The organism is Simplicispira lacusdiani, from assembly GCF_003604195.1.
Taxonomy (GTDB): domain Bacteria; phylum Pseudomonadota; class Gammaproteobacteria; order Burkholderiales; family Burkholderiaceae_C; genus Simplicispira; species Simplicispira lacusdiani.
In genome coordinates, this window is record NZ_QXGR01000010.1 from 1 (window position 1) to 57,671 (window position 57,671).

The 57,671-nt window shown below is 68.7% G+C and carries 49 protein-coding genes (1 of these 49 running past the window's edge); 26 read left to right on the forward strand and 23 right to left on the reverse strand.

Translation table 11 applies throughout. From position 1 onward, the window contains the following. Window positions 1–105: 105 nt before the first annotated feature. The 5 genes from D8S75_RS13735 to D8S75_RS13750 form a co-directional block, all read right to left on the reverse strand. Window positions 106–873, reverse strand: coding sequence for a class II glutamine amidotransferase (locus D8S75_RS13735; RefSeq protein ID WP_119966925.1), 768 nt, complete (start codon window positions 871–873; stop codon window positions 106–108). A gap of 24 nt (window positions 874–897) precedes the next feature. Then, on the reverse strand, window positions 898–2,370 hold the full coding sequence (locus D8S75_RS13740) for an MFS transporter (protein ID WP_119966926.1): 1,473 nt from the start codon (window positions 2,368–2,370) through the stop codon (window positions 898–900). A gap of 14 nt (window positions 2,371–2,384) precedes the next feature. Further along, window positions 2,385–2,501, reverse strand: coding sequence for a tautomerase family protein (locus D8S75_RS17995; protein WP_503167750.1), 117 nt, complete (start codon window positions 2,499–2,501; stop codon window positions 2,385–2,387). 27 nt (window positions 2,502–2,528) lie between these two features. Beyond that, window positions 2,529–2,768 (reverse strand): cysteine-rich CWC family protein, encoded by a 240-nt coding sequence (locus D8S75_RS13745; protein WP_119966927.1) that lies wholly within the window; start codon window positions 2,766–2,768, stop codon window positions 2,529–2,531. A gap of 153 nt (window positions 2,769–2,921) precedes the next feature. After that, entirely contained in the window at window positions 2,922–5,123 is a 2,202-nt protein-coding gene (locus D8S75_RS13750; protein ID WP_119966928.1) for a malate synthase G, read from the reverse strand. A gap of 308 nt (window positions 5,124–5,431) precedes the next feature. Between D8S75_RS13750 and D8S75_RS13755 the strand changes: the two genes are divergently transcribed. Beyond that, a complete protein-coding gene (locus tag D8S75_RS13755) occupies window positions 5,432–6,388 on the forward strand; it encodes a LysR family transcriptional regulator (protein WP_119966929.1) in 957 nt (318 codons plus the stop codon). A gap of 19 nt (window positions 6,389–6,407) precedes the next feature. After that, a complete protein-coding gene (locus D8S75_RS13760) occupies window positions 6,408–6,863 on the forward strand; it encodes a DUF2214 family protein (RefSeq protein WP_119966930.1) in 456 nt (151 codons plus the stop codon). Window positions 6,864–6,930: 67 nt separating this feature from the next. Here D8S75_RS13760 and D8S75_RS13765 read toward each other — a convergent pair whose 3' ends face one another. Continuing rightward, the gene (locus D8S75_RS13765; RefSeq protein WP_119966931.1) at window positions 6,931–7,212 is read right to left on the reverse strand and encodes a PsiF family protein; all 282 of its coding nucleotides are present in this window, start codon (window positions 7,210–7,212) and stop codon (window positions 6,931–6,933) included. Window positions 7,213–7,337: 125 nt separating this feature from the next. Here D8S75_RS13765 and argS point away from each other — a divergent pair, with 125 nt between their 5' ends. The 11 genes from argS to D8S75_RS13820 all read left to right on the forward strand — a co-directional run bounded on the left by argS (window position 7,338) and on the right by D8S75_RS13820 (window position 18,748). Further along, a complete protein-coding gene (gene argS / locus D8S75_RS13770) occupies window positions 7,338–9,035 on the forward strand; it encodes an arginine--tRNA ligase (RefSeq protein ID WP_119966932.1) in 1,698 nt (565 codons plus the stop codon). 13 nt (window positions 9,036–9,048) lie between these two features. Beyond that, the gene (locus tag D8S75_RS13775) at window positions 9,049–9,681 is read left to right on the forward strand and encodes an SPOR domain-containing protein (protein ID WP_119966933.1); all 633 of its coding nucleotides are present in this window, start codon (window positions 9,049–9,051) and stop codon (window positions 9,679–9,681) included. Window positions 9,682–9,735: 54 nt separating this feature from the next. Continuing rightward, complete coding sequence (locus D8S75_RS13780) at window positions 9,736–10,380, forward strand: thiol:disulfide interchange protein DsbA/DsbL (protein WP_119966934.1); 645 nt, start codon at window positions 9,736–9,738, stop codon at window positions 10,378–10,380. A 134-nt stretch (window positions 10,381–10,514) separates the two neighbouring features. After that, complete coding sequence (gene lptA, locus D8S75_RS13785) at window positions 10,515–11,225, forward strand: lipopolysaccharide transport periplasmic protein LptA (protein WP_119966935.1); 711 nt, start codon at window positions 10,515–10,517, stop codon at window positions 11,223–11,225. 11 nt (window positions 11,226–11,236) lie between these two features. Continuing rightward, a complete protein-coding gene (gene lptB / locus D8S75_RS13790) occupies window positions 11,237–12,004 on the forward strand; it encodes an LPS export ABC transporter ATP-binding protein (RefSeq protein ID WP_119966936.1) in 768 nt (255 codons plus the stop codon). Between the two features lie 42 nt (window positions 12,005–12,046). Next, a complete protein-coding gene (locus D8S75_RS13795) occupies window positions 12,047–13,609 on the forward strand; it encodes an RNA polymerase factor sigma-54 (protein WP_119966937.1) in 1,563 nt (520 codons plus the stop codon). Window positions 13,610–13,735: 126 nt separating this feature from the next. Next, a complete protein-coding gene (locus D8S75_RS13800; RefSeq protein ID WP_119966938.1) occupies window positions 13,736–14,116 on the forward strand; it encodes a DUF2946 family protein in 381 nt (126 codons plus the stop codon). A gap of 73 nt (window positions 14,117–14,189) precedes the next feature. Then, entirely contained in the window at window positions 14,190–16,508 is a 2,319-nt protein-coding gene (locus D8S75_RS13805; RefSeq protein WP_119966939.1) for a TonB-dependent receptor, read from the forward strand. Window positions 16,509–16,581: 73 nt separating this feature from the next. Further along, entirely contained in the window at window positions 16,582–17,871 is a 1,290-nt protein-coding gene (locus D8S75_RS13810) for a hypothetical protein (protein WP_232829049.1), read from the forward strand. Continuing rightward, complete coding sequence (locus tag D8S75_RS17500) at window positions 17,855–18,397, forward strand: hypothetical protein (RefSeq protein WP_157982653.1); 543 nt, start codon at window positions 17,855–17,857, stop codon at window positions 18,395–18,397. The genes D8S75_RS13810 and D8S75_RS17500 overlap by 17 nt, the downstream gene beginning before the upstream one ends. Window positions 18,398–18,532: 135 nt before the next feature. Beyond that, entirely contained in the window at window positions 18,533–18,748 is a 216-nt protein-coding gene (locus tag D8S75_RS13820) for an HP1242/YdcH family protein (protein WP_119966941.1), read from the forward strand. Between the two features lie 32 nt (window positions 18,749–18,780). Here the strand turns inward: D8S75_RS13820 and D8S75_RS13825 are convergent, their stop codons facing one another. The 5 genes from D8S75_RS13825 to D8S75_RS13845 form a co-directional block, all read right to left on the reverse strand. Then, window positions 18,781–19,344: a response regulator gene (locus D8S75_RS13825; protein ID WP_119966942.1), complete on the reverse strand. Its 564-nt coding sequence runs from the start codon at window positions 19,342–19,344 to the stop codon at window positions 18,781–18,783. Window positions 19,345–19,470: 126 nt separating this feature from the next. Continuing rightward, entirely contained in the window at window positions 19,471–19,911 is a 441-nt protein-coding gene (locus tag D8S75_RS13830; protein ID WP_119967029.1) for a CBS domain-containing protein, read from the reverse strand. Window positions 19,912–19,933: 22 nt separating this feature from the next. After that, window positions 19,934–20,989 (reverse strand): 2-oxoacid:ferredoxin oxidoreductase subunit beta, encoded by a 1,056-nt coding sequence (locus tag D8S75_RS13835; protein WP_119966943.1) that lies wholly within the window; start codon window positions 20,987–20,989, stop codon window positions 19,934–19,936. Next, the gene (locus tag D8S75_RS13840; protein WP_119966944.1) at window positions 20,986–22,818 is read right to left on the reverse strand and encodes a 2-oxoacid:acceptor oxidoreductase subunit alpha; all 1,833 of its coding nucleotides are present in this window, start codon (window positions 22,816–22,818) and stop codon (window positions 20,986–20,988) included. The genes D8S75_RS13835 and D8S75_RS13840 overlap by 4 nt, the downstream gene beginning before the upstream one ends. After that, window positions 22,815–24,647, reverse strand: a complete 1,833-nt coding sequence (locus tag D8S75_RS13845) for an FAD-dependent oxidoreductase (protein WP_119967030.1) — start codon at window positions 24,645–24,647, stop codon at window positions 22,815–22,817. The genes D8S75_RS13840 and D8S75_RS13845 overlap by 4 nt, the downstream gene beginning before the upstream one ends. 262 nt (window positions 24,648–24,909) lie before the next feature. Here D8S75_RS13845 and D8S75_RS13850 point away from each other — a divergent pair, with 262 nt between their 5' ends. From D8S75_RS13850 to ald, 7 genes are all read left to right on the forward strand, one after another. Further along, window positions 24,910–27,159, forward strand: a complete 2,250-nt coding sequence (locus D8S75_RS13850; protein WP_198673211.1) for an ATP-binding protein — start codon at window positions 24,910–24,912, stop codon at window positions 27,157–27,159. After that, window positions 27,156–27,530 carry a response regulator gene (locus tag D8S75_RS13855; RefSeq protein WP_119966946.1) on the forward strand — a complete coding sequence of 125 codons (375 nt, stop codon included), beginning with the start codon at window positions 27,156–27,158 and terminating at the stop codon, window positions 27,528–27,530. The genes D8S75_RS13850 and D8S75_RS13855 overlap by 4 nt, the downstream gene beginning before the upstream one ends. Then, window positions 27,530–30,286 (forward strand): two-component system response regulator, encoded by a 2,757-nt coding sequence (locus tag D8S75_RS13860; protein WP_119966947.1) that lies wholly within the window; start codon window positions 27,530–27,532, stop codon window positions 30,284–30,286. The genes D8S75_RS13855 and D8S75_RS13860 overlap by 1 nt, the downstream gene beginning before the upstream one ends. Before the next feature lie 335 nt (window positions 30,287–30,621). Continuing rightward, entirely contained in the window at window positions 30,622–33,843 is a 3,222-nt protein-coding gene (locus D8S75_RS13865; RefSeq protein ID WP_198673212.1) for an EAL domain-containing protein, read from the forward strand. Window positions 33,844–33,919: 76 nt separating this feature from the next. Then, complete coding sequence (locus tag D8S75_RS13870) at window positions 33,920–35,206, forward strand: THUMP domain-containing class I SAM-dependent RNA methyltransferase (RefSeq protein ID WP_119966949.1); 1,287 nt, start codon at window positions 33,920–33,922, stop codon at window positions 35,204–35,206. Further along, window positions 35,196–35,651 carry a putative toxin-antitoxin system toxin component, PIN family gene (locus D8S75_RS13875; protein ID WP_119966950.1) on the forward strand — a complete coding sequence of 152 codons (456 nt, stop codon included), beginning with the start codon at window positions 35,196–35,198 and terminating at the stop codon, window positions 35,649–35,651. The genes D8S75_RS13870 and D8S75_RS13875 overlap by 11 nt, the downstream gene beginning before the upstream one ends. Before the next feature lie 96 nt (window positions 35,652–35,747). Further along, a complete protein-coding gene (gene ald / locus D8S75_RS13880) occupies window positions 35,748–36,860 on the forward strand; it encodes an alanine dehydrogenase (protein ID WP_119966951.1) in 1,113 nt (370 codons plus the stop codon). Between the two features lie 172 nt (window positions 36,861–37,032). Here ald and D8S75_RS13885 read toward each other — a convergent pair whose 3' ends face one another. Both D8S75_RS13885 and D8S75_RS13890 read right to left on the reverse strand, forming a co-directional pair. Next, window positions 37,033–37,692: a nitroreductase gene (locus D8S75_RS13885; RefSeq protein ID WP_119966952.1), complete on the reverse strand. Its 660-nt coding sequence runs from the start codon at window positions 37,690–37,692 to the stop codon at window positions 37,033–37,035. 18 nt (window positions 37,693–37,710) lie between these two features. Then, the gene (locus D8S75_RS13890; protein WP_119966953.1) at window positions 37,711–38,544 is read right to left on the reverse strand and encodes a hypothetical protein; all 834 of its coding nucleotides are present in this window, start codon (window positions 38,542–38,544) and stop codon (window positions 37,711–37,713) included. 190 nt (window positions 38,545–38,734) lie between these two features. On the opposite strand from D8S75_RS13890, the gene D8S75_RS13895 reads away from it, so the two are divergent. Next, a complete protein-coding gene (locus D8S75_RS13895) occupies window positions 38,735–39,556 on the forward strand; it encodes a UPF0149 family protein (protein ID WP_119966954.1) in 822 nt (273 codons plus the stop codon). A 16-nt stretch (window positions 39,557–39,572) separates the two neighbouring features. Here D8S75_RS13895 and D8S75_RS13900 read toward each other — a convergent pair whose 3' ends face one another. The 4 genes from D8S75_RS13900 to D8S75_RS13915 all read right to left on the reverse strand — a co-directional run bounded on the left by D8S75_RS13900 (window position 39,573) and on the right by D8S75_RS13915 (window position 44,091). Beyond that, window positions 39,573–41,270, reverse strand: a complete 1,698-nt coding sequence (locus D8S75_RS13900) for a sensor domain-containing diguanylate cyclase (protein ID WP_198673213.1) — start codon at window positions 41,268–41,270, stop codon at window positions 39,573–39,575. Between the two features lie 4 nt (window positions 41,271–41,274). Beyond that, entirely contained in the window at window positions 41,275–41,763 is a 489-nt protein-coding gene (locus D8S75_RS13905) for a CinA family protein (RefSeq protein ID WP_232829054.1), read from the reverse strand. Between the two features lie 47 nt (window positions 41,764–41,810). Continuing rightward, window positions 41,811–42,332: a phosphatidylglycerophosphatase A family protein gene (locus D8S75_RS13910; RefSeq protein ID WP_119966956.1), complete on the reverse strand. Its 522-nt coding sequence runs from the start codon at window positions 42,330–42,332 to the stop codon at window positions 41,811–41,813. Between the two features lie 103 nt (window positions 42,333–42,435). Continuing rightward, complete coding sequence (locus tag D8S75_RS13915; RefSeq protein WP_306419024.1) at window positions 42,436–44,091, reverse strand: DUF4139 domain-containing protein; 1,656 nt, start codon at window positions 44,089–44,091, stop codon at window positions 42,436–42,438. 182 nt (window positions 44,092–44,273) lie between these two features. On the opposite strand from D8S75_RS13915, the gene D8S75_RS13920 reads away from it, so the two are divergent. The 4 genes from D8S75_RS13920 to D8S75_RS13935 all read left to right on the forward strand — a co-directional run bounded on the left by D8S75_RS13920 (window position 44,274) and on the right by D8S75_RS13935 (window position 48,656). Next, window positions 44,274–45,566 (forward strand): ferredoxin reductase family protein, encoded by a 1,293-nt coding sequence (locus D8S75_RS13920; RefSeq protein WP_119966957.1) that lies wholly within the window; start codon window positions 44,274–44,276, stop codon window positions 45,564–45,566. 251 nt (window positions 45,567–45,817) lie between these two features. Further along, window positions 45,818–46,492, forward strand: coding sequence for a substrate-binding periplasmic protein (locus tag D8S75_RS13925; protein ID WP_198673214.1), 675 nt, complete (start codon window positions 45,818–45,820; stop codon window positions 46,490–46,492). Next, the gene (locus D8S75_RS13930) at window positions 46,483–47,925 is read left to right on the forward strand and encodes a GGDEF domain-containing protein (RefSeq protein ID WP_119966959.1); all 1,443 of its coding nucleotides are present in this window, start codon (window positions 46,483–46,485) and stop codon (window positions 47,923–47,925) included. Before D8S75_RS13925 ends, D8S75_RS13930 begins: the two co-directional genes overlap by 10 nt. Next, complete coding sequence (locus D8S75_RS13935; RefSeq protein WP_119966960.1) at window positions 47,922–48,656, forward strand: substrate-binding periplasmic protein; 735 nt, start codon at window positions 47,922–47,924, stop codon at window positions 48,654–48,656. The genes D8S75_RS13930 and D8S75_RS13935 overlap by 4 nt, the downstream gene beginning before the upstream one ends. Window positions 48,657–48,763: 107 nt before the next feature. Here the strand turns inward: D8S75_RS13935 and thiL are convergent, their stop codons facing one another. The 5 genes from thiL to apaG all read right to left on the reverse strand — a co-directional run bounded on the left by thiL (window position 48,764) and on the right by apaG (window position 54,807). Further along, window positions 48,764–49,738: a thiamine-phosphate kinase gene (thiL, locus tag D8S75_RS13940; protein ID WP_119966961.1), complete on the reverse strand. Its 975-nt coding sequence runs from the start codon at window positions 49,736–49,738 to the stop codon at window positions 48,764–48,766. Between the two features lie 158 nt (window positions 49,739–49,896). Continuing rightward, entirely contained in the window at window positions 49,897–51,018 is a 1,122-nt protein-coding gene (locus D8S75_RS13945) for a YbdK family carboxylate-amine ligase (RefSeq protein WP_119966962.1), read from the reverse strand. Further along, window positions 51,008–52,264: a cation:proton antiporter gene (locus D8S75_RS13950; RefSeq protein WP_119966963.1), complete on the reverse strand. Its 1,257-nt coding sequence runs from the start codon at window positions 52,262–52,264 to the stop codon at window positions 51,008–51,010. Before D8S75_RS13950 ends, D8S75_RS13945 begins: the two co-directional genes overlap by 11 nt. Window positions 52,265–52,447: 183 nt before the next feature. After that, entirely contained in the window at window positions 52,448–54,424 is a 1,977-nt protein-coding gene (tlpB, locus tag D8S75_RS13955) for a transporter-like protein TlpB (protein WP_119966964.1), read from the reverse strand. Continuing rightward, window positions 54,421–54,807, reverse strand: a complete 387-nt coding sequence (apaG, locus tag D8S75_RS13960) for a Co2+/Mg2+ efflux facilitator ApaG/CorD (RefSeq protein ID WP_119967033.1) — start codon at window positions 54,805–54,807, stop codon at window positions 54,421–54,423. The genes tlpB and apaG overlap by 4 nt, the downstream gene beginning before the upstream one ends. A gap of 39 nt (window positions 54,808–54,846) precedes the next feature. On the opposite strand from apaG, the gene rpe reads away from it, so the two are divergent. Further along, a complete protein-coding gene (gene rpe / locus D8S75_RS13965; RefSeq protein ID WP_119966965.1) occupies window positions 54,847–55,530 on the forward strand; it encodes a ribulose-phosphate 3-epimerase in 684 nt (227 codons plus the stop codon). Window positions 55,531–55,607: 77 nt separating this feature from the next. Here the strand turns inward: rpe and D8S75_RS13970 are convergent, their stop codons facing one another. Next, window positions 55,608–57,671, reverse strand: partial view of a pilus assembly protein gene (locus D8S75_RS13970; RefSeq protein ID WP_119966966.1) — the 3' portion only. Its footprint extends 948 nt past the window's final position; 2,064 of the gene's 3,012 nt are visible here — the last part of the coding sequence; its start codon lies beyond the right edge, outside the window — the gene reads right to left on this strand; its stop codon occupies window positions 55,608–55,610.

The following is a 57,671-nucleotide window of genomic DNA, read 5'->3' on the forward strand; positions in this document are numbered from 1 at the left end:
AAGTAGGTCATCGTCAGGCTCTTACAGCCCAGCAACGCCCCTCTCAGCAATGAGCGGGGCGTTTCTGCTTTGGGCGTTCGAAATCAGCGCAAAAAAAAGCAAATGTCAGAGCGACAAGGCGGCGCCGTCTACGAACACCTTCAGTTCGTGCTTTCCAAAGGCATGCCAGGCCTCGTTGCGCGTCAAGGGGGCCGTCACGATCAGAGCCACCTTGTCGGTGGGCTGCGTTTGGGTGGAGAAATCGACGCTCAGATCCTCGTCGGATAGATGGGCCTCGGCGAACGGATGCTGGCGCTCCACATACCAGAGGTGCGTCGATGCATGCGCCCAGAGGGCCTGGCCGTTCGACAGCAGAAAGTTGAAGGTGCCGTGCGGCGCGATCCTGGCGGCCAGGTCGCGCAGCGTCAGCGTCAATTCCGGAATGCTTGGCACGCCCGCGTGGGATTTGGCCAGCTCCTGCATGATCCAGCAGAAGGCATGCTCACTGTCCGTGCCGCCAACCGGACGGAATTGGCCATGCAGTCGGGGGCGGAAATCCTTCAGATCGCCGTTGTGGGCGAAAACCCAGTAGCGCCCCCAAAGCTCGCGCACGAACGGATGGCAGTTCTGCAGGCCGACAGCACCTTGCGTGGCTTTGCGGATGTGGGAAATCACATTGCAGCTTTTGATGGGATAGCGCCGGATCAACTCGGCGATGGGGGAGTCCACGGCGCGCTCATGGTCCACGAACAGGCGCACGCCCTTGTCCTCGAAGAAGGCGATGCCCCAGCCATCGCAGTGGTCGCCGGTATGGCCGGCACGCTGGGCAAAGCCCGTAAAGCTGAAAGTCACGTCCGTGGGCGTGTTGCAGTTCATTCCGAGCAGTTGGCACATGGCGGTGATACGGAGTGGGGAAGTTCACAAAGAAAGGCTGGCGGACGGAGGCGGGTCGCGCAGCTTCCATGCTGCCACCAGGGCGAGCACGCAGAGCCCGCCAAGCATCAGGAAGACCTCACCGAACGCGCTCAGACGGGCCATGTCGGCTGCAGTTCCGGGCGCCAGGCTGGCGCCATGCGCCGCCAGGCGCCACTCCAGCACGATGCCGCAGAGGCTGACCCCCGCCGCTCCACCCAGCATGCGCAGAAAACTGATGGTGCTTGATCCCTGCGGAATGAGCGGCTTGTCGAGCGGACGCATGGCCCCCAGGTTCAGCGACGGCAGGATGAAGCCCAGGCCGATGCGGCCCAGGATGGCGAAGGCCACCAGCAGCCACAGCGGCGATTGCTGACCGATCAGCACCATCAGGCCGAACGAGAGCGCCAGCAGGAACAGCCCGGTGGAAACCAGCAGGTAGGTCGGGCGGTGGTCTGCCATGCGGCCCACCAGTGGAATCGTCACGGCCAGGACAATGCCAGCAGGGAGCAGGATGGTGCCGACATGCGAGGGGGACATCTGCAGTCCGAGTTGCATGAATACGGGCAGCAGGTAGGTGGAGCCGAACAGCGCCGTGCCATAGATGAAGGCCACGACACTGCCCATGGCGAACTGGCGGTAGCGGAACAGGCGCAGGTCCATGAGCGGCGGCTGGCCGGCGCGTGCCAGCCGCCCTTGCCACCAGATGAAGAGGACCGTGCAGGCCACGGCCACAAGCAGCAGCAAGGCCGCCTCCGTGGGGGTGCCGCTGCGCAGCAGGACCAGCCCGTTCAGCAGGCACAGCGTACCCGCAGTGCCCAGGAGCAGGCCGCGCCAGTCGATCCAGGCGCCGCCGCGCTGCGTGGGTTGGCCGCCGGGCGCGGTGACGGGGACGAATTTGAAAGCGAGCCAGAGCGACACCAGGCAGAACGGCACGACCATGAAGAAGATCGAGCGCCAGCCGAACCAGTCGACCAGCACGCCGCCGATACTCGGCCCCAGCGCGGGCGCGAGCACCACGCCCATGCCGAAGAAGCCGCTGGCCCGGCCTTGCTCATGGGGCTGGAAGGCGTGCAGGATGATGATGGCCGGAATAGGCTGCACGATGCCGGCGGCCAGTCCCTCGGCCACGCGCGCCACGAGCACCAGGCCGAAGTGGCTGGAAAATCCGCCCGCAACACCCCCGAACAGCAACAGCAGCATGGTGGCCACGTAGGTGCTGCGGTAGCCATAGCGCGACAGCAGCCAGGGCGTGGTGAGCATGGAGGCGGTCATGGCCACCATGAAGCCGGACGAAACCCACTGCGCGCGTTCCTGGCCCAACGAGAAGTGGTGGCTCATGTCGGGAATCGCCACGTTCACGATGGTGGACGACATGATCGAGGCGATCGTGCCCACCATCACCGCCAGCAGCACCAGCCAGCGGTAGCGCTCGCCATAGCGCTCGCGCAGCGCCTGCAGGGAGCTGGGGCCGCTCATGGGCGTCGGGGCAATCAGCCGCGCTCGGACCAGAGGCGCCCGCCGGTCGCCCTGTTCTTGCGCTTCACATCGGCGAGCATCTTCTGCTCGATCGTGCGGCCTTCGAGCATCTCAATGGGGTGGGTGGGCATAAGGGGGCTCCTGGGGCAATGAATCGATCATAAAGGCGCCGTGCTCTTCCCGAGGGCGGAGCCGCCATCGGGCGGCCGTGCGCAGACGGGGCAGATGCAGCGTTGGCCGCGCTCCCCTGCCGGCAGCCGGGCGAGCGCGTCCGGGGACACAGGCGTGTGCATGCACCAGCAGTCCTGCGCGTCCGCGCCAGCCGCCATGGCGCACTGGTTGGGCTGGCCGCAGGCGGGGCAGGTGTTTGCATGGGGATGGGGCAGGAGGGCGTTCATGAAAGAGGGCCGATGGAACAGACACCGAGTGTAGGACGCGCGGCAGCCGTGCAAAGCACAACGGCACCCGAAGGTGCCGTTGGATTGGTCATCAAAATGGTCTGTAGAGCTTATCAATAAAGCGCCGGCAGCTATCGATTTTGAACTTTGAAATCAGGCCGATGCCTTGAGCTTCAGGCGCCAGGCGTGCAGCAGCGGCTCGGTGTAGCCGCTGGGCTGCTGCAGGCCCTTGAACACCAGGTCGCAGGCGGCCTGGTAGGCCATGCTGGTATCGAAGTGGCCGGCCATGGGCTTGTACAGCGGGTCGCCGGCGTTCTGCTGGTCCACCACGGCGGCCATGCGCTCGAAGGTCTCGCGCACCTGGGCCTCGGTCACCACGCCGTGGTGCAGCCAGTTGGCCATGTGCTGGCTGCTGATGCGCAGCGTGGCACGGTCTTCCATCAGGCCGATGTTGTGGATGTCGGGCACCTTGGAGCAGCCCACGCCCTGGTCCACCCAGCGCACCACGTAGCCCAGGATGCCCTGGGCGTTGTTGTCGAGTTCCTGCTGCTTCTCGGCGTCGGTCCAGTTGGGGAATGCCGTTACGGGGATGGTCAGCAGGCCGGTGAGCAGGTTGTCGCGCTCGGCGTTGGCGTCCTGCTTCTCCAGCTCGATCTGGATGTCGCTCACCTTCACCTGGTGGTAGTGCAGCGCGTGCAGCGTGGCGCCCGTGGGGCTGGGCACCCAGGCGGTGTTGGCGCCGGCCTTGGGGTGGGCGATCTTCTGCTTGAGCATCTCGGCCATGAGGTCGGGCATGGCCCACATGCCCTTGCCGATCTGCGCCTTGCCGCGCAGGCCGCAGCTCAGGCCGACGAGCACGTTGTTGCGCTCATAGGCCTGGATCCAGGCGCTGGTCTTCATGTCGCCCTTGCGGATCATGGGGCCGGCCAGCATGGCGGTGTGCATCTCGTCGCCCGTGCGATCGAGGAAGCCGGTGTTGATGAAGGCCACACGGCTGCCGGCGGCGGCGATGCAGGCCTTGAGGTTGACGGAGGTGCGGCGCTCTTCGTCCATGATGCCGAGCTTGACCGTGCTGTCGGGCAGGCCCAGGAGCTTTTCGACGCGGCCGAACAGCTCGGCGGCAAAGCCCACTTCGGCCGGGCCGTGCATCTTGGGCTTGACGATATAGACGCTGCCCTTGCGCGAATTGCGCAGGCCATTGGCGCCATGGCCTTGCAGGTCATGCAGCGCGATGGTGGTGGTCACCACGGCGTCCATGATGCCCTCGGGAATCTCGCGCACCTGGCCCTGCGCATCCTTCCACAGAATGGCCGGGTTGGTCATCAGGTGGCCGACGTTGCGCACGAACATCAGGCTGCGGCCATGCAGGCGCACCTCGCCGCCCTTGGGGCCGGTGTAGACGCGGTCGCCGTTGAGGCCGCGCGTCAGCGTCTTGCCGCCCTTCTCGAACGATTCGGTCAGCGTGCCCTTGAGGATGCCCAGCCAGTTGCTGTAGCCCAGCAGCTTGTCCTCGGCGTCCACGGCAGCGACCGAATCTTCCAGGTCGAGGATGGTGGAGAGCGCGGCTTCCAGCACCACATCGCTCACGCCGGCGGCATCGGTCTGGCCGATGGGCGTGGCGCGGTTGATCTGGATGTCCAGGTGCAGGCCGTTGTGCTGCAGCAAGACCGACGACGGGCTGGCCGCATCGCCCTGGTAGCCCTGGAACTGGCCGGGGTCCTTCAGGCCCGTGCTGCCGGTGGGCAGCGAGACCATGAGTTCGCCGCCCTCGACGCGGTAGCCCGTGGCGTCCTTGTGCGAGCCGGAGGCGAGGGGCGCTGTGTCGTCCAGCACCTGGCGCGCGAAGGCGATCACCTTGGCGCCGCGCACCGGGTTGTAGCCCTTGCCCTTCTCGGCGCCACCCTCTTCGCTGATGGCATCGGTGCCGTACAGCGCGTCGTACAACGAGCCCCAGCGTGCGTTGGCGGCGTTCAGGGCGTAGCGGGCGTTCAGGATGGGCACCACCAGCTGCGGGCCGGCCTGCGTCGCCAGTTCATCGTCCACGTTGGCCGTGGTGGTCTGCACGCTGGCGGGCTGGGGCACCAGGTAGCCGATCTTTTCCAGGAAACCGCGGTAGGCGACCATGTCCTTGATGGGGCCGGGGTTGGCCTTGTGCCAGGTGTCCAGCTCGGTCTGCAGGCGGTCGCGCTCGGCCAGCAGGGCGATGTTGCGCGGGGCCAGGTCGGACACGATGGCGTCGAAACCCTTCCAGAACGTGGCGGCGTCGATGCCGGTGCCGGGCAGCACCTGGTCTTCGACAAAGCGGAACAGCGGGGTGGCCACTTGCAGGCCGTGGACGGAGGTGCGGTCGGTCATGGTGTATGCCTTGGTTGGATGGTGAAACAGGGGCCTTGCCGGGAAGGAGGCCATGACAGCACTTTATTGCAAAGATGAAAGGCCATAAATGGCCTGAAAAGCTCTAAACCAGTGACTTTTTTGCAAAGATGATGGCGCCGCAACCCCCCTCGACTGCGAGGAAATGGGATGAGTTTGCTATTAAATATATAGCTATTTGCGCTTGATACATAAGGCGTTACGGCAAATTTTGCTTCAAGCGGGCGACGCCTTCCCGGGGCATGGGCATTGGCGTCGTGTCCCGGCATTTGTCTTCATAATCAGCGCCCATGGACAAACTCAAGGCCTTCGAGTCCTTCGTGTCGGTGGCGACGCGCGGCAGCCTGACCGCGGCCGCCCGGGCAGAGGGCGTGGCGCCCGCCATCATGGGCCGGCGGCTCGACGCGCTGGAGGAGCACCTGGGCGTCAAGCTGCTGGTGCGCACCACCCGGCGCATCAGCCTCACGCACGAGGGCAGCGCCTTCCTCGAAGACTGCCAGCGCCTGCTGTCCGACGTGGCCAACGCCGAGGCCAGCGTGTCGGCCGGCGGCGTCAAGGCCAGCGGCCACCTGCGCATCACGGCGCCCGCCGGCTTCGGCCGCCGCCACGTGGCGCCGCTGGTGCCGCGCTTCCTGGCGCAGCACCCCGATGTGACCCTTTCGCTCAACCTCAGCGACCGCGTGGTGGACCTGGCGGGCGAGGGCTTCGACTGCGCCGTGCGCGTGGGCGACCTGCCCGACTCCTCGCTGGTCAGCGTGCGCATCGCCGACAACCGGCGCCTGTGCGTGGCCACGCCCGACTACCTGCGCCGCCACGGCACGCCGCGCCACCCGAGCGAACTGGCGCAGCACGACTGCCTGACGCTGTCGAGCGAGGCCTCGCAGACGCGCGGCTGGGCCTTCCGCATGCCGGCCGAGGGCGGCGGCACCGAGGTGGAGTACCTCAAGCCCGCGGGCCCCATGGATTGCTCGGACGGCCAGGTGCTGTATGACTGGTGCCTGGCCGGCCACGGCATGGCCTGGCGCAGCATCTGGGAGGTCGAAGGCGATATCGCCGCGGGTCGCCTGGTGGCCGTGCTCGAGGATTTCGCCGCGCCGCCCAACGGCATTTACGTCCTGTTCCCCCAGCGCAAGCACCTGCCGCTGCGGGTGCGCCTGTGGATTGATTTTCTGCGCCACCATTTCGCCCAACCTGCGTTCTGGTCGCGGTCTGCCGCCGCCGCAGACCCGGCAGCGCCACCTCATTGAACCCCAAGGACCCCGTACCGTGATACTCGAAAGCCTGCTGGCCTATGCCCACATCATGGCCTTTTTGATGCTGGCCACCTTCATGACCAGCGAAACCGCGCTGTGCCGTGCCGAGTGGATCAACCCGGCCGTGGTTCGGCGCCTGGTCTGGGTCAATGTGCTGAGCCTGGTGTCGGGCGCCCTGGTGCTGCTCACCGGGCTGGCGCGCACCTACTGGGGCGTCAAGGGCGTGGCCTGGTACTGGGCGCAGCCCCTGCTGCACACCAAGATCACGCTGCTGGTGGCCATGCTGGCGCTGCTGGTCCTGGCCGCGCGGCAATACCGTGCGTGGCGTCGTGAAGTCGACGCCCAAGGCAGCCTGCCATCGCCCGAGGCCCTGCGGCGCACGCGCAAGCTGGTGATGTGGTCCGCGCACCTGATGGTCGTGGTGGCCCTGCTGGCTGTCTTTTTGGCGCGGGGCGTCGGCACGCGCTGAAGGCGCTGATCCACAAAAAAGCCCCGTGGCAGAGCCAGCGGGGCTTTTTTACGCATGGAGCGGGGTCTTACTTCTTCAGGCACTCGCTCATGAAGGCCTTGCGCTCATCGCCCTTCTTGCCGGCGGCCTCGGCGTTGCAGGCCTTCATCTTGTCCTGCTGGGTGGCGGGCTTGTTGCTCAGGCAGGTCTTCATGAAGGCCTTGCGCTCATCTCCCTTCATGTCGCCTGCTTCCTTGTTGCAGGTGGCCATCTTGGTCTGTTGCTTGGTGGGGGCCTTTTCTTCGGCGGCGTGGGCGCTGCCCAATGCCAGTGCCATGCCCAGTGCGGCCAGGGAAAGAAGCTGTTTCATGGGGACTCCTGTAAGTTCAAGCGGAAGGGAGGAAGCTCTGCGGAATTCCAACACACAACGGCCCGGCCGACAACGCGGCTGACAGCGGGCGTGGGCTGGCCGCCACGGCCCCGTAAAATCCACGGATGCTTTCCGTCAAAAACGAATTGCTCGCTGCCCTGGCGGTCGAGCTGGAACAACTTTCCCCCGGCGCCGGTGCCCGGGCGGCCTTTGAATCGCCCAAGGTGGCGGCCCATGGCGATTTCGCCTGCACGGCCGCCATGCAACTGGCCAAGCCCCTCAAGCTCAACCCGCGTGCCCTGGGCGAGCAGCTCAAGGCAGCGCTGGAGGCCACGCCCGCCTACCAGCGCTGGGTGGCCGGCATCGAGATCGCCGGCCCCGGCTTCCTGAACATCCGCCTCCAGCCCGCCGCCAAGCAGGAGGTGGTGCGCGAGGTGCTGGCCGCCGGCGAGCGCTTTGGCTTCCAGAGCCCGCGCAATGAGCGCGTGCTGGTCGAATTCGTTTCCGCCAACCCCACAGGCCCGCTGCACGTGGGCCATGGCCGCCAGGCCGCCATCGGCGACGCCATCAGCAACCTGTTCGCCACGCAGGGCTGGAGCGTGCACCGCGAGTTCTATTACAACGACGCGGGCGTGCAGATCGACACCCTCACCAAGAGCACGCAACTGCGCGCCAAGGGCTTCAAGCCCGGCGACGACTGCTGGCCCACCGACAGCGACAACCCGCTGGCCAAGAACTTCTACAACGGCGACTACATCGCCGACATCGCCGAGGCCTTCAAGGCCAAGGCCACGGTCAAGGCCGACGACCGCGAGTTCACGGCCAACGGCGATGTGGAGGACTACGACAACATCCGCCAGTTTGCCGTGGCCTACCTGCGCAACGAGCAGGACAAGGACCTGCAGGCCTTCAACCTCCACTTCGACGAGTACTACCTCGAATCCAGCCTCTACACCAGCGGCCGCGTCGAGGCCGCGGTGAACAAGCTCGTCGCGGGCGGCCATACCTACGAGCAGGACGGCGCGCTGTGGCTCAAGTCCACCGACTACGGTGACGACAAGGACCGCGTCATGCGCAAGGGCGACGGCAGCTACACCTACTTCGTGCCCGACGTGGCCTACCACATCACCAAGTGGGAGCGCGGTTACAGCAAGGTCGTCAACATCCAGGGCACGGACCACCACGGCACCATCGCGCGCGTGCGCGCCGGCCTGCAGGCGGCCGACGTGGGCATCCCCCAGGGCTACCCCGACTACGTGCTGCACACCATGGTGCGCGTGGTCAAGGGCGGCGAAGAGGTCAAGATCAGCAAGCGCGCGGGCAGCTACGTCACGCTGCGCGACCTGATCGAGTGGACCAGCAAGGACGCCGTGCGCTTCTTCCTGCTCTCGCGCAAGCCCGACACCGAATACACCTTCGACGTCGACCTGGCCGTGCAGCAAAACAACGACAACCCGGTGTACTACGTGCAGTACGCCCATGCGCGCATCTGCTCGGTGCTCGCGGCCTGGGGCGGTGACGTGGCGGGCCTGAAGGACGCCGATCTCTCGGCGCTCGACGGCCCGCAGGCCCAGGCGCTGATGCTGCAGCTGGCCAAGTACCCCGAGATGCTGACCGCCGCCACCGAGGGCGAGGCGCCGCACGACGTCACCTTCTACCTGCGCGACCTGGCCGCCAGCTACCACAGCTACTACGACGCCGAGCGCATCCTGGTGGACGACGAAACCGTCAAGCGCGCGCGCCTGGCGCTCGTCGCGGCCACCGCGCAGGTGTTGCACAATGGCCTGGCGGTACTGGGCGTATCGGCTCCCCGCAGAATGTGAGTGATAACTAACTATGAGCAAGCAGCAGCAGGGCGGAACCATCATCGGCTTCATCTTCGGCCTGGTCGTCGGCCTGGGCGTGGCCCTGGGCGTGGCGGTGTACGTGACCAAGGTGCCGGTGCCCTTTTTGAACAAGGGGGCCATGCGCACCGGCGATCAGGACGCGGCCGAGGCCCAGAAGAACAAGAACTGGGACCCGAACGCCCCGCTGGCGGGCAAGAGTCCCGCGCGCGTGGCGGCGCCCGCCTCGGCGGCGTCGGTCAGCGAAACCGCGCCCGCGCCCGTGGCCGATGCGCGCGCTCCGGCGTCGGCGGCCAAGGCCGCGGCGAGCAAGCCCGAGGGCAAGCCCGGCGCCGATCCGCTGGGCGACCTGGCGGCGGCCAAGGCGGCGGCCGCCGGCAGCGTGGATCCCTTTGACTACTTCGTGCAGGCGGGTGCCTTCCGCACCCAGAGCGACGCCGATGCGCAGCGCGCCAAGCTCGCCATGATCGGCTGGGAAGCCCGCGTGAGCGAGCGCGAGCAAAACGGCCGCGCCGTGTTCCGCGTGCGCATCGGGCCCTTCGCCAAGCGCGACGACGCCGAGCAGCTCAAGGAAAAGCTGGCGGGCGCAGGGGTCGAGTCGGCCCTGGTGCGCGTGCAGCGCTGAACTTTCCGCCAGCCCCCCGCTCACACAGCGGTACCCGAACAAGGAGTGTTATTCATGAAACGACGCGCGTTTACCCTGTCCGCTGCTGCCCTGGCGGCCTCCACCCTGTCCGTGCCGGCGCTGGCCCAGAGCCAGCCCAAGGAGGGCAAGGACTACGCCAAGCTGGGCAAGCCGGTGGCCACCGACGCGCCCGCAGGCAAGGTCGAGGTGATCGAGTTCTTCTGGTACAACTGCGGCCACTGCAACGCCTTCGAGCCCACCTTCGAGGCCTGGTCCAAGACGGCGGAATCCAAGAACATCGTCGTGCGCCGCGTGCCCGTGGCGTTCAATGCCAGCTTCGAAGCGCAGCAGAAGCTCTACTACGCGCTCGAAGGCATGGGTAAGGTGGGCGAACTGCATGCGCGCATCTTCCGCGCCATCCATGCGGAGAAGGTCAACCTGTCCAAGGAAGACGGCATCATGGCCTGGATGGGCAAGCAGCCCGGCATCGACATGGCCAAGTTCAAGGAAATGTACGCATCCTTCAACGTGGCCAGCCAGGCGCGCCGCGCCACCCAGCTGCAGCAGGCCTACGGCGTCGAGGGCGTGCCCTCCATGGGCGTGGCCGGCCGCTTCTACACCGACGGCACCATGGCTGGCAGCATGCCGGGCGTGCTGCAGGTGGTGGACTACCTCGTGGGCGTGGCACGCAAGGGCTGAGCCGTCCCCCCGTTCTCGCGCAAGCCCGCCTCGGCGGGCTTTTTTGCGCCCCTGCGGGGCTACAATGCCAGCAAGATTCGTGCCCCGCACATTTCGCGGCCGCCCCGGGCGCGCCGCACCTTCTGGAACGCCGCATGGACATACTTTTTCCCCCACTCCACGGCCACCGCCGGCGCGGCGGAGCTGGAGCGCGCCGCTGGCTGGCGCTGGCCCTGTTGGTTTGCGTCGCCTGGGGCGTGGCGGGCACGGCGCGCGCCGAAAAGGCCGACCGCAACAAGCCCATGAACATCGAGGCCGATGCCCTGCGGCATGACGATCTCAAGCAGACCAGCGTCTTCACGGGCCGTGTCGTCATGACCAAGGGCTCCATCGTGCTGCGCGGCGGCCGCCTGGAAGTGCGCCAGGACGCCGATGGCTACCAGTTCGGCGTGGTCACGGCCGATGCCGGACAGCGGGCCTTCTTCCGCCAGCGCCGCGACCCGGTGGCCGGTGCGCCCGAGGAGTTCATCGAGGGCGAGGGCGAGGTCATCGAGTACGACGGCCGTGCCGACAGCGTGCGTTTCGTGCGCCGGGCCGAGCTGCGGCGCCTGCGCGGCGCGGTGGTCAGCGATGAGATCACGGGCGCGGTCATCGTCTACAACAACCTGACCGACGTGTTCACGGTCGATGGCCAGAAGGCCGGCACCAACGCGGCGGGCGATGCCCCGGTGGGCGGCGGGCGCGTGCGCGCCGTGCTCTCGCCCAAGGAGGCCAAGCCGCCTGCCGCTGGGGCATCCGAGGCGGCACCGGCCGCCAGCACGCCGGCCCTGCGCTCCAGCACGACCCTGGGCGGTGGTGCCAAGTGAGCGCGGCGCCCATGAACCCTTCCCCGGACACCTCGGCGCCCAGCCGCCTGGAAGTGCAACACCTGGCCAAGTCCTACGGCAGCCGCAAGGTGGTCAAGGATGTCTCATTGGCCGTGCAGAAAGGGGAGGTGGTGGGCCTGCTCGGCCCCAATGGCGCGGGCAAGACCACCTCGTTCTACATGATCGTGGGCCTGGTGCGCAGCGATGCCGGCGACATCCGCATCGACGGCCAGTCCGTGGCGCACATGCCCATCCACCGGCGCTCGCGCCTGGGGTTGTCCTATCTGCCGCAGGAGGCGTCGATCTTCCGCAAGCTCTCGGTGCAGGAGAACGTGCGCGCCGTGCTGGAGCTGCAGCGTGACGCGCAGGGCCAGCCGCTGTCGGCGGCCATGATCGAGGAGCGCCTCACGGCGCTGCTCCAGGAGCTGCGCGTGGACCATCTGCGCGATTCGCCAGCGCTGGCGCTGTCGGGCGGCGAGCGCCGCCGCGTCGAGATCGCGCGCGCCCTGGCCACGCAGCCGCGCTTCATCCTGCTCGACGAGCCCTTCGCGGGCATCGACCCCATCGCCGTGATCGAGATCCAGCGCATCATCGGTTTCCTGAAGGCGCGCGGCATCGGCGTGCTCATCACCGACCACAACGTGCGCGAGACGCTGGGCATCTGCGACCACGCCTTCATCATCAGCGACGGCCGCGTGCTCGCCCAGGGCACGCCGTCCGAGATCGTCGATAACGCCGAGGTGCGCCGCGTGTACCTCGGCGAGCATTTCCGGATGTAAGGCCATGCGCCCCGTGTCCTGCCTCGCGCCAGGAGGTGGCCGGTGAAGCCCGGCCTGTCGCTGCGCGTTTCGCAGCACCTGGCGCTGACGCCGCAGCTGCAGCAGTCGATCCGCCTGCTGCAGCTGTCCACGCAGGAGCTGTCGCAGGAAATCGAGCAGATGCTCGACGAGAACCCCTTCCTGGAGCGCGGCAGCGAAGAGGCGCCGCGCGAGGAATTTGGCCTGGCGCAGGCCGACACGCCGGCCCAGCCGGACGATGCAGCGGCCGAAGTTGCTATTTATTCAGGAGCTGATGGCGTAGGCACATCAAGCCTTGAGGCCAAAAATGATGTTGAATCACCCGTCGGACAGGAAGAGCCCGATTGGGGGGGCGACGGCACGACCGAGATGGTGCCCGATGACGGCGAATGGGGCGGCGAGGCCCCCGCGCGCACCCGCAACAACGACAGCGACGGCGAGGCCGATGCCGCCGACCTGGCGCACGGCCACGAATCGCTCACGGACTTCCTGCACCGCCAGGCACTGTCGCTGCGCCTGTCCGATGTCGACTGCGCGGCGCTGCGCTTCCTGATCGAGTCGCTGAACGACGACGGCTACCTCGAAGACCCGATCGAGGAACTGGCCGCGGGCCTGGCGGGCGGCGACCTGGAAGAGACCGAGGAACTGGTGCACCGCTTCACCGTGGCGCTGCGCCTGCTGCAGAGCCTGGAGCCCACGGGCGTGGGCGCGCGCAACCTGGCCGAATGCCTAGCGTTGCAGCTCCAGGCGCTGCAGCACGACGGCGAGGCGCCGGCCGAGACGCTGCAGACCGCGCTGTGCATCTGCCAGCAGCCGCTGGAGCTGCTGGCGCGCCGCGACGTGCGCCGGCTCATGCAGGCCTGCGGCGCCAGCGAGGAGCGCACGCGCGCCGCCATGGCGCTGATCGCGCGGCTGGAGCCGCGCCCCGGACGGCGGTTCGCCAACGTGGAGCGCAATGCCATCGTGCCCGACGTGCTCGTCACGCGCAGCGGGCGGGGCGGCCTGCAGTTCAGCGTGCAGCTCAACCCCGACGTCATGCCGCGCCTGCGCGTGCACGACATCTATGCCAGCGCCCTGCGCGGCGGCCGGGGCGGGGAGGGCCACCAGGCGCTGCAGCAGCGCCTGCAGGAGGCGCGCTGGTTCATCAAGAACATCCAGCAGCGCTTCGACACCATCCTGCGCGTCTCGCGCGCCATCGTCGAGCGGCAGAAGAACTTCTTCGTGCATGGCGAGCTGGCCATGCGCCCACTGGTGCTGCGCGACATCGCCGACGAACTGGGCCTGCACGAATCGACCATTTCGCGCGTGACCACGGCCAAGTACATGGCCACGCCGCAGGGCACCTACGAACTCAAGTACTTTTTCGGCTCGGGCCTGGGCACCGACACCGGCGGCAACGCGTCGAGCACGGCGGTGCGCGCGCTCATCAAGCAGTTCGTCGCCGCCGAGAACCCGGCCAAGCCGCTGTCCGACAGCCAGTTGGCCGAGATGCTCAAGGAGCAGGGCATCGAATGCGCGCGCCGCACCGTGGCCAAGTACCGCGAGGCGCTGAAGATACCCACCACCAACCTGCGCAAGGCGCTGTAGGGAGGTCGCGCACAGTTGCTTGATGTGCATCAAGCAGATCGGCATGCCGCCCCGAGGGGGGCGCCCTAGAATGCACAGGCCGGTGCCGCGCGTTCGAGCGGGCCCCGCGCCCCTGAAGTCCCAGCCATGACCCCGCACCCGTCCTTCGCCCCGCTGCGCCGCGCCCGATGGCTCTGGCTGGCCGTGCTGCTGGCGCTGTGCGGCGCGCTGCTGCCATCGGTCTCCCATGCGCTGTCCAGCGGCAAGGCGGCCGCGATGGAGGTGTGCACCAGCACGGGCATGGCCTGGGTCGATGTCCACGGCACGGGCGCGGACGACTCCGCGCAACCCATGGACTGCCCCTGGTGCCTGTTGAGCGCCGCGTCCGCCCTGCCGGCGCCCGGCGCACTGCAGGCGCTACCGGTCGAACCCGTTGCGCACCCGGCGCCCGTGGCCCGGCTGCCCTTCTTCCGCCTCGCTTTCGCGGCCCTCGCGCCGCCACCACGGGGGCCTCCCGTTTTCTCCTGAGCTATTGAATTCATAGCGCCTGGCGCCCTTTCTGCGGGCGCTGGATGCCAATTTCATACTTCTGGAGTTTTTCGTGCGGAACCACCGTCTTCTGTCGGGCGCGGCCTTGCGCCTGCGCCCCCTCACCACGGCCCTGGCCCTGATTCCCGCCCTGGGCCTGGCCCAGGGCATCGCCACCGAGGCCCAGCTGCAATCCATCAGCGTCACCGAGACGCGCTCGCAGCTCGATCCCAACCTGCCCAACAGCACCGCCAGCAAGACGGCGCGCGAGCTGGAAGAGCAGAACGTCTTCAATCCCGAGGATGCCGCGGCCCTGCTGCCCAGCACCACCATCCGCAAGCGCTACCTCGGCGACCGCAACGCCAACGTGGGCGGACGCAGCTTCGGCACGCTGCAGCCGGGCCGCGCGCTGGTCTACCTCGACGGTTACCTGATCTCGAACTTCCTGGGGCGCTTCGACGCGCCGCGCTGGAACATGATCAACGTCGAGGCCATCGAGCGTGTCGATGCCCTCTACGGCCCGTTCTCGGCCATCTACCCGGGCAACTCCATCGGCACCACCATGGTGGTGACCGAGCGCAAGCCCAAGGGGCTGGAGCTGTCGGCCGGCATCAAGTACAACCGGCAGTCGTTCGATGAGTACGGCACGGACGAGTCCTTTGGCAGCAAGCAGCTGTCGGCGCGCATCGCCTCGCGGCTGGACTCCGGGCTCTGGTACGCCCTGGGCGTGCAGCACCAGGACAGCCAGGGCCACCCCATGGGATACGCCAACGCCGTGCGCGGCGTGACGGCGGGCGGCTTCAAGCCCGTCGCGGGCACGCGTGTCTCGGGCATCCAGTACGACCGCGACCCGCAGGGGCGCGACCGGGCGATCTTCGGTGCCACCGGCATCGACCACAGCGTGCAGGACACGGTGAACCTGCGCCTGGGCTACGACATCTCGGCCACGCAGGAGATCGAGGGCCGGGTGTCCTTCTGGCGCAGCGACAGCACCGTGCGCACCATGACCTACCTGCGCGATGCCACGGGCAAGCCGGTCTGGAGCGGCGTGGTGAACGATGGCACGAACAGCTTCACCCTGCCCGCCAACGCGTTCGCGCCCAGCCAGCGCGACGAGCTGCACCGCCAGCTCGGCGCCACCTGGAAGACGCGCAACGCCACGGGCTGGAATGCCTCGGTGATGCTGACGCAGTACCAGATGCTCCGGGACGCCGATCGCCAGGCCAGCACGGCGCTGCCGCTGGCCGCGCTGGGCGGTGCGGGCACCGTCACGCGGCGCGACGGCACGGGCTGGAACACGCTGGAACTGCAGTCGACCTACACCCCCACCGCCGGGGACTGGGGCGGCGGCCGCCACGCGCTGGTGTTCGGCCTGCACCGCAACCAGTACCAGCTCGACAACATCGTGAACAACGCCAGCGACTGGCGCACCACCGAGACCACGCTCAACCAGAGCTACTACGGCACCACGACCATCACCGCGCTCTACGGTCAGGATGCCTGGAAGCTCACGCCCGACCTGGTGCTGACCTCGGGCCTGCGCTTCGAGACCTTCGAGGCGTCGGACGGATCGCAGTATTTCGCCGGACCGCCCGTGGCCCAGGTGCGCTTCCCCAAGCGCACGCTGCACGCCACCAGCCCCAAGCTGTCGCTGGCCTGGAGTGCCGCCGACGAATTGCTGCTGCGCGCCAGCTACGGGCGCGGCGTGCGCTTCCCCAACGTGGACGAGCTGTTCAACGGCACCCGCACGGGCAACAGCATCACCACCAGCGACCCCAACCTGCGCCCCGAGGTGGCCAACGCCTTGGAGCTGGCGGTGGAGAAGTTCTGGGGCGAGCACTGGTTGCGCGCCAGCTACTTCCGCGACGACGTGAAGGACACCATCCTGCGCCAGACCGACAGCACGGTCACGCCCTCGGTCACCCGCGTGAGCAACGTGGACCGCGTGCTGACCCAGGGCATCGAGCTGGTCTGGCAGGCCCGCGACGTGGGCCTCAAGGGCCTGGACATCGGCGGCAGCGCCACCTGGACCGACGCCGTGGTCAAGGCCAACGCGGCCAACCCGGCGCAGGTCGGCAAACAGTGGCTGCGCATTCCCAAGCAGCGCTATGCCGTGCAGGCCAGCTACCGGCCCAATGCCGAGTGGCTGTTCGGCGCCGCCTGGCGCTGGAGCGGCCAGGCCTACAACACCGAGCTGAACGTCGACAGCAACCCCGACACCTATGGCGGCGTTTCGCGCGTCAACCAGCTTGATCTCAAGGCCGTATGGAAGTTCGCGCGGCACTGGGAATGGGCCCTGGGCGTCAACAACGTGACCAACCAGCAATCCTGGCAGGCCCACAGCCTGCCGCAGCGCTCGGTGCAGACCGAACTGCGCTACAGCATGAAGTGAGCCCCTTCGCCCCGCCGCCCCTGCCGGCTGGCAGGAGCCTCCCGGGGCGCCATCTTCGCAGTCGAGGAAACCGATGACATCATCCCAAGGAAACTTCCCCATGCGCGCGCTGCTGGCGCTGGGCACGGCCCTGGCGCTGTGCTGCGGCGCCGCTGGGGCGCAGCAGGGCACCGCGCCCGTCAAGGGCGTGCATGGCGCCCATGCAGCGCCCGCTGCCGCGCCCACGGCCGCGCGCCCCGTGGCGCGCAAGGCCCGGCCGCAATTGGGGACGGGCGTGGCGTTCGCGCCGGATGGCGCGCTGTGGATGGCGGGCGTCGATCCCCAGGGGCGGCTGTTTGTCCAGGTGGCCGCGCTGGCCGGTGGCGGAGCGCGGTGGTCGCCGCCACGCCTGCTGGACACGGGCGGCGACCCGGTCTCGGCCGATGGCGAGAACCGGCCCAAGCTGGTGTTCGGGCCCCAGGGCACGGTCCTGGTCGCCTACACCCAGCCGCTGGCCAAGCCCAACACCGGCCAGGTGCGCCTGCTGCGCTCGACCGACGGCGGGCAGAGCTTCGCCGCGCCCGTCACGGTGCATGCCGACCGGCAGGTCATCACCCACCGCTTCGAGTCGCTGGGCTTCGACGCGCGGGGCGTGCTGCACACGGTCTGGATCGACAAGCGCGACCTGGAAGCCGCGCCCAAGGTGGGCAACAAATCGAGCTACCGCGGCGCGGCCATCTACCGCAACACCTCCAGCGACGGGGGGGCCACCTTCGGACCGGACATCAAGGTGGCCGACCATTCCTGCGAATGCTGCCGCATCGCCGTGGGCCTGGGCACCGATGGCGAGATGCGCGCCATGTGGCGCCATGTCTTCCTGCCCAACGTGCGCGACCATGCCATCGCCGTGCTGCGCGCCGACGCCCCCCGCGAGCCCGTGCGCGCTACCTTCGACGACTGGCGCGTGGACGCCTGCCCCCACCATGGGCCGAGCCTGGCGGCGGCCGAGGACGGCTTCCACACCGTCTGGTTCGGTATCCGCCAGCAGGGCGAGGAGAAGGTGCCGGGCGTGCGCTATGGCCGGCTCCAGCCCGACGGCACGCCCCGGCCCGAGACCGTGCGCATGCTGCCCGACGAGCGCGCCGAGCATGCCGACGTGGCGGCGCAGGGGCAGCGCGTCGCCGTGGTCTGGCGCAGCACCGACGGCATGACCAGCACGCTCAAGGCCTGGCTGTCCACGGATGGCGGCAAGACGTTCCAGGCGCGCACCCTGGATTCCGTGCAGGGGGACAATGATTTTCCGCGCCTGGTGCAGCAAGGCCAGCGCATGGTGGTAGTCTGGCGCAATGCAGAAGAGGTGAAGGTACATGACATCGAGTTCTAGACAGCAGCGGTCCGGGGACCGCAAGCAGCCCGTGGGGCGCCGTGGCATCCTGGCGGCTTCGGCGGCCCTGGCCTTGACGGCATGGACGGGCCCCTTGATGGCGCAGACGGGCAGGAAGCTGCGTGTCACCATCAATTCCGTCGTGCCTTTCGACGAAACCACCTGGGCCCGGCTGGTGGACAAGGGGCCCCGGCCGGCGGCCTACATCTTCACGACCACTTTCTGCCCCAACTGCCCGGACGCCTTCGAGAAGCTGCGCACCTTCGTGATGGACGCGCACCGGCCGGTGGAGCTGGTGGTGGTGCTGATGGATGTGGAGGGGGTGAAGGCCGTGGAGCATGCGCGCCACTATGTGGGCGCCACGCGGCTCTACGCCTTCCATGGCTTCGAACCCGCCATCCGCCAAAGCGTGGACCCGAAATGGCCCAATGTCACGCCCTACGTCGTGCTGCTCGGGCGCGACGGCTCGGTGCAGCGCAGCATCGGCGTGCCGGAACCGGCGATGCTGAAGCAATGGCTGCCCTGATGGACGGCGGCAGGGAAGCCGAGCGGCGTACACAAGTATGGTCGCCAGGCTTGCCGGCGCGATGTAGAGTGGTGTAGCGGATTGGCGGGGTGGCCCGCCAGGGCCTGCGTCATGCCAAATTGCCAAGGAGTCCCCATGTTTCCTGAATTTCGCGATCTGATTACGCAACTCAAGACCACCGACCGCCATTTCCTGCGCTTGTTCGACCAGCACAATACGCTGGACCAGAAGATCAAGAACCTGGAAGCCAGCATCTCCCCGGCGACCCACGAGGAGATCGAGACGCTGAAAAAGGAAAAGCTGTACCTCAAGGATCAGCTCTACACCATCCTCAAGGGCGCATCCGCCTGAGGCGCGCGGGCCACGCGGGCCCGCCCATCGGCTCACAGGCCGGAATGTGGCGCCTCGGCCATGGCCTTGCGGCGCGGCACCATGCTGGCGTCGAGCAGGGTTTCGATCCGGGCAAAGATCTCGAAACGTGAAAACGGCTTCTTCATGAAGTCGTCGGCCCCGATGCGGTTGGCGTAGAACTGCTCGGTGGCATGCTCGTTGCCGCTGATCATGATCACCGGGATGTGCTGGCTGGCCGGGTTCTTGCGGATCAGGCGCAACGCGTTGAAGCCGTTCATGCCGGGCAGGATGATGTCCAGGAACACCAGGTCGGGAGGGTCCAGTTCGATCAGCGCCAGGCCTTGCTCGGCATCCAGCGCCTCCTGGGTGTTGTAGCCCGCCGAGCGCAGGGTCTTGCGCAGCGCCGCGACCACCGTGGGAGAGTCGTCGATGATCAAGGCCTTGAGGCCCTTGCGGGCGTCCTTGCGCGGGCGCTTGCGGCGTTCCAAGGTGCCAGCCGACTCGGGGCCTTCCACTGCGAGCGGGGCAGGAGCGGTGGTCTTGGGTGGGGGCGTCGTCTTGCGCGCACCGCCCCAGAGCCGGTCAAAGATGCTCATGGTGCTGTTTTTCTTGCAGGGTGGTCCAATCCAGGGGTGCCAGTATCCCAGATACGCTGGCCTCTGGATTGTCCGGCGTCAGTCGAGGCGCGGAAGCAACGCCGGGCATGCGGCGCTGCCCGGGCGTCAGCCCAGGGCGTCGTTCACCTGATCGTTGAACTCCGCCAGGCTCACGGCGTCCCCGATTTCGCGGGGCAGCGCGTCGCGCACTGAAAACACGCCGAGGATCTTGCCGGCCGCGGAAACGATGGGAAGGTGCCGGAAACCGCGCTCGATCATGATGAGAACGGCCTCGGACACCTTCATGTCGGGCGCCACGCAATGCGGGTTGGGCGTCATCACCTCGGACACCCGCGTGGTCTGCGGGTCCTGCGCCTTGGCGAGCACGCGCGTCATCAGGTCGCGTTCCGTGAGGATGCCAAGCAGGGTGCCGGGCGTGTCGAGGATGAGCACGCTGCCGCAGTTGGCGCGCGTCATCACGCAGGCCGCCTCCCACACGCTGGACTGCGGGCCCAGGCTCAGCACATGGCGCCGGGAGAGGGACTGGAAGACAGTGCGTTCGGCCATGGAATGCTCCTCGTGCAAATGCTCAGCGCAGGGATGCGTTGATCTTCTCCAGGATCTGCGAGCCTGGACACAGTTGCTCGGCGCCGAGCGCGTTGAGCGGTGTGTCGCTGGTGTTGAGCGCCAGGTGCAGGTCGGTGGCCACCGGGTCGATGTAGAGCAGGCCGGTCACCACCTCGCCGCGTGCCTGGTGCAGGTTCATGTAGCTCAGCGCGGCGTGGCGGTCGGTCGGATCGTAGTCGGTGTGGAGCTTGCGCAGGCGCAGCAGGCTGCCGTCGTGCTGCTGCACCTCGACCACTTCCCCGGGGGCGTACTGCGTGGTGATTTCGCCGTGTTGCGGGAGGAAATCAATGCGGCTCACGGCCTCGTTGTGCTGGCGCACGTAGTCGTAGCTCTTGGTGCTGCCGGCATGGTTGTTGAAGGTCACGCAGGGGCTGATGACATCGATGAAGGCCGCGCCGCCATGCCCCAGCGCACCCTTGATGAGCGGCACGAGCTGTTCCTTGTCGCCCGAGAAGCTGCGTGCCACGTAGGTGGCGCCGAGCTGCAGCGCCAGGCCCACCAGGTCCACCGGGCTGTCGTTGTTGACGACACCCTTCTTGCTGCGCGAGCCCTGGTCCGCCGTGGCCGAGAACTGGCCCTTGGTGAGACCGTAGACGCCGTTGTTCTCGACGATGTAAGCCATGTTCACGCCACGCCGCATGGCATTGGCGAACTGGCCCAGACCGATGGAGGCCGAGTCGCCGTCGCCCGACACGCCCAGGTAGAGCAGGTCGCGGTTGGCCAGGTTGGCGCCGGTCAGCACCGAGGGCATGCGCCCGTGCACGGTGTTGAAACCGTGCGAGGCGCCGAGGAAGTAGTCCGGCGTCTTGGAGCTGCAGCCGATGCCCGAGAGCTTGGCCACGCGGTGCGGCTCGATGTCGAGTTCCCAGCAGGCCTGGATGATGGCCGCCGAGATGGAGTCGTGCCCGCAGCCAGCGCACAGGGTGGAGATGCGGCCCTCGTAGTCGCGCCGCGTGTAGCCGACCTTGTTCAGGGTCAGCGAGGGGTGGTGCAGCCGGGGTTTGGCCAGGTAGGTCATGCGGCCTCCTTGAGCGTTGCGCGGGCGCCTTGCAGGTGGGTCTGGATCGCCTGGGTGATGAAACGCGCCGTGATGGGCGTGCCGTCGTAGTGCAGCACCTTGACCAGGCGCGCGGGATCGACCTGCAGTTCGTTGACCAGCATGGCATGCATCTGGCCGTCCCGGTTCTGCTCGACCACGAACACCTGTTCGTGCGCGGCGATGAAGCTGTCCACCACCTCGGGGAAGGGAAAGGCACGCAGGCGCATCGCATCGAGGTCGACGCCGCTGGCCGTGAGCACGTCCAGTGCCTCCTGCATGGCCGGGCTGGTGGAACCGAAGTAGATCACGCCCAGCGGCGTGGGCCGCGCCGCGCCGCGCAGCACCGGCTGTGGCACCAAGTTGGCCGCCGTGCGGAACTTGGCGCACAGGCGCTCCATGTTGTAGATGTAGTCCGGCCCGCGCTCGGAGTAGCGGGCGTAGGGATCGCGCGTGGTGCCGCGCGTGAAGAAGCTGCCCTTGGTGGGGTGCGTGCCCGGATAGGTGCGCCAGGGGATGCCGTCGCCGTCCACGTCCTTGTAGCGGCCAAAATCCTTGCCGGCTTCCAGTTCCTCGGCGGTCATGACCTTGCCCCGGTCGTACTGGCGCGCGTCGTCCCAGGCGAAGGGGCGGCACAGGCGCTGGTTCATGCCGATGTCGAGGTCGGTCATCACGAAGATGGGCGTCTGCAGCCGGTCCGCCAGATCCAGCGCGGCGGCCGCGTGCTCGAAGCACTCGTGCGGATCTTCGGGAAACAGCAGCACATGCTTGGTGTCGCCGTGCGAAGCGTAGGCGCAGCTGAGCAGGTCGGATTGCTGCGTGCGCGTGGGCATGCCCGTGGACGGGCCGCCGCGCTGCACGTTGATGAGGGTGACCGGAATCTCGGCGAAGTAGGCCAGGCCGATGAATTCGGTCATCAGCGAGATGCCGGGTCCCGAGGTGGCCGTGAAGGCGCGCGCGCCGTTCCAGCCCGCGCCCACCACCATGCCGATGGAGGCCAGCTCGTCCTCGGCCTGCACGATGGCGAAATTGCCGCGACCGGTTTCGGGGTCCACGCGGTACTTGTCGCAGTATTTCTGGAACGCCTCGGGGATCGATGACGATGGTGTGATCGGGTACCAGGCCGCCACGGTGGCGCCGCCGTACACGCAGCCCAGCGCGGCAGCGCTGTTGCCGTCGGTGAAGATGCGGTCGCCCACCTGGTCGGCGCGCCGCACGCGGATGCCCAGGGGCGCCTGCAGGTGCTCGCGGGCGTAGTCGCGCCCCAGGTGCAGCGCGCGCACGTTGGAATCGAGCAGCATCTCCTTGCCCCGGTACTGCTCGGCGAAGAGCTTTTCGAACACTTCGGCCTCCACGTCGAGCAGCACCGACAGCGCGCCCACGTAGATGATGTTCTTGAACAGCTGGCGCTGGCGCGGCTCGGCGTAGGTGTTGTTGCTGATCTCGGTCAGCGGCATGCCGATGACCTCGATGTCCTGGCGGAACTTCGCGGCCGGGATGGGGCGTGTGCTGTCGTAGAACAGGTAGCCGCCCGGCGTGATCTCGGCCACGTCGGCGTCCCAGGTTTGCGGGTTCATGGCCACCATCATGTCCACGCCGCCGCGCCGCCCGAGATAGCCCTTCTCGCACACCCGGGCCTCGTACCAGGTGGGCATGCCCTGGATGTTGCTGGGGAAGATGTTGCGCGGACTCACGGGCACGCCCATGCGCAGGATGGCCTTGGCGAACAGCTCGTTGGCCGAGGCCGATCCCGAACCATTGACGTTGGCGAACTTGATGACAAAGTCGTTGATGGCTTCGATGCGCTTCATGCGGCCTCCAGCGTGCGTCGGGTTGCGGTGGCATCGCGGCAGCCTGGTCCTGCCTGCGTGGTGTCGAGGCGGAACTTCTGCATGTCCCAGGCGCCGGTAGGGCAGCGCTCGGCGCACAGGCCGCAGTGCAGGCAGACGTCCTCGTCCTTGACCATCACGCGCCCGGTCTTGAGCGGCGCCGACACCAGCAGGTCTTGCGCGGGGTTGCGCGCGGGCGCCCTCAGCCGGCCGCGCAGGTCGTCCTCTTCGCCATTGCTGGTGAAGGTGATGCTGTCCATGGGGCAGATGTCGGCGCAGGCGTCGCATTCGATGCAGGTGGCGCGGTTGAAAACCGTTTGCACATCGCAGTTCAGACAGCGGCTGGCTTCCTTGAAGGCGGTGGCGGCATCGAAGCCCAGTTCGACCTCGACACGGATGCTGGCCAGCGCCACCTCGGCCCGGGCCCACGGTACCTTGAAGCGGGCGTCATTGGAGACGTCGTTGTCGTAGCTCCACTCGTGGATGCCCATCTTGGTGGAGAGCAGATGGGTGCGCGGCGCGGGGCGCTGGCGAACATCCTCGCCGTGCAGGAAACGGTCGATCGAGACCGCGGCCTCGTGTCCCTGGGCGACGGCCGTGATGATGTTCTTGGGGCCGTAGGCCGCGTCGCCGCCGAAGAACACCCGGGGCAGCGTGGACTGGAACGTGCCTTCGGTCAGTTGCGGCAGGCCCCAGCGGTCGAAGGCGATACCCAGGTCGGGCTCGATCCAGGGAAAGGCATTTTCCTGGCCCACGGCGATCAGCACCACGTCGCAGGGCACGCGCACATCGGGTTCGCCCGTGGGTACCAGGTGGCGGCGTCCCTGGGCGTCGTACTCGGCGCGCACGACCTCGAAGCTCATGCCCGTGAGCTGGCCGTTGTCGTGCTCGAAGGCCTTGGGCACATGGAAGTTCAGAATCGGGATGCCCTCGTGCAGGGTGTCCTCCTTTTCCCAGGGCGAAGCCTTCATCTCCTCGAAGCCGCTGCGCACGATGACCTTGACGTCGGTGCCACCCAGGCGGCGCGCCGAGCGGCAGCAGTCCATGGCGGTGTTGCCGCCGCCGAGCACGATGACGCGCGGCGCGATGCGCGTGACATGGCCGAAGGACACCGAGGCCAGCCAGTCGATGCCGATGTGGATGTTGTCCTGGATCTCGCGCCGCCCCGGGATGTCGAGGTCGCGCCCGCGCGGCGCGCCGCTGCCCACGAACACGGCGTCGTAGCCCTGTGCGAGCAGGTCGCGCAGCGAGTCCACGCGCTGGCCTCCCTGGAACCGCACGCCCAGGTCGAGGATGTAGCCGGTCTCTTCGTCGATCACCGATTCGGGCAGGCGAAAGCGCGGAATCTGGCTGCGGATGAAGCCACCCGCCTTGGCCTCGCCATCGAACACCGTGACCTCGTAGCCTTGTGGTACCAGGTCGCGCGCCACGGTCAGGGACGCAGGGCCGGCGCCCACGCAGGCCACGCGCTTGCCGTTGGGCGGCGCGATGCTGGGCATGCGCTCCTTCACGCCGGACTTGTGGTCCGCCGCCACGCGCTTCAAGCGGCAGATGGCCACGGGTTCGGGTTGGGCTCCATTGCTTTCCTCGACTCGGCCACGCCGACAGGCGGGCTCGCAGGGGCGGTCGCAGGTGCGTCCGAGGACGCCGGGAAACACGTTGGAGACCCAGTTGACCATATAGGCGTCGTCGTAACGGCCCTGGCCGATCAGCCGGATGTACTCCGGTACCGGGGTGTGCGCGGGACAGGCCCACTGGCAGTCGACGACTTTGTGAAAGTAGTCCGGGTGGGCGGTGTGGGTAGGCTGCAAGGCAATCTCCATGTCCACGGGCCTGCGGCCACGATGGCGCAGGACGCCACAGTCTATGGGGGGTGGATCGGCGCTGGCTCTCGGGTGAATCCCTCGGGTCCACCCTTTGTGCGCGGGACCTTGATACGGATCAGTGAATCCGCCGCGCAGGGGCAGCAAAGCTGCCGGGCGGTGCGGCGTGCTCGACATGACGCGGGCGTATCATGTTTCGCATCAACCGCACGAGTGGATGCGCTCGCATCCACCAAGGAGGGACCGTGCCATGCTGAACCAGTGCCGGGCTTGGAGGGGGGTGTTCGCCGTCCGCGAGGCGTGGCGTGCCGTCGGGCTGTGCCTGCTGGCGCTGTGGCTGAGCGCTCCAGCCTGGGGCGCGGAGAAGGTGCGGGTGGGGGTGTACCAGAACAGCCCCAAGGTGAGCATGTCCGCGTCGGGCAAGGCCGAAGGCATCTTCATCGATCTGATCGAGGGCATCGCCGCCAGCGAAGGATGGGAGATCGAGTATGTCGCGGGCACCTGGACCGAGGGCCTGGAGCGGCTGGGCCGGGGCGAGATCGACCTGATGCCCGATGTGGCCCGCAACCAGGAGCGCGAGGCCCTCTACGCCTTCCACCAGGAACCCGTGCTGTCGAGCTGGAACCAGGTCTATGCCCGCCGTGGATCCGGCGTGCGGTCGATGCTGGACCTGGAGGGCAAGCGCGTGGCCGTGCTCGCGGGGTCGGTCCAGGAGCGCCAGTTCGAGCAAATGGCTTCCAGCTTCAGCCTGGTGGTGGAATGGATGCCGCTGCCGGACTTCGATGCCGCCTTCGCCGCGGTGGAGCAGGGGCATGCCGATGCCGTGGTGACCAACCGCTTCTTCGGCGTGCGCAACGCGCTCCGGTATGGCCTGGAGGACACGGCCATCATCTTCAGCCCCTCCAAACTGTATTTCGCCGCGCCCCTCGGGGGGCGGCAGGATCTGCTCCAGGCGATCGACCGGCGGCTCATCGCCTTCAAGAAGGACTCCAACTCCCTCTATTACAAGTCCCTGCGGCGCTGGTCCGTGGACGAGGTGCGTGCCGCGACGCCGGGCTGGCTGCTGCCGGTCGTGGCGGCGTTCATGGCGGCGTTGATGGCGGCTGTGGCCGGCGTGCTGCTGCTGCGCCGCCAGGTGGCGCTGCGCACGGCGGAGCTGCGCCAGCGCAACCAGGAGATGCAGACCATCAACGATATCCTGCGGGCCATTGGGGGGCGCCGGGACCTCGATGGCGTGCTGCAGGAGGCCACGCGCGGCGCGATGGCGCTGTCCGGCTTCGATGGCGGTGTGCTCTGCCTGCGCGACGCGTCGCGGGGCTCTTTGCGGGTGGGCGCGCGGCTGCATGCGCTGCCACTGGTGGACCATTTTGACGACGGCATGCCCTTGTGCGATGCGGGCTGCCCGGCCATGCTGGACGTGGTGGGGAATGACAAACGCCATGCCCTGCTGAGTGCCGACGATCCAGGCGCGCACACGGCCTGCGGCAATGTGCGCGACCCCAGCGTGCGCTGGAACGCCTATTTCGCGCTGCAGGTGCAGGAACGGACCCTGGGGGTGCTGTGCCTGTTCTCGCGCCAGGCCGATCCGCCGCAATCAGAGGTTCTCAAGCTGGTGGAGGACCTGTGCGGTCCGGTGGCCCTGGCGGTCGAGAACGCCCATCTCTACCAGCAGGCGCAGGAGCACGCGCAGGAGCTGGAACGGCGGGTGGAAGACCGGACCCATGCGCTGGCGCAGGCCATGCACCGCGCCGAGGACGCGGACCGCATCAAGTCGGCATTCCTGGCCACCATGAGCCATGAGCTGCGCACGCCGCTCAACTCCATCATCGGGTTCACCGGCATCCTGCTGCAGGGGCTGGCGGGGCCGCTGAACCCCGAGCAGGGCAAGCAACTGGGCATGGTGCGCGACAGCGCGCGCCATTTGCTGGCGCTGATCAATGATGTGCTCGACATCTCCAAGATCGAGGCGGGTGAGCTGCGCGTGGGTTGTGCGCCCTTCGATCTCGCGCGCTCGATCCAGAAAGTCGGCGCCCTCATCGCGCCCCTGGCGGACAAGAAGCATCTGGCCCTGGACATCCAGGTGGCCCCCGGCATCGGCACCATGGCGAGCGACGAGCGCCGGGTCGAGCAGGTGTTGTTGAACCTGCTGAGCAATGCGGTCAAGTTCACCGACAGCGGTTCCGTCACGCTGCGGGCCGAGCCGGTGGAGGATTTCCGGCCCGTGGGCGCCCCCGGACCCGTGGATGCCGTGCGCCTGAGCGTGACGGACACCGGGCCGGGCATCAAGGAGGAAGACATGGCGCTGCTTTTCACACCGTTCCGGCAGATCGATTCGACGCTCGCGCGCAAGCACGAGGGCACGGGCCTGGGACTGACGATTTGTCAGCGCATGGTGGGCCTCATGGGCGGCAGCATCGAGGCGCGCAGCACCTGGGGGCAAGGCAGCACGTTCACCGTGACCCTGCCCCTGCAGGCCGTGCCGATGGAGGAAACTGCATGAACAAGCGCATTTTGCTGATCGAGGACAACGCGCAGAACCGCTACCTCGCCAATTTTCTGCTCGAATCCCGGGGCTGGGAAATGGTGCATGCCGAGGATGGGCCCACCGGCGTGGCGCTGGCGGCGCAGGTCGATCCGGTGTTGATCCTGCTCGACATCCAGTTGCCCGGCATGGACGGCTATGCCGTCGCGCATGCCCTGCGGGCCGATCCCAAGCTCGGCGCCATCCCCATCGTGGCGGTCACCTCGTATGCCATGGCCGGCGACCGCGAGCGCTGCCTGGCCGCGGGCTGCAACGGCTACATCGAGAAGCCCATCGACCCCCTGACCTTCGCCGACGAGGTGGAGCGCTACGTGAAAGGGGCCGCTTGATGCTGGCATTGATCGTCGATGACCGCGAGGACAACCGCTATCTGCTGCGCATGCTGCTGCAGGGCCACGGCTTCGAGGTGCGGGAGGCGCCGCATGGCCAGCAGGCGCTGGCGCTGGCCCGGGAGCAGCCGCCCGACCTGGTCGTCAGCGATCTGCTGATGCCGGTGATGGACGGCTACACCCTGTTGCGCGAATGGAAGGCCGATGCGGCGCTGCGCGGCATTCCGTTCATGGTCTATACCGCCACCTACACCGAATCCAAGGACGAAAGGCTGGCGCTGGACATGGGGGCAGATGCCTTCCTGGTCAAGCCGTCCGAGCCCGAGGTCTTCATGGCACGCCTGCACGACATGCTGGCGTCGGCCACGAGGCAGCAGCCCGTGGCGCGCGAGCCCGTGCTGTCCGGCCCGTCCATGCTCAAGATGTACAGCGAGGTGTTGGTGCACAAGCTGGAGCAGCGCAGCCTGGAACTGGAGCAGCGCCTGCAGGAACTCGACGCGGCGCAGCAGCGGATCTTGCGGCTCAACCGGCTCTATGCGGCACTGAGCGAGACCAACCAGGCCATCGTCCATGCCGCACACCGCGATGAACTGTTCACCCGCCTGTGCCATATCGCCGTGGAGCGAGGCGGGTTGCGCATGGCCTGGGTCGGCATGCTCGATGGGCAGACCGGGGAGATGGTGCCCATGGCGCGCTGTGGCGACGAGCCCGCATGGCTGGGCCGCCTGGCGCCCATCAGCATCCCGGGGGGCGCCAGGGTGCCAGAGGTGCTGGCGCAGTCGGGGGCGGTGCCGTATGTGTGCAACGATCTGCTGGCCGATCCTGTGCTGTCGCCCATCCATGGCGATCTGCGGCGCCACGGCTTCCTGGCGGGCGCCTGCTTCCCGCTGCGCATCGACGACAGGATGGTGGGCTGCTTCACGCTGTTCGCGGGTGAGACGGGATTCTTCGACAGTGAGTTGCAGAACCTGGTGGGCGAGATGGTGACGGATGTCAGCTTCGCACTGTCCAACTTCGAGAAGGAGGCGCTGCGCCGGCAGGCCGAGGAACGCCTGCGCGCCAGCGAGGAGTCCAGCCGCCTCAACAGCAGCGCCGTCGAGGCCTCTGCCAACGGCATCATGATCATCGCGCGGTTGCAGGACGGCGACCACATCACCTATGTGAATCCGGCTTTTCAGCGCATCACGGGCTATGGCGCCCGCGAGGCGCTGGGCCAGGGCCCCGACCTGCTGCTGCGGGCCGACCGGAACCAGCTTGGGGTGCACGAGCTGGAATCGGCCATGCGGGAGTCGCGCGAGGGCCATGCTCTGCTGCGCAATTACCGCAAGGACGGCTCCCTGTTCTGGAACGAACTGTCGATCGCCCCCGTGCGCAATGCCCTGGGCGAGGTCACCCACTTCGTGGGCATCCTCAACGACATCACCGAACGCAAGCAGTACGAAGAGCAGCTGGAGCGGCAGAACAACCAGGACGAACTCACGGGGCTGGCCAACCGCAACCGCCTGCGCGAGCGCACCGATCTGGCCATCGCCTTCGCGCGGCGCCACCAGGGCGCGGTGGCTGTTCTCTACCTCGACCTGGACCATTTCAAGCGCATCAACGACAGCCTGGGCCATGCCTTTGGCGATGACATCCTGCGCATCGTGGCCCAGCGTCTGGCGGGGCAACTGCGCGAGCGCGACACGGCGGCGCGCATCGGGGGGGATGATTTCGTGGTGGTGCTGTCCGATCTGGCGGGGCCACAGGACGTCATGCTGCGGGCCGACGGGCTGTTGCACGACATCGCGCGCCCCATCCCGCTGCAGGACCGTGAGGTGAGCCTGTCGGTGAGCATCGGCGTGAGCCTGTATCCGACGGATGGCACCGACTACGACACCTTGCTGCGCAATGCCGATGCGGCCATGTACCGTGCCAAGGAGGCCGGCCGCAACGCCTTCTGTTTCTACACCGCCGACATGAACACCCAGGCCCTGCGCAAGCTGGAGATGGAAGCACGGCTGCGCCACGCGCTGGAGCGTGGCGAGCTGCTGCTGCACTACCAGCCCCTGCTGAACCTGGCCACCAACGGGGTGACGGACGTGGAGGCGCTGGTGCGCTGGCGCCTGGACGACGGCACGCTGGTGCCGCCCGGTGACTTCATTCCCCTGGCGGAAGAAACGGGGCTGATCGTGTCCATAGGCCAATGGGTGTTGCGCACGGCCTGCCAGCAGGTGCGGCAGTGGCAGCGCGAGGGGCTGGACCTGCGGGTGGCGGTGAACCTGTCGGCGCGGCAGTTTCGCGACGACCAGCTGGCCGGTAGCGTGCAGCAGGCGCTGCAGGAATCCGGATTGCAAGCCCGGCAGCTCAAGCTGGAAATCACCGAGAGCACCGTCATGCAGAACGCCGACCAGGCCACGCGCATCCTGGCGGACCTCAAGGCGCTGGGGGTGGATCTCTCGGTGGACGACTTCGGCACGGGCTATTCTTCGCTGGCCTACCTGCGCCGCTTCCCGATCGACCAGCTCAAGATCGACCGTTCCTTCGTGCAGGACATGATGGAGCACCAGGACAGCGCGGCCATCGTGCACAGCATCATCGGGCTGGCGCGTAGCCTGCGCATGCAGACGGTGGGGGAGGGGGTCGAGACCGAGGCACAGCGCGACTTCTTGCGCGCGGCCGGCTGCGACCTGATGCAGGGCTACCTGTTCAGCCGCCCGCTGCCCGCGCCGGCACTGTCCGAGCGGATTCGCGGGCACCAGGCGTCCAGGGTCCGCTGAAAGGCCCTGGCGCCTGGGGTGCGGTGCGCGATGCCCTGTTTGTGGCAAGGTTGTTGCGGCCGTGCAACAATTTGTAACCAATGATCGTGCGTCCAGAGCGACCGCCGTCCATGGCCCTTTTGGCGCGTGCTGGCTCCAGGGCCGGTGGGCATGCGCCGGTTTCTTCCGGCCGGAGCTGGCGCGCCCGGCGAGGAGGTTTGCACCATCCTGGTGCGGCCTGCCGTGGGGGCAATGTGCGCCGCAGCAACCCAGGCCCCATAATGGTTATTCCCTGAATGGTGGCGATCACGGTAGCCGCCCGTCGACCATACCCAAAACACCCTGACCGTGCCGTGATGCAAGTCCGACTGCAGAACCTCCCGATAGGCCAGCGCATCGCGCTGGCCCTGGCATTGCCGATCGCGGGATTTCTGTTTTTTGCCATGTGGGTGCTGGTCAGCCACCAGCGCACGGCCAACGAGATGCGTTCCCTGCGCGAAGTGGCCGAGCTGGCGACGGCGGTCAGCGGGCTGGTGCACGAGGTCCAGCGCGAGCGCGGTATTTCGGCCGCCTTCCTGGGCTCTGGCGGGCAGGCGTTCGTCGAACAGCAATCGGCACGCCAGGCCCACACCGACGCGCAGAGGGCCGGCTTCGAGGAGGCGCTGCAGCAGATCATCCTGGAACGCTTCGATGAGCGCTTGCGCCGCCGCATCGATGCCGCCCGCGCGCAGCTTGAACAGCTGCAAGCCTGGCGCGAGGACGCGGCAGCGCTGCGGGTCACGACCGAGGTGCAGGCCGCACGCTACAGCGCGGCCATCCATGAGCTGATCGGTATCGTCCAGGAGATGCACCTCCTGGGCAGCCATTCCGGGATGTCGCGGGCGATCTTCGCCTATGTCAACCTGATGCAGGCCAAGGAACTGGCGGGCATGGAGCGGGCGGCGGGCGCCGCGTATTTTTCCGCGCCCCGGGTGGACGCCACGAGCCGGCAGGTCTTCACGGCCCTGGCCGACCGCCAAGCGCATTTCCTGGAGCAGTTCCGCTTCTTCGCCAGCCCCGAGCAGGTGGACCTGCTGAACCAGTCGCTGTCCGACATGAAGGCCGCCGACATCGAGCGCCTGCGCAGCGTCGTCTACCTGCGTCCAGCGACCCGGGGGCGGACGGCCGTCGAGGCGGCGGAGCACTGGTTCGACATGACGTCCTGGAAGATCGACCAGATCAAGCTCGTCGAGAACCAGATGGCGCAGGACCTGATCTCCGGGGCGCGGAGCGCCGAGCGGTCCGCGGGCCAGGCCGTGTTCTACAGCGGCATCGTGGTGCTGGTGGCATTGAGCCTGGCGGTGGTGTTCGCCGGCGGCCTGGCGCGCGGCATCATCTACCCGATCCGGCGCATCACCGATGCGATGAACCGGCTGGCCGCACCGGAGGCGCGCGTGGAGGCGGTGGAGATCTCCGACCATGGGCGCGGCGACGAGATCGGCGAGATGGCGCGCGCCACCCTGGTGTTCCGGGACAACCTGGTGCGCATCGCCCAGGCCGAGGAGCGGCTCAAGAACGCGGTCATCCTGCGCCTGCACCACAAGGCCCTGGGGTCGATCTCGCAGGGAGTGCTGATCGTCGATGCGCAGGGCCACGCCACCTTTGCCAACCATGCCCTGAGCGAGATCACTGGCTACTCCGAGGAGGAAATCCTGGGGCGCGCGCCCGATTTCCTGTGGGCCGATGCGCAGGGCCGCTCGCGCCTGTGGAGCAGCGCGGGCGCGCCCTGCACCCTTCCGGGCAAGCGCCGCGATGGCGAGCCCTTCTGGTTCGAGGCCACGGTCAGCCCGGTGCTCGATGGCCAGGGCGAGGCCACGCACAGCGTGGTGGTGCTGCGCGACATCACCGAGAGCCGCCGCATCGAGCAGGAGATGCGCATCGCCGCCACGGCCTTCGAATCCCTGCACAGCATGGTCGTGACCGATGCCAACGGCATCATCCTGCGCGTCAACCGCGCCTTCACCCGGATGACGGGGTACACCCCCAAGGAGGTCATCGGGCGCACGCCCGCGATGTTCAAGTCCGGGCGCCATGACGCATCCTTCTACATCGGCATGTGGCAGTCGCTGGCCGATCGGGGCGCGTGGTTTGGCGAAATCTGGGATCGGCGCAAGAACGGCGAGGTCTACCCCATGCTGCAGAGCATCTCCGCCGTTCGCGGAGAGGACGGCAAGGTCACGCATTACGTGGCGGCCTCGTCCGACATCAGCGAGCGCAAGGAGGCGGAGGAAAAGATCCGCCACCTGGCGTTCTACGATCCGCTCACCCGCCTGCCCAACCGGCGCCTGCTGCTCGACCGCCTGCAGCAGGCCATGGTGCTGGGCGCGCGCACTGGCCACCATGGGGCCCTGCTGTTCATCGATCTGGACCAGTTCAAGTCGCTCAACGACACGCTGGGCCATGACGTGGGCGACCTGCTGCTGATCGAGGTGGCCCGGCGCCTGCAGGAAGCCGTGCGGGCCAGCGACACGGCCGCGCGCCTGGGCGGCGACGAATTCGTGGTCATGCTGGAAGAGCTGTCGCACGACGCCACCGAGGCCGCGGAGCAGGCGCGCGTGGTGGCCGAGAAGGTGCTCACCGCCCTCAATCTGCCCTACCAGCTGGCGGGCCACGAGCTGCGCAGCACGCCGAGCATCGGCGTGACGGTGTTCGCCGGTCAGCGCACGAGCCTCGATGAGCTGATGCGCCAGGCCGACCTGGCGATGTACCAGTCCAAGTCCGCCGGCCGCAATGCCCTGCACTTCTTCGACCCGCAGATGCAGGCCGCCATCCTGCGGCGCGTGCAGCTCGACACCGACCTGCGCGCCAGCCTGGAGCGTGGCGATTTCCATCTGCACTACCAGGCCCAGGTCGATGTGCAGGGGCAGGTCGTCGGCGCCGAGGCCCTGCTGCGCTGGCAGCACCCGCAGCGCGGCGCCGTGCCGCCGGGAGAATTCATCGCGCTGGCGGAGGAAACCGGCTTCATCGTGCCCCTGGGCCGATGGGTGCTCGAAGCCGCCTGCCGCCAGCTGGCTGCCTGGGGCGCCAGCGAGGCGACGGCGGATCTGACCCTGTCGGTCAACGTCAGCGCGCGCCAGTTCCACCAGGCCGAATTCGCCGACAGCGTGCTGGAGGTGCTGCGCCTGACCGGAGCCAATCCGGCGCGCTTGCGGCTGGAGCTGACGGAGAGCCTGCTGCTCCACGACGTGGAAAGCGTCGTCGACAAGATGGTGCTGCTGCGCCGGCATGGCATCGGCTTCGCGCTCGACGATTTCGGCACGGGCTATTCCTCGCTGTCCTACCTGAGCCGGCTGCCGCTGGATGTGCTCAAGATCGACCGCTCCTTCGTGCGCGACATCCTGACCGATCTGAACGCCGCCTCCATCGCGCACTGCATCGTGAGCCTTGCGCGCAACCTGGGGCTGACCGTCGTGGCCGAGGGGGTCGAGCAGGCCGGGCAGTTTGAATTCCTGGTCGGCCAGGGCTGCGGCGGCTACCAGGGCTACTATTTCGGCCACCCGGTGCCCGCCCAGGAACTGCTGCCGCCGCCCCGGACCTGACGGCGCCGCGGCCGTGGCGCGCCGCAGGCCTTATCCTCGGGGCCATCCTCCCATTCACAGAACTACATAGGTTCTCATGAACCAGCTTCAAATCTTCCTGCCCTGCGCCGCTGGCGTGGAGGGCTTCCTCGCCGACGAGGTGCACCGGATCACGGGCCTCACCGGCAACGACCTGCTCACCGGGCGCGGCGGCGTGCTGCTGCGCGCCTCCTGGCGCGACGCGCTGCTGCTCAACCTGCACAGCCGCCTGGCGCAGCGCGTGCTGGTGCAGCTGGCGCACCGCCCCTACCGCAGCGAGAACGACCTGTACGAGCTGGCCAGCAGCGTGGCCTGGGAAATCTGGTTCACCCCGCGCCAGACCTTCAAGGTCGAGGTGACGGCGCAGCACAGCCCGCTGACCAGCCTGAACTTCGCCGGCCTGCGCGTCAAGGACGCCGTGGCCGACCGCTTCCGCGCCAAGAGCGGCGTGCGCCCCGACGTCAACACCCAGTGGCCCGACGTGCGCATCCACCTGCACCTCACCACCGACGAGGCCACCATTTACATCGACACCTCGGGCGAGCCGCTGTTCAAGCGCGGCTGGCGCGAGGACAAGGGCGACGCGCCGCTCAAGGAAACCCTGGCCGCCGCCATGATCGCCGCCAGCGGCTGGAACCCGCACGGCGAGGCCCCCGTGCCGCTGTACGACCCCTGCTGCGGCAGTGGCACCGTGGCCATCGAGGCCGCGCAGATCGCCTGCCGCATTGCCCCCGGCCTGCGCCGGCGCTTCGCCTTCGAAAAGCTCCTGCCGTTCCAGGCCCATGTCTGGAATGCTATCAAAACAGAAGCTGAAGGCGCGCAGCAGGCAAGCCCTGTGCCCATTTTTGGCAGTGATGTCTCGCACCGCATGGTCGATTTCGCCCAGCGCAACGCCGAGCGTGCCGGCGTCGCTGGCGCCGTGCAGCTGCGCGGCGGCGACGCGCTGCAGCGCATGCCGCCGTGCGAGACACCGGGCGTGATGCTGCTCAATCCGCCCTATGGCGAGCGCATCGCCGCCGCCGGCTCGGCCGGCCAGAACGCCACCGAGCGCGCCACGCTGCGCGCCCAGGGTGGCGCCGTGGGCCGCGAGGCCGCGCACACCGACGACGGCGGCGAATTCTTCAGCCAGCTGGCCGCGCACTGGAAGAAGCACTACGCCGGCTGGACGGCCTGGATGCTCACGCCCGACCTCAAGCTGCCCGGCAAGATGCGCCTGAAGGAATCGCGCCGCGTGCCGATGTGGAACGGCCCGATCGAATGCCGGCTGTTCCGCTTCGACATGGTGCGCGGCGCCGTGCGCGCCCGCCCGGGCACCGCGCCAGACGGGACGGCCGATGGCGGCTGAGGCGCCGGCCCGGGTGCCCGGGGCGGCGCGGCCGGTGGTGATCGACACCAACATCGTGCTCGATCTGCTGGTTTTCGCCGATGCCGCCGTGCAGCCCCTCAAGCCCTTGCTGGCCAGCGGCGCGCTGCGCTGGATCGCCGCGCCCGCCATGCGCGTGGAGCTGGAGCGCGTGCTGGGCTACCCGCAGATCGCGCCGCGCCTGGCCTACTACGGCCTGAGCGTGCCGCAGGTGCTGGAAGCCTTCGATGCGCAGTCGCGCACCGTGGACTCCGCGCCGCGCGCCAGCGCCGTCTGCAAGGACCCGGACGACCAGCAGTTCATCGACCTGGCGGTGCACCACGGCGCCCTCCTGCTCAGCAAGGACCGCGCCGTGCTCAGCCTGCGCAAGCGCCTGCTGGCGCTGGGGGTCCATGTGGCGCCCGTGCTGGATTTCTGTCCTGCTTGATTCAGTTCTTTAATGGATATCTTTGTTCATTAATCCGTCTTGAAATCCGGGTTGCCGAGCGAGACACTGGGCCTCTCAACACACCAGGAGACAGCGATGCGCATCGGAGTGCCCAAGGAGATCAAAAACCACGAATACCGCGTCGGCCTCACCCCGGCCAGCGTGCGCGAACTCACCGGCAGCGGACACCAGGTGCTGGTGCAGGCCGGCGCGGGCGCCGCCATCGGGTTGGACGACGCGCAATACCTGGCCGCCGGCGCCACCCTGGCGCAAGACGCCGCAGAGGTGTTCGCCCAGGCCGAGATGATCGTCAAGGTCAAGGAACCCCAGCCGTCGGAATGCGCCCTGCTGCGCCCGGGGCAGATCCTCTACACCTACCTGCACCTCGCGCCGGACCCGGCGCAGACCGCCGCGCTGGTGCGCTCGGGCGCCATTTGCATCGCCTATGAAACCATCACCGGCCCCGGTGGCGGCCTGCCGCTGCTGGCGCCCATGAGCGAGGTCGCGGGTCGCATGGCGATCCAGGCCGGGGCGGTGTACCTGGAAAAGTCCAAGGGCGGCATGGGCGTGCTGCTCGGCGGCGTGCCGGGCGTGCCCGCCGCCCATGTGGTGGTCCTGGGCGCGGGCGTGGTCGGCACGAACGCGCTGCAGATGGCCGTGGGCCTGGGCGCGCGCGTGACCGTGCTGGACAAGAACGTGGACCGCCTGCGCCAGCTCGACCTGGTTTTCGGCAACCGCATCCACACCGTGTTTTCCACCGCGCACAGCGTGGAGGCGGCGGTGCTCGACGCCGACCTGGTGGTGGGCGGCGTGCTCATTCCCGGCGCCGCGGCCCCCAAGCTGGTGACCCGCGACATGATCGCCCGCATGAAACCGGGCGCCGTGGTGGTGGACGTGGCCATCGACCAGGGCGGCTGCTTCGAGACCTCGCGCCCCACCACCCATGCCGACCCCGTCTTCGTGGTCGATGGCGTGGTGCACTACTGCGTGGCCAACATGCCCGGCGCGGTGGCGCGCACCAGCACCTTCGCGCTGAACAACGCCACCATCACCCACGCCCTGGCCCTGGCCGGCAAGGGCTGGAAGCAGGCGCTGCGCGACAACATCCACCTGCGCAACGGCCTCAACGTGGCCGAGGGCCAGGTGACCTTCGAGGCCGTGGCGCGCGACCTGGGCTATGCCTACGTGAGTGCAGAGAGCTTGCTGTGAGAGAAAACAACCCCCTGCGGCGCTGACGCGCCTTCCCCCTTCTCTGGCACCGCTGCGCGCTGCGGAAGGGGGACGCCACCAGCGCGGCGGGGCGGCCCTTGCGCGGTGGCCGCTGGTCTGGGCCGCGCCAGGGTCAGGGGCCGCGAACGGTGCCAAGCACCGTGGAAACGGATCAGAACCCGCGCATCTCGGCCCAGGTCTCGAAGGGGTCGCGCTCGGTGCGCCATTGGTTGATGGGGGTGTTTTCGTCGCGCCAGCCCAGCGCGATGCCGGCGAACAGCATGCGCTCGGGCGGCAGGTCCAGGAAACGCGCCACGGGCTGGGAGCGGAAGGCCCAGAACTCCTGCGGGCAGGTGTCCAGGCCCTGTTCCACGGCCAGCAGCATCACGGTCTGCAGGTAGATGCCCAGGTCCGCCCACTGCGGCGGGCCCATGCGGCGGTCCACGCTCAGGAAGATGCCCACGGGCGCACCGAAGAAGCTGGCATTCTTGGCCATCTGGCGCAGGCGCGCGGCCTTGTCCTCGCGCGGGATGCCAATCGATGCGTAAAGCTGCTCGGCATTGCGAAAGCGCCGCGTGCGGTAGGGCTCCCACAGGTCGGGCGGGTAGACGGCGTATTCGGGCGCCTCCTGCAAGGGCGCGTCCTCCACGGCGCGCAGCAGCCGGGTCAGCGGCTCGCCCGCGAGCGCATGCACATGCCAGGGCTGCAGGTTGCCGCCCGAGGGCGCGCGCGCCGCGCCCTCCAGGATGGCGCGCACCATGGCGGCGGGGGGCACATCGGGCTTGAAGGCGCGGATCGAGGAGCGCCGCTGCACGGCTTCGGAGACATCCATGGCGGAAAGGCCTTTCGGTCAGGGTCGTTCAGAGGCCGGTGTCAGCAGGTCGTGCGCGGCGCGGGCGCGCTGCAGGTCGCGTCCCAGGCGGCGGCTTTGCGGCAGGTGGCGCAGCCAGGCCATGCGCCCGATGCTCTGCTCCAGCACGGCGCGCACCGCGGGGCTGCGCTGCGCCAGCCAGGCGGTCCACAGCGGCCGGGCGGATTCGAGCGCCCCGCTCTCGCGCAGGTAGAGCGCGGTGGAGTGCACGTAGCACAGCACGTCGCGCGCCTGGCAGTGCGCCAGTGGCAGGCTGGCGGCCGGGTCGTCCTCGAAGTCGATGTAGCCCACCACGCCGTCGGGGCAGCGCACCAGGTTGCGCGCGAAGGCCTGGCTCAGGCAGGTGCCCGTGGCGTGTACATGGTCCAGTGCCAGCAGGCCCTGCAGCCACAGCGCCTGCACGGCGGCCGGGCGGGCGAGGGCGGCCTGCATCTCGTCGCCGAGCGAGGGCGTGGGCTCGCCCGGGCGGCCCAGGTGGTGCAGCAGCAGGCCGTCGGGCTGCTCGGCCAGCACCAGCGGCACGCGCAGGCCGCGCGCGCGCAGGTCGCGCAGGCGCCGGGCCTCGGTGGCGATGGCCTGCTGGCCGCCCAGGTTGGGCACGGGGCGCAGCACGTCGAGCCGGGCCAGGCCCGCCAGCGCGCCCAGCACGCGGTAGCGCCACATGCCGTGGCGCGGCCCGGCCTTCTTCAGCCAGACCTGCTCGTCTTCCAGCGTGTAGTGGGCCACGTTGGCGGGCTGTGCCGCCAGGTGGGCCTGCAGGAAGGCGGCGTAGTCGGGGGCCAGGGCCTGGCCGGGCGGGGTGGTTTCGGTCATCGGCATGGGCCTTCCTGGCGGCATGCGCGGACAGGTCGAGGGAGGCAGACGGTGGGCTGGGGGCTCAGGGGTGGCATGGCAGGGGTGCAGGGTTCGGGGCGGGCTACACTTGCCGCCGCGCCCGCGCGGTCGCCCATGGGCGCCGCGTTGGGCATCATAAAAGCCTTTGCACCGTTGAACGGAACCTCCCATGAACAACCCTGCCCCCACGGACGCCGGTGAACCGGCCCTCGGCCCCGACGAACTGGACGAGCTCGATACCCTTCTCGACGACCTGCGCACGCGTGGCGAAGAGATTCCGCAGTGGGAGTTCTGCGACGGCTTCCTGGCCGCGCTGGCCTGCACGCGCCGCGCCATTGGCCCCGCCGAATACCTGCCCATGCTGCTGGGCGACGGCGAGCCGCTGGAGGTGGCCGAGGGCGAGCCCCTGCCGCTGCTGCCCGCGTTCGCCGATGCGGCGCAGCAGGCGCGTTTCATCGAGTTGTGGATGCGCCGCTGGAACGAGGTGGTGCGCCAGCTCGACGCCGAGGTGAAGTCGCTCGACGAGGACGAGGCCTACGCCCCCGAGGCCATGGACATGCGCGGCGCCGTCGCCAGCCTGCCCGAGGCCGACCGCGCCGAGATGGAGGGCCAGGAGGTGCCATCGTTCGCCCAGGTCTGGGCGCTGGGCTTCATGTTCGCCGTGGAGAACTGGCCCGACGAATGGGCCGCGCCGCGCGACAAGGAAGCCGCGCAGTGGCTGGATGACGCGCTCGACCGCATCGTCGCGCTGACCGAGGACGACACCGGCCGGCCCGAGGTCAGCATGTACAGCGAGGACGGCCCGCCCAGCACCAGCAAGGCGCGCGTCGAGGCGTTCGGCGAGGCCATCTGGGCCGTGTACGACCTGCGCCAGCTCTGGAAGAGCATGGGTCCGCGCGTCGAGACCCTGCGCAAGCCGCCGGAGCCGGGCCGCAACGACCCCTGCTGGTGCGGCAGCGGCAAGAAGTTCAAGAAGTGCCACGGCGCTTGACGCGGCGCGCCGCCGGCTAACCCTGCGGGGCGAGCATGGCCCGATTGCGCCCGCCGGCCTTGGCCTGGTAGAGGGCCGCGTCGGCGCGCTCGACCACCGCGCTGACGCCGCGATCGGCGGGCTGCCAGGTGCTCGCGCCGATGCTCACCGTCATGCGCCCCGGCCCCGGGAAGGCGGCCTCGGCGATGGCGGCGCGGATTTTTTCGGCCACGGCCAGGGCGCCATCGCCGTCCGGCGTATGCGGTAGCAGGACGACGAATTCCTCGCCGCCGTAGCGCGCGACAAAATCAACGGAGCGCGTGTGTTCGGTCAGCAGGCGCGCCATCTGCTGCAGCACGGCGTCGCCCGTGGGGTGGCCGTAGGTGTCGTTGACCTTCTTGAAATGGTCGGCGTCGAGCAGCAGCACGGCAAATCCCTGCGCCGTCCGCTGGCCCACCTCGAAGCATTCGGCCAGCCGGTCGTCGAAGCGCCGGCGGTTGTGCACGCCGGTCAGCGCGTCGCGCGTGGCCAGCTGCTCCAGCTCGCGGTTCGCGGCCGCCAGCGCGGCGGTGCGCTGCTGCACCTGGGTCTCAAGCGACTGGTTCATGGCCTCCAGCTCGTGCTCGTGCGCCAGCAGCGCCTGGGTCATCGACCGCATCGATTGGCTCAGCTGCTCCACTTCGGCCAATTGTCCCGTGGCCGGAAAAGCGGGCTGGCTGTCGCCGTGCTCGATGCGCCGCGCCGCTTCGGCCAACTGCTCGATGGGGCGGCTGAAGGCGCGGGCCAGGCGCACGGCCACCAGGCCGAACACCAGTGCCGCCAGCAGGCCCAGCGCCAGCAGCCGGTCGCGCAGCGCATGGGCGGGCTCCAGCGCCTGTTCCAGGGGCTGGCGGACCACGATGCGCCAGCCGAGGCTGTGCGGGGTGCGCGAATCCACCGTGGCAGCGCTCGCCAGGTAGTCCCGGCCGTCGTCCCAACGCAACTGGCTGTAGGGCTTGTCCGGTCCTGCCGGCAGATTCCTGGGGAGCTGGACCTGGCCCGCGAGGGCCGGGGGGTACAGCACCGCGCCCACGGCGTTGGCGATCAGGATTTCGGCGTCAGCGCCCCGGGCACTCTGGTCGAATGCCGTCTGCACGGTCTGCGTGACCCAGCGCCAATGAATGTGCGCCCCGACCACGCCGATCAGGTCGCCCGCCGCGTTGTGCATCGGTGCCGCGAAGTCGATAAAGCGCAGCGGTTCCCCGCCGGGCAGCGGCGGCAGCAGCTTGGCCAGCAGCACGGCCTCGTGCACGTCGCCGGCATAGATCCCCGAGCGCGCGGCGATGAACCAGGGCCGCTGGGCCACGGACTGACCCTGGAGAATGCCGTCCACGGCCTGCACAACCTTGCCTTGCGGGTCCATCACGCCCATCCAGGCGAATTCCTCGCGTAACTCTTTGCGTTTTTCGAGCGACTGCAGCAGCTCCGGGTTGGCCAGGTTGCCGCGCGTGAAATGCGGGGCCTTGCTCAGCAGCACGATCTCCAGCTCGCGCTCGCGCAGGTTGGCGCCCAACAGGTTGGCCGCCGTGAGTGCCACGGCATGGAGGGATTCGCCGGCGCTGGTGGCCATCTGCTGCGTGGCCAGCCGGCCGACGTAGAGCCCGACGCACAGCAGAGTCAGCAGCGACAGGCCACCGAACCAGAGTGCGAGCTGGCCGCGCAGGCTCCGCAGGATCAGTGCGCCGGGCGTGTTCATGGGGCTACTCCCTCAGCAGGTGGGCCAGTTGCCGTAGCGCCAGCCGCACCGTGGCAGCGCGCACGGCGGCGCGGTCGCCGGGGAAGTGGTGCAGCGCGCTGTGCGTGCGCCCGTCCACGCACCAAGCCAGCCAGACGGTGCCCACGGGTTTGTCGGCGCTGCCGCCCGTGGGGCCGGCCACGCCGGTCACGGCCACGCTGGCCTGCGCCGCCGAGCGCGCCAGCGCGCCCTCGGCCATGGCGCGTGCCACGGGCTCGCTCACCGCGCCGTGCGTGTCGATCAGCGCGGCGGGCACGTCCAGCAGCTCGGTCTTGGCGGCGTTGGAGTAGGTGACGAAGCCGCGCTCGAACCACTGGCTCGACCCGGCCAGGTCGGTGCAGGCGGCGGCGATCAGGCCGCCGGTGCAGCTCTCGGCCGTGGCGAGCATCTCGCCGCGCGCCAGCAGGAGTTGGGAAATATCAAACAAAACGGCCTCCAGCGCTTTGTCATCCAGCGCTGATAGCTCTTGATTTGATAGCGAATCATGGGGATTGGATGGTGTCACCAGAACCTCCACAGAGCGATCACGAGCAGCGTGCAGAAGGCCGCCACGAAGTCGTCGAACAGGATGCCCCAGCCGCCGCGCCAGCCGAAGCCCTTGAACAGGCTGTCGGCCCAGGCCACTGGGCCGGGCTTGGCGGCGTCGAAGAAGCGGAACAGCGCGAAGGCCGCCAGCTGCCCCCAGAAGCCCATGGGCATGGCCAGCCAGAGCACCAGCCAGAAGGCCACGACCTCGTCCCAGACGATGCTGCCGGGGTCGGACACGCCCATGTTGCGCGCCGTCACGGTGCAGGCCCACCAGCCGACCAGGGTGCTGGCGGCGATCAGGAGGCCCATCTGCAGCGGCGCGGCGTACCAGTGCCGCAGCACCAGGAAGGCCAGCCAGGCCCAGAGCGTGCCCACGGTGCCGGGGGCCTTGGGCGAGAGGCCCGCGCCAAAGCCCAGGGCGATGCAATGGGCCGGGTGGGCCAGCAGGAAACGGGCGGTGGGGCGCAGCGGCAGGCCGGCGGCGGAAGTGGTCATCGGGCGGCCTCGGGCGCGGGCCCGCAGCAGAGTAGGAACATAGCCTGCATTGTCATCCAGCGCGCGGCCGTGGCGCTGGATGGCCGGGGGTTCGGGTGCGGCATCAGGGGCGTTCGAGCAGTTCGATGTCCTTGGGGTGGCGGATGGTGTGCTCGGCGCTGAACTGCGCCGTGGCGCCTGGGGCCATGCCTTGGCGCCAGGCGATGGTGCCGGCCTGGCGGTTCCAGGCGGTGTCGGCGGGCGCGGGCTGGTAGTGCGATTCGACCTCGATCTTCTCGTGGCGCGACACCGGGGCGGCGTGCAGCACCTGCAGGTCGATGGCGCTCTTGTGGCGGTTCTCCACCTGGTAGGCGCGGCGCGTCTTGCGCTCGGTGCGCGCGCCGGTCAGGCCGGCGCTGCCGGTCATGTCCTGCGGCGCGTCGGCGCGCACCAGCACCAGCTCGTCGCGGCCGAACGAGAGGCTGGCCTGGGGCGTGGCGCCCGGCGCAGGCGCCGTGGCGGTGCCGAAGTCGAGCCGCCCCGTGCCCACGAAGGCGCCGTCGCGGTACAGGCCCACGCTGCCGGCCGGCCATACGCCCGGCGGCGGCGCGATCTCGGCCACGAGGTAGGCGGCCTCTTCCACGCCCGGCGCGGCGCGGGTCAGGAGGCGCGCAGGCGCCTGGTGCGTGCCCAGTGCCAGCGTGACGCGCTGGCCGTTGGACGGCACGGTGATGCGCTGGGGTACCGCGAACTCGGTGGCGAAACCCTTGTCGCTGGTGCCCACATCGAAGCTGGGCAGGGCCTCGGCGTTGCCGCGCTCGCGGGCCGGCGCGGCGGGGGCGGGCGCTGCGGCGGGCGCCATGGCCATGGCCGGTGCGGGCGCGCGCGGCTGGGGTGGCGGCGCCACGTCCAGCGTCCAGGGGCGCGGCAGGCGGCCCTGTGTGGCGCGGTGGGGCTGGCCGGTGGAAAGCGTCAACTGGACGTTGCCCCAGTCCTCGCCACTGTTCTGCGCCACCAGGGCCAGGCGTTCGAGCTGCACGCCGGGCTTGGCGGCGTCCAGCGTGGCGCGGTAGCTGGGCTGCCAGCCTGGGCCGCGCACCTGGTAGGCCAGGCGCAGCTCGCCCTCGCGCTCGGCGGCCAGGTTGATGGTGACCGAGACCACGCGCGTGCGCTGGCTGGCCACGCGGTCGCGCTCGGCCGCGAGGGGCTTGAGCGCGAGTTCCAAGGCCTCCTGCTTGCGCTTGAGCTGGTGGGCGCGCGCCTGGGTGTCCTGGCCCGATTTGCGCAGCGCCTCGGCCATGGCCGCGAGCTGCGCCGGCGTGGTGGCGGGGCCGCGCGGCGCGGCGGCATCGTCGCCGGCCGGGCCGCCCGCGACGGCCTTGAGGTAGCCCTCCACCAGCTGCAGCGCGCTGGTCTCGGCCTTCACCGCCGCGATCTGGTCCTCCAACTCGCGGATGCGGCCGTCGAGCGGGCTGGCGCACCCGCCGGCCACGTCGCGGTCCTCGGTGAGCACGCTGAACTCGCCCACGCGCACGGCGGGGTCGGCCTGGATCTGCAGGCTCTGCGTGTCCAGCGTGGCGGGCAGGCAGGTCAGCACCAGGCTGCGCGCGCCGGCCGGCACCTTGGCCACGCGCTCGACCGTGGCCACGCCGGGGTAGACCGTGACGCGGGCGATGCGCGAGGCGCCGTCCTGCGCCGTGGCGCCGGAGGCGGCGCACCACAGGGCCACGCCAGCGAGCGAGGGGATCAAGGGCCACGGGATCGGGAAAGCAGGCTTCACGGTGTGCTCCTGGGCTGAACGAAGGGGAGGGTGTGCCGTGCATGCTAGCAGCCGGCCGGACCCTGCTTCCAGACGGGCGTGGTGGCGCGGCGGCGTGCTTTACCTGCGCTTCACCGTTGCCTTAAGAAAGGCTTCATGGCGCGGTTTTAAGGTCCAAGCAAGGCAATCAACCAGGATCGAACATGAAAAAAACACTGTGGGCCACCGGGCTGCTGGCGCTGGTCGCGTGGCTCTGGGCCCTGCCGCCGGCCACGGCGGCGAATGCGTGGTGGTGGCGCCAGCAGCTCATCCTGCTCAGCGGGCTGGGCGCCTGGCTGCTGATGTCTCTCATCATGGTGCTGGCGGTGCGTCCAGCGTGGCTGGAGCGGCCGCTGGGCGGGCTGGACAAGATGTACCGCCTGCACAAGTGGGCGGGGATCGGGGCCATCGTGCTGGCGCTGGTGCATTACGGGTTGGATCTGTCCAAGGGGCTGCTGCTCCTGTTCTTGGAGCGGCCTGTGAAGCCGCCCCGCGCGGAGTGGTGGCTCAACGCCTTCCGCGACGTGGCCAAGGACTTCGGCGAATGGTCGGTGTGGCTGCTGGCGGCCATGTTGGTCATCACGCTGTGGCAGCGTTTCCCGTACCACTGGTGGCGCGTGCTGCACAAGGTGCTGGCGCTGGTGTACCTGGCCCTGGCGCTGCACGCCGTGGTGCTGGCGCCGCCCGCGTGGTGGCAGCAGCCGGCGGGCTGGATCGTGGGGCTGAGCGCGCTGGCGGGAACCTGGTGCGCCGTGCTGTCGCTGGCCGGCCGCATCGGCGGCGCGCGGCGCCACGGCGCCCGGGTGACGGCGGTGCAGGACCGGGGCGCCGGCGTGCTGGAGGTGACCTGCCAGGTGCAGGGGCGCTGGCGGCACCGCGCCGGGCAGTTCGCCTTCATCACCTTCGAGCGGGGCGAAGGCCACCACCCCTTCACCATCAGCAATGCCGATGGTGGCCAGGGTGAAGTGCGCTTTGCCATCAAGGCGCTGGGCGATTACACCGCGCGGCTGGCCGAGCGCGTGCATGCCGGGCAGGAGGTCACCGTCGAAGGCCCCTATGGCCGCTTCGACTTCCGCCGCGACAGCGCACCCGAGCAGGTGTGGGTGGCGGCGGGCATAGGCGCTACCCCCTTCGTTGCCTGGCTGGAATCGCTGCAGGACGCACCAGACCAGGCGCCGCGCGTGCAACTGCATTACTGCGTGCGCAATGCCGGTGAAGCCGTGTTCGCCGAGCGGCTGCAGGCATTGTGCGCCGGACTGCCGAGCATCACGCTGAAGATCCACCACAGCGATGACGCCGGGCAGGTGCGCGCGGACGATCTGCTGGCCCAGGCCAGCCCCGGTGCCAGCGTCTGGTTCTGCGGCCCGCAGGGCTTCGGCTTGGCGCTGCGCGAGGCCATGCAGCGCCTGGGCCGCCCGGCCGGACGCTTCCACCAGGAGCTGTTCCAGATGCGCTGAGCGCCGCACGGGCAGGCCGCGTTGACCCCGTGGGATGGGTAACGGATACTGTCGCCAGTTCAGAGTTCAGTCCATTTTGGGGGAGAACGTGGGCGCGGCGGGGCGGTTCATTGCCACCAGGCGCGGCCGCACCGGCGAGCATGGCAGCACCACGAAAGCACCCACAGGCAGGCATCCGCAGGCGGCAACTCGCTGGTCTGCTGGGAGGGCTCTGGCTGGGCGCGGGCGCAGCAAGCGCGCAAGAGGGGCGGTTGCGCATCCTCACGGAGGAGTTCCCGCCCTACAACTTCACGGAGCGAGGCCGGATCACCGGGTTGGGCACCGACGTGGTCGAGGCCGTGCTGCAGGAGATCGGCGCGCAGGGCGACATCCAGTCCATGCCCTGGGCACGCGCTTACCAGATGGCGCGCGACATGCCTGGGGTGCTGATCTACTCCATCGGGCGCACTCCGGAGCGTGAGCGGCTGTTCAAGTGGGTGGGCGTGATCGCGCCGACCCACTATTACCTGTTCAGCCAGCCCGGCAAGTCGCTCAGGATTGATTCGCTGGAGGCGGCCAAGGCCTACCAGATCGGTACGGTCAACGAAGACGTGGGCGAACAGTTTCTCGTGGCCCACGGCTTCGTCAAGGGGGTGAACCTGCAGTCGAGCGTGAAGTACGAGCACAACTACGAAAAGCTCCAGCGCGGCCGGGTGGACTTGTGGATCATGAGCGAACTCACGGCCTACCATCTGGCGCGCCAGGCCGGCGATGACCCCGGCAGAACCCTGTCCAAGGCCCTTCACATTCCGGATTTGAGCCGCGAGGGCTACTACATGGCCTTCGGCAACCAGACGCCCGACGAACTGGTGTCGCGCTTTCGCAAGGGGCTGGAGGCCATCAAGCGCAACGGCACCTACGACAGGCTGCAGCGCAAATGGCGATAGCTCCCGATACGCTCCCCGCGCAGGCCGCGCCGCCGCCCGCACCGCCGTCCGTGGCGCCGTCCGTGGCGCCGTCCGTGGCGCCGTCCGTGGCGCCGCGCGGCTCCCTGGGCGGGCGGCTGGTGCTGGCCACGCTGGCTTTTTGCATGGTGTTCACCCTGGCGGCGGTGGCGGTGCTGACCCTCTCGGCCTGGAAGTCGGGCTTGACCACGATGGAGGCCGAGCTGACCCAGATCGAACAGATCTACAGCGGCACTCTGTCCAAGGCCATCTGGGAACTGGACCGCGAGGCGTTGCAGGCCCATGTGCAAAGCGCCATGCGCCTGCCCTCGGTCGGCCGGGTGGAGCTGAAGGTGATGCTGGCCAACAGCGCGATGGTGGTGATCGAGCGCGCGCGGGAGGAGTGGGGCGGCCCGGGCCGGGCCCCCACGCGCAGGCTGGTCCTGACCTATGAGCCCTACCCTGGAGCGCGTGAAAAGGTGGGCGAGCTGCTGCTGCAGGGCGATGAGGGCGTGCTGTGGCAGCGCCTGCGCGGTGCGCTGGCGGCCATCGTGATCACGCAGCTGTTGCAGTCACTGATGCTGGCGGGCCTGATCATGCTGATGTTCAACCGGATGGTCACCGTCCATGTGCAGCGCATTGCCTCCCACCTGGCGGGCGTGGGGCCGGGCAACCTCGGCGCGACCCTGGAATTGCAACGCGACAGCCATCGCCAGGACGAGCTGGGCCAATTGGTGTCGGGGGTCAATCTTCTGCAGGGCAGCCTGGCGAACTATCTGGAGCAGCAGCAGCGTTACGAGCAGGAGCTGGCGGGCCACCGGGATCACCTGGCCCATCTGGTGGACGAGCGCACGGCCGCGCTGCAGGCCGCCAACGCGCGCCTGGAGAGCCTGGCGCGCACGGACCCACTCACGGGGCTGCCCAACCGGCGCCATTTCGACGAGGTCAAGAAGAACGAATTCCGGCGCGCGCGGCGCAGCGGGCAGGGCCTGGCCTTGCTGGTCTGCGATATCGACTGCTTCAAGGACTACAACGACCACTACGGGCATGCCATGGGCGACCAGTGCCTGATCGCCGTGGCCCACACCCTGCGCGCCAGCCTGGCGCGCGCCGGGGACCTGGTGGCGCGCATCGGCGGCGAAGAGTTTGGCGTGCTGCTGCCGGGCACCCATGAGGAAGCCGCCTGGCTGTTGGCGCAGCGTGTGCGCGCCGCCGTGGCCGCCTGCGCGATCGAGCACCGCCATTCGCAGGCGGCGCCGGTGGTGACGATCAGCATCGGGATGGCGGTGCTGGAGCCGGGGGATGCCGAAGATTTCGAGGCGCTGTTCCAGCAGGCCGACCAGGCGCTGTACCGGGCCAAGGCAGCGGGACGCAACCAGGTGGCGGGGCCTATCCGGGCCGCGCATGAACGTGGCGAAGGGGGGGCAGCACCATGAAGCTGAAGCACTGGGCCTTGTGGATCGGCCTGGCCTGGCTGGTGGCCGGGGTGCCCGCGCGGGCGCAGGCCGTGCGGGCGGTCACCGAGACCACGCCCTACACCTTTGTCGCCGATGGCAAGGTGGTTGGCACGGCCACCGAAGTGGTGGAACTCACGCTCCAGCGTGCTAGGCTGACACCCTACACCGTGCACCTCTATCCATGGGCGCGCGCCTACGACATGGCGCTCCAGGAGCCCAATGTGCTGATCTTCCTGATCGCCCGCACTGCGGCGCGCGAGGAGCAGTTCCACTGGGCAGGCGAGATCATGAAGATCCAGTACCACCTGTTCCGCCTCCGGGGGCGGGCGCAAGGGGTTTCCGATCTGGCGTCGGCCCGGTCGCGCACCATCGGCGTGATGCGCGACGACGTGCGGCACCAGTACCTGCGCGCCAAGGGGTTCGAGAAGCTGGTCGTGTCGGCGCACCCCATCGACAATTTCCGCAAGCTGCTGAGCGGGCAGGTGGATATGGTGCCCCTGACCGCCGACGATGCCACCATGCTGTGCCGGGAGACGGGTTTTGACTGCGCGGGCCTGGAGCGCGTGCTCACGCTCGATGAGGCCTCCACCGGGCTGTACATGGCCTACAGCCGGCAGACCCCGATGGACGTGGTCGAGCGCACGCGCCAGGCCTTCGATCGGCTCAGGGCCGAGGGCGTGGTGCGGCGCACCATGGCGCGCACGCCCTGAAGCAGCGTTCCCCCTGGCCGCTGCCGGGCTGCGCCCGGCCCATCGGCTGCCGGTGGCGTACAGCGCGATGAATCACGGAAGTGAACGGGCTCCGGGGACTGGGGTGTTCAAGCGAAATGGTCGAACGAGGCGTAGCTTCGCGTGACGGCGCGGCCTTGCGCGTCGATGAGGCGCAGGCCCGGTGCGGCCTCGGTGCGGCCGATGCGCGTGACGGGCGTGCCCGTCGCCCGGCCCGCCGCCTCGACGGCGGCGCGCGCCGCCACGGGCGCCGTGAAGACGAGTTCGTAGTCGTCGCCGCCGGCCAGCGTGCACTGGTGCAGAAGTTCAAGGTCAAATTGGGGTTTGACGCTTTCTGGATCAGCGCCAGCAGCTATCAATTTGATAGTTTCCGAGGTGTCGATGCAGGCCCCCACGCCCGAGGCGCGCAGCAGGTGGCCCAGGTCGCCGAGCAGCCCGTCGCTCACGTCGAGCGCGGCGCTGGCGACGCCGCGCAAGGCCTGGCCCAATGCCACGCGCGGTGTGGGCCGCTCCAGGCGCTGGCGCGCGGCCTGCAGCAGGGCCGGGGGCAGCGGGGCGCGGCCCAGCAGTGCCTCCAGCGCCAGCCGGGCGTCGCCCAGCGTGCCGCTGACCCAGATGTCCTCGCCCGCGCGCGCGCCGCCGCGCAGCAGGGCTTGGCCCGCAGGCACTTCGCCGAAGATGGTGATGCAAAGGTTCAGCGGGCCCTGCGTGGTGTCGCCGCCCACGAGTTCGCACCCGTGCGCGTCGGCCAGGCGCAGCAGGCCGCGCGCGAAGGCTTCGAGCCAGGGCTCTTGAACGCGGGGCAGCGCCAGCGCCAGCGTGAAGGCCAGCGGCCGCGCGCCGCAGGCGGCGAGGTCGGACAGGTTCACGGCCAGCGCCTTGTGGCCCAGGGCCTCGGGGTCCACGTCGGCGAAGAAATGCCGACCCTCGACCAGCATGTCGCTGGAGACAGCCAGTTGCATGCCCGGCGCGGGCGCGAGCAGCGCGCAGTCGTCGCCCACGCCCAGCACGGCGCGGCGCGTTGGGCGCGTGAAGTAGCGCGCGATCAGGTCGAATTCACCCATGGGGTTCGATTGTGCGGTGTATCAATGGCAGTGCCGTCATGATGGCCCACGCGGGCTGGGTACTGGCCTGCTTCAGACCAGCGGCCGCCGTGCAAGGGCCGCCCCGCCGCACTGGCGGCGTCCCCCCGGGGGAAGGCGCGAAGCGGCTCAGGGGGGGGTTAATTCACTCCTCGGAAGCGCAGCGCGGCCTGCCGGCTCACCTCGGCGAGCAGCTGTTCCTCGCGCTGGCATTCGCGCAGCCAGCGGGCATCGTTCTGGCCCGCGCTGGCCTCGCCGCGCAGCAGGTGCAGGGCGCCCGTGGCACCCTGCGTGGCGGCGTGGCCGGCGATGCGGTCCATGGTCTGCAGGATGTGCTCGCGCAGCGGCATGTGCTCGCCCGTGGACGGGTCCACGTAGACCGCGTCCAGCCCGAAGCGGCAGGCCTGGAAGCGGTTGTAGGTGTAGACGAGGTAGTCGTCCTCCTCGGGCATGAAGGGCTGATCGGCCAGGAACCAGGCGCCGAGCGATTGCACGAAGCCGGCGAGCGCGGCGGCGCGCTCGATGGTCAGCGGGGTGTCGAACACGCGGATCTCGATGGTGCCGTACTCGGGCTTGGGGCGGATGTCCCAGTAGAAGTCCTTCATGCTCTTGACCACGCCGGTGCGCGTCATCTTGTCGAAGAACTGGCCGAAGGCCTCCCAGGTCAGCACGAAGGGCGCGCGGCCCGACAGCGGAAAGGCGAACACCGAGTTGAGCCGCGCCGAGTCGAACTGCGTGTCCTGCCCCTGCACGTAGGGGCTGGAGGCCGAGAGCGCGATGAAGTGCGGGATATAGCGGCTCATGCGGTGCAGCATGAGCAGGGCGGCATCGGCGTCCGGGCAGCCGATGTGCACATGCTGGCCGAAGATGGTGAACTGCTTGCTCAGGTAGCCGTAGAGCTGCGAGAGCTCCTGGAAGCGCGGCTTGTCGTAGATGCGCCGCTCGTGCCACTGCTGGAACGGGTGCGTGCCGCCGCCGGCCACGGCGATGTTGAGCTTGTCGGCGCTTTTCACCAGCGCGTCGCGGATCGGGATGAGCTGGCCCAGCACCTCGCTGCTGCTGTGGCAGACGCCGGTGGAGATCTCGATCATGCTGTTGGTCATCTCGGGCACCACGCTGCCGGGCAGGGGTATCTTCTTCATGAGGCGCAGCATGTCCTCGGCGTAGGGAGCGAGGTCGTAGTCGTGGGTGTTGACGAGCTGCAGCTCCAGTTCCACGCCCAGCGTCAGCGGTTCGGAATGGTGGAAGGCTTCAAGACCCATGGTTTTCTCCGTTGCGGTTGCGGGACAGGGGCGCCCAGGGCTTGGAGCTTTCGCCCGCGCGGTAGATGGCCACGGTGGCGATCACCGCGCCCAGCACCTCCATGAGCAGGATGGCGGGCAGCGCGACGCGCGCGATCAGGTGTCCCGTGGAGGGCGAGGCCAGCACGAACTGCGAGGCGATCAGCAGCGCGATGGACGACATCGGCGTCATCGCGCAGCCCGTCCACAGCGCCTGCTGCCAGCTCGCGCCACTGCCCACGTTGCCCAGCGCCACGCCCACGGCCTTGGCCAGCAGGCGCACGGCGATCAACGCCAGCACCACGCCGGCCACGGGGGCGCTCCAGTCGGCCTGCGCGGCCACGGTGGAAACGAGCACGAACATCAGCATGGTCAGCAGCGACGAGGCGTTGCCGAGCTGGCGCGGCCAGGCCCAGGGGCGCTGGTGCATCTGCTTGAGCAGCATGCCGGCCAGCAGCGCCGCCAGCGGCGCCGAGCCGCCCATGTGCGCCGCCACGGCCGTGGCGGCGGCCACCAGGGCCAGCAGCAGCATGGAGGTGTTCTCGCTCGTCGGGCTCATGAAGCGCAGCGCCAGGCGCAGCGCCAGGGCCAGCAGCGTGGCCACCACGATGGAGACGCCCAGCACCACCATCACGGGATAGACCGTGTCCAGCAGGCCGATGGAGCTGCGGTTGATGAGCTCGGCGCGCGCGCTGCCCAGCGTCAGCGCGTACAGCGTGGAGAGCGTGGCCAGCACGATGGCGCGCTCGGTCACCGGGCCGGCGGCGCGCGTGTCGGACACCACGCGCGTGAGAACGGCGGGCGAGGCGGCGAGCGCCACGATGGCCAGCGGGCCGGCGGCGCGCTCGGGCACGTCCAGCCACAGCAGCACCCAGAGCACCGCGAAATAGGTCAGCGCCGACTCGGCGATGCTCTGCACCAGCACCATGGGGTTGTGCCGGAACCAGCGCAGCGGGATGCGCCCGCCGCACTCGAACAGCACGATGGCGATGCCCAGCTCCAGCAGGAACAGGCCGATGCCTTGCAGCGGCCAGACGGCGCCGCTGAAGCCCGCCAGGCCGGCCACGGTGCCGACCAGCGAGTAGCCCACCACCTTGGGCAGACCGATGTGGCGCTGGAACAGGTAGCCGGTCATGGCGGCCACGGCCAGCAGCAGCGACCACTGCACCGTGGGCAGTCCGGCCGAGGGGCGCAGCCATTGCGCCCAGAAGCTCAGGATTTCGTTCATGTCATGTGTCCTCTCCGTCGTTCGGGTGTGGCCCGGGGGGGCGGACAGGCAGCTCGGCCCTCCCGGCCCAGGGTGACGGGTGGGAAGCGAACCGCCTGGGCGGTGTCCTGAATTTACGGGCGAATGCCAGGCCTTGCTGTAGGACAGCGGAAGGACCCGGGCGCCCGGCCGGGGCCGCCCTGTTCAGGGCGCGCGGCGCTCAGGCATGAAAAAGCTCAGGGAAGCGGTGCGCAGGCGCGCACGGATGGCAGTGTATATGCGGGAGCGATCAACCCCGCTCACGTTGCGGGCACGCAGCGCCAGGCGGAAGGCCAGGTAGAAGCTCACGGCGACGTTGAACGCGCCCAGCAGCGGCAGGGTGGCCACGGCCCACCAGAAGGCCGGCAGGTGCAGCACCTCCAGGCCCAGCGCGGCGCTGGCGGCCCCCAGCTGTCCGGAAGACAGCGTCACGTGGCGTACGTCCAGCCCCAGTCCGAAGAAGCCAGCGAACGCGGGAACGAGCCCGAGCATGAAGCCCAGCGAGATGTTGGCGGCGAAGCCCGAGATGTTCGCGCGCAGAAAGCGCGCCCAGCGCGCGGCGCGCTCGCCGCCCAGCCAGCGGGTGATGCGCGGGTTGTAACGCAAGGCCGAGTCGAGCCGGTGCAGCACGAACCAGTTTTCCGTCCAGCCCGCGATGATGCTGGAAGTGAACAACAGCACCCCGGTGAACGCGGCGAACAGGACCGAGGGGCCGAGCAGGTGCAGCGACTCCAGCACATGCGTGGCCGTCTCCGGGCTGATGGCGGGTTGGCCGCTGGCCCAGGCCAGGCATTGGGCCAGGCCCCACACGGCCGGGAACACCACCAGCACATTGCCGAGCACGGCCGCCACCTGGGAGCGCACGAGGTGGGTGACCTCGTCCACGAAGGGCTCCACGCCCGCGCCCGTGTCCAGTTCCTTGAGCCGCGCCGCCATGGCGGGCGCCGTCATCGCGGGCTGCTTGGTGGCCACCGTGAAATGCAGCAGCTGGATGAGCACGAAGCTCGCGGCATAGTTCACCCCCGCCCAGAAACCGCCCCAGAAGGCCGACAGGGCCAGCGCATAGAGCGCGAACTTGATAAGCGTGGTGAACGCCATCACGGCACCGCCGCCCGCGGCCTGGGCCACCATGGCGCGGTATTCCGCCGCCGTGCGGGTGATGTAGTGTTCACCGGTCTCGGCGCTGCGTTCGGCCACCTTGGCCGCCAGGATGGACGAGTTGGCCGCCAGCAGCGCGCGCAGGCTGCGCCGCTCCTGCCCCACCAGCACCAGCTGCGCCAGCAACTGCGCAGCGCTGGCGGCCGGGGTGGGCGAGAGCACGCAGTCGAGCAGGGCGCGCACGCGCAGGATGCGCTCGCGCAACTGGCGCAGCAGGAACACCAGGCCGACCGAGATGCCGTTGTCCTCGAAATGCGGGTACACCGTGGCCGCCGCCGCGCGGCAGGCCTCCAGGCGCTCGCGCAGGCGCTGCGCGGCCTCGTCGAGCCGCTCGCGCGTACGCAGGCCGCGCAGCACCTCCACGCGCAGGCTTTCCACGTCGCGGGTCAGCGCGTGGAAGGGCTGGGCCTCGCGCGCCGCCTCGCTCATGCGCAGGCGCAGCTCGGGCGCGAAGCCGGTGGCCAGGATCTGCCCGGCGCAGTAGGTGATGGCGTCGAGCAGGATGCGTTGCCACAGGGCGCTGGGGCCGTCGTTCTCCGAGAGCAGGGCCGCCAGCCGCTGCAGGTCCTGCGCCTGCAACGCCGCCAGCCACCGGGCGTCGAACGCCGTGGGCAGGGCCAGGCTGAACAGCTCGGACGCGTCGATGGTCTCCGGGCTGCTGGGCAGCAGCTTGCGGCGCAGGCGCTCGGCCACTTCGCTGACCAGCGCGGTGCGTGGCGCGAAACCGAAGTCGGCCAGCAGGGTGGTCATGTCCACCGTGTCCACCAGCGTGGCCCACCAGGCGCGCAGCCGTGACCGCAGATCCGGGTCGGCCTCGACGGCGTCGAGGAACTGGCGCACCCGCTCCAGCGCGGCGGCCGGGGATTCTTGGCCGCCACGCACCCAGGCCAGCAGGTGCACCAGCCACAGGTGGCGGGCGGCCAGGCCGGCGCGCGGGTCCAGCGCGGCGAGCAGGCGGTCCAGCTCCGTGCCGGGGCGGCTCAATGCAGCACCCTCGCGCCTGGTTCGCTGGCCTCCAGCAGGAAGAGCGGGATGGACGCGCTGAACGCCGTGCCATCCTCGGCTACGCAGTGGTAGCTGCCATGCATGGTGCCGGTGGCGGTGCGCAGGCGGCAGCCGCTGGTGTACTGGTAGGACTCGCCGGGCTGCAGCAGCGGTTGCTGCCCCACCACGCCCAGGCCCTGGACCTCCTCGGTGTGGCCCAGCGCGTCGCAAATGGTCCAGTGGCGCGAGATCAGCTGGGCCGCCACCGTGCCGGCATTCGTGATGGTGATGGTGTAGGCGAAGCTGTACACGCCCTCGCCGGGCTCCGACTGGTCGGGCAGGTACTCGGGCAGCACCGCCACGTCGAACTGGTACTTGGACAGGGACATGATGGGGCGCATGGTAACTGCGACAATGGCGGCATGAGCCGTACCTTCCGCATTGCCCCTTCGATCCTGTCCGCCGATTTCGCCCGCCTGGGCGAGGAAGTGCGGAATGTCATCGCCGCCGGTGCCGACTGGATCCATTTCGACGTCATGGACAACCATTACGTGCCCAACCTCACCTTCGGCCCCATGGTCTGCCAGGCGCTCAAGCAGCACGCCCAGACGCCCGCCGGCGTGGCGGTGCCGATCGACGTGCACCTGATGATCCAGCCCGTGGACGCCCTGGCCGCCGCTTTCGCCGACGCGGGCGCCGACTACATCAGCTTCCATCCGGACGCCTCGGGCCATGTGCACCGCAGCATCCAGGCCATCCGTTCCAAGGGTGTCAAGCCTGGTCTGGTGTTCAATCCCGCCGAGCCGCTGGATGTGCTCGACTGGGTGATCGACGACATCGACCTCATCCTCATCATGAGCGTGAACCCCGGCTTTGGCGGCCAGAGTTTCATCGACTCGGCCTTGCGCAAGATCGAGGCCGTGCGCAAGCGCATCGACGCCTGCGGGAAGGACATCCGCCTGGAGGTCGATGGCGGCATCAAGGTCGACAACATCCGCCGCGTGGCCAACGCGGGAGCTGACACCTTCGTCGCTGGCAGCGCCATCTTCGGCAAGCCCGATTACCGAGGGGTCATCGACACCATGCGTGCGCAGCTGGGTGGCTGAAGTCCCCATCATCCGGGTAACCAAGAAAAAGGGCCGACGATCCGTCGGCCCTTTGGCATTGTAGAAATGACACGCCTTCAGCGGGCATTCTCCTGATACCAGTAACGGCGCTTGCGCGGTGCGCTCAGCGAGCCCGTGGACTTGCCGGTCTCGATGGCGGACTTCTTGGAGTTCGGGGCGCCGATGATGAAGTCCTTTTGCTTGGTGACGGTGGTGGTCGTTCCATCGGGATTCGTCTGTTCATAGGTGATGGTGACGAAGCCGGCCACGGGGCTGGGAGGCAGGCCACCGCCTTCGAGCTTCTCGGAATACGGCGTCCGGCAGAACAGCGGGGCCGCATAGGTGCGTGCCTCGCCCAGGTTGGCCTTGCACACATTGGGGGCTGGTGGCGTGGGCTTGTTGGTGCCGAAGTAGGTGACGCCCCGGAACGTGGTCGATGCGTTCACCACCTTTTCGCCCGTGGCCAGTTCGATGTAGCAGCCGGCGTCCATGTTCTGGCTCGTTCCCACCTTGCCCAGCGTGGTGACGGGTGACGGCACCGGGGATGGCGTTCCCTTGGCCATGCGGTCGTCATACACCGTGAAGAAGGCGTCGGAGCCCGTGAGCTGCAGGGGTTTTTCCCGGTCGCCGGACCCGACCAGGATGGCGGTGAAGGTGGGTGTCGGCACCACATCGGGCGCGAAGAAGAACTTGCGCTGGGCGCCTCCGTCCAATGCCGCTATCTTGTAGATGTCCCAGACGCTGGTGTCATGGGCAGTACTGGTTTCAAGGTCGATGCGATAGATGTTGCCACCGGTATCCACGACATAGGCGCGGTCGGTATAGCCGTCCAGATCCGAATCCATCACTCCGATATCAGCCGTGACGCTGCGGTCGGTGTCGAAACGCTTGATCAGTGAACCGTCGAAGGCATCGAGCACGAACACGGCATTGCCCATCGTGGTCGTGCCTGGGGTGGCCAGATCCTCGGCGGCAGCGTCATAGCCGCCACCCATGATGAGCACGGGATTGGTGCGCCCCTTGAGCTTGGCCACGCGAGGCTCGGACCAGGTTTGGCCCAGCTTGGCGAAGCCTGTGTCTGTATGGGCGCGCCGCCACAGGTACAGGGGTTGGGTGGGGTTGGTGACATCCAGGGCGTAGAGGAAGCGCCCGCCCCGGCGCATGGTGGAATACAGGTATACCTTGGTGTTGCTGCCGTCGGCGGCGATTTTTTGATAGATCGTGATCGGGCCATCCATGAAGTAATCGCGTGGCTGGGGCTTGCTGGGAGAGGATTCATCCACGACGACGGTGGTCGAGAGGCGGATTTCCGGGGCGTTGCCGCGCTGTCGCGAAAGCTTGGGGAAATGCTCCTCGGGGATAAAACTCCACAGCTCCTGGCCGGCGCCGGTGCCGGACTGGTTGCCGTTGACGGCGCGCAACATCCCGTCGTTGGTGCCATAGAACACCACGATGTTGGGGGTGGCGGCGGTGCCGTAGTTCACCACGGCCGGGCGGGAGTGCAGTACATCGCCATGCACGCCGGGACGGATAGTGGTGGGTGAGCCCGGGCCATCTTCGTCGCCTGCATTGTCCAAGCCGCGCACCCAATTGATGATTAGGTCGCGTTGCGTGCTGTCCGATGCAATGGCCGCCATGCTGCTGCTGTTGGCGGTGGAGAACTGGGCGGTCGCGCTGGAAGCCAAGTTGGTGTTGGCTGCGCAACTGATGCAGGTGTACACATGCCGCGTGGCCTGGTTCGTGGCATAGACGGTGCGGATCTGCTGGGCGGCGCCGCCTTTTTCCACCACTTCACCGTCCGGCGAATCGGAAGAGCTAAGGGGCGTGCCCATCTGCTGATTGACCCAGAAGGAACTGGTGCCTGTCCAGTAGGAAACGGCCGAGGGTGAGATGAAGCCGGTCGCGCCACTGATGGCGGGGTTGCCGGTGGAGTCGGCTAGGAACAGCGAGTCGGTGGCGACGTCGTAGCCGAACTTGTACTGTTTGAGGTTACCGCGCCAGCGGGGCTTGGCGTCGGCGTCCGGCCTGAACATGCCCATGAAGACTTGGTTGAGGTAGGTGCCACGGGAGTTCACGCTCACCGGCAGACTAGCGGACGAGAACACGCTGTTGACGGCCTGGATCTGGTTGAAGATGGCCGC

Coding starts and splice junctions, on each gene's coding strand:
- D8S75_RS13735 (WP_119966925.1), bottom strand. CDS start 873: ATGTGCCAACTGCTCGGAATGAACTGCAACACGCCCACGGACGTGACT.
- D8S75_RS13740 (WP_119966926.1), bottom strand. CDS start 2,370: ATGAGCGGCCCCAGCTCCCTGCAGGCGCTGCGCGAGCGCTATGGCGAG.
- D8S75_RS17995 (WP_503167750.1), bottom strand. CDS start 2,501: ATGCCCACCCACCCCATTGAGATGCTCGAAGGCCGCACGATCGAGCAG.
- D8S75_RS13745 (WP_119966927.1), bottom strand. CDS start 2,768: ATGAACGCCCTCCTGCCCCATCCCCATGCAAACACCTGCCCCGCCTGC.
- D8S75_RS13750 (WP_119966928.1), bottom strand. CDS start 5,123: ATGACCGACCGCACCTCCGTCCACGGCCTGCAAGTGGCCACCCCGCTG.
- D8S75_RS13755 (WP_119966929.1), top strand. CDS start 5,432: ATGGACAAACTCAAGGCCTTCGAGTCCTTCGTGTCGGTGGCGACGCGC.
- D8S75_RS13765 (WP_119966931.1), bottom strand. CDS start 7,212: ATGAAACAGCTTCTTTCCCTGGCCGCACTGGGCATGGCACTGGCATTG.
- argS (WP_119966932.1), top strand. CDS start 7,338: ATGCTTTCCGTCAAAAACGAATTGCTCGCTGCCCTGGCGGTCGAGCTG.
- D8S75_RS13775 (WP_119966933.1), top strand. CDS start 9,049: ATGAGCAAGCAGCAGCAGGGCGGAACCATCATCGGCTTCATCTTCGGC.
- D8S75_RS13780 (WP_119966934.1), top strand. CDS start 9,736: ATGAAACGACGCGCGTTTACCCTGTCCGCTGCTGCCCTGGCGGCCTCC.
- lptA (WP_119966935.1), top strand. CDS start 10,515: ATGGACATACTTTTTCCCCCACTCCACGGCCACCGCCGGCGCGGCGGA.
- lptB (WP_119966936.1), top strand. CDS start 11,237: ATGAACCCTTCCCCGGACACCTCGGCGCCCAGCCGCCTGGAAGTGCAA.
- D8S75_RS13800 (WP_119966938.1), top strand. CDS start 13,736: ATGACCCCGCACCCGTCCTTCGCCCCGCTGCGCCGCGCCCGATGGCTC.
- D8S75_RS13810 (WP_232829049.1), top strand. CDS start 16,582: ATGACATCATCCCAAGGAAACTTCCCCATGCGCGCGCTGCTGGCGCTG.
- D8S75_RS17500 (WP_157982653.1), top strand. CDS start 17,855: ATGACATCGAGTTCTAGACAGCAGCGGTCCGGGGACCGCAAGCAGCCC.
- D8S75_RS13820 (WP_119966941.1), top strand. CDS start 18,533: ATGTTTCCTGAATTTCGCGATCTGATTACGCAACTCAAGACCACCGAC.
- D8S75_RS13825 (WP_119966942.1), bottom strand. CDS start 19,344: ATGAGCATCTTTGACCGGCTCTGGGGCGGTGCGCGCAAGACGACGCCC.
- D8S75_RS13830 (WP_119967029.1), bottom strand. CDS start 19,911: ATGGCCGAACGCACTGTCTTCCAGTCCCTCTCCCGGCGCCATGTGCTG.
- D8S75_RS13835 (WP_119966943.1), bottom strand. CDS start 20,989: ATGACCTACCTGGCCAAACCCCGGCTGCACCACCCCTCGCTGACCCTG.
- D8S75_RS13840 (WP_119966944.1), bottom strand. CDS start 22,818: ATGAAGCGCATCGAAGCCATCAACGACTTTGTCATCAAGTTCGCCAAC.
- D8S75_RS13850 (WP_198673211.1), top strand. CDS start 24,910: ATGCTGAACCAGTGCCGGGCTTGGAGGGGGGTGTTCGCCGTCCGCGAG.
- D8S75_RS13855 (WP_119966946.1), top strand. CDS start 27,156: ATGAACAAGCGCATTTTGCTGATCGAGGACAACGCGCAGAACCGCTAC.
- D8S75_RS13860 (WP_119966947.1), top strand. CDS start 27,530: ATGCTGGCATTGATCGTCGATGACCGCGAGGACAACCGCTATCTGCTG.
- D8S75_RS13865 (WP_198673212.1), top strand. CDS start 30,622: ATGCAAGTCCGACTGCAGAACCTCCCGATAGGCCAGCGCATCGCGCTG.
- D8S75_RS13870 (WP_119966949.1), top strand. CDS start 33,920: ATGAACCAGCTTCAAATCTTCCTGCCCTGCGCCGCTGGCGTGGAGGGC.
- D8S75_RS13875 (WP_119966950.1), top strand. CDS start 35,196: ATGGCGGCTGAGGCGCCGGCCCGGGTGCCCGGGGCGGCGCGGCCGGTG.
- ald (WP_119966951.1), top strand. CDS start 35,748: ATGCGCATCGGAGTGCCCAAGGAGATCAAAAACCACGAATACCGCGTC.
- D8S75_RS13885 (WP_119966952.1), bottom strand. CDS start 37,692: ATGGATGTCTCCGAAGCCGTGCAGCGGCGCTCCTCGATCCGCGCCTTC.
- D8S75_RS13890 (WP_119966953.1), bottom strand. CDS start 38,544: ATGACCGAAACCACCCCGCCCGGCCAGGCCCTGGCCCCCGACTACGCC.
- D8S75_RS13895 (WP_119966954.1), top strand. CDS start 38,735: ATGAACAACCCTGCCCCCACGGACGCCGGTGAACCGGCCCTCGGCCCC.
- D8S75_RS13900 (WP_198673213.1), bottom strand. CDS start 41,270: ATGAACACGCCCGGCGCACTGATCCTGCGGAGCCTGCGCGGCCAGCTC.
- D8S75_RS13910 (WP_119966956.1), bottom strand. CDS start 42,332: ATGACCACTTCCGCCGCCGGCCTGCCGCTGCGCCCCACCGCCCGTTTC.
- D8S75_RS13920 (WP_119966957.1), top strand. CDS start 44,274: ATGAAAAAAACACTGTGGGCCACCGGGCTGCTGGCGCTGGTCGCGTGG.
- D8S75_RS13930 (WP_119966959.1), top strand. CDS start 46,483: ATGGCGATAGCTCCCGATACGCTCCCCGCGCAGGCCGCGCCGCCGCCC.
- D8S75_RS13935 (WP_119966960.1), top strand. CDS start 47,922: ATGAAGCTGAAGCACTGGGCCTTGTGGATCGGCCTGGCCTGGCTGGTG.
- thiL (WP_119966961.1), bottom strand. CDS start 49,738: ATGGGTGAATTCGACCTGATCGCGCGCTACTTCACGCGCCCAACGCGC.
- D8S75_RS13945 (WP_119966962.1), bottom strand. CDS start 51,018: ATGGGTCTTGAAGCCTTCCACCATTCCGAACCGCTGACGCTGGGCGTG.
- D8S75_RS13950 (WP_119966963.1), bottom strand. CDS start 52,264: ATGAACGAAATCCTGAGCTTCTGGGCGCAATGGCTGCGCCCCTCGGCC.
- rpe (WP_119966965.1), top strand. CDS start 54,847: ATGAGCCGTACCTTCCGCATTGCCCCTTCGATCCTGTCCGCCGATTTC.